This window comes from Proteus sp. G2674, from assembly GCF_009915195.1.
Lineage (GTDB): Bacteria > Pseudomonadota > Gammaproteobacteria > Enterobacterales > Enterobacteriaceae > Proteus > Proteus mirabilis.
Genome location: NZ_JAABLS010000010.1, coordinates 57,672 through 115,342, shown reverse-complemented (window position 1 = coordinate 115,342; position 57,671 = coordinate 57,672). Strand labels below are relative to the sequence as shown.

Annotated in this window: 59 protein-coding genes and 2 tRNA genes (1 of these 61 only partly in view); 33 read left to right on the top strand and 28 right to left on the bottom strand. The window is 40.3% G+C overall.

From position 1 onward, the window contains the following. Positions 1–198 precede the first annotated feature (198 nt). Positions 199–1,137, top strand: coding sequence for a malate dehydrogenase (gene mdh, locus GWI58_RS03000; protein ID WP_094959716.1), 939 nt, complete (start codon positions 199–201; stop codon positions 1,135–1,137). A gap of 100 nt (positions 1,138–1,237) precedes the next feature. Here the strand turns inward: mdh and GWI58_RS02995 are convergent, their stop codons facing one another. Further along, complete coding sequence (locus GWI58_RS02995; RefSeq protein ID WP_004246255.1) at positions 1,238–1,504, bottom strand: helix-turn-helix domain-containing protein; 267 nt, start codon at positions 1,502–1,504, stop codon at positions 1,238–1,240. A 185-nt stretch (positions 1,505–1,689) separates the two neighbouring features. Between GWI58_RS02995 and GWI58_RS02990 the strand changes: the two genes are divergently transcribed. Together GWI58_RS02990 and GWI58_RS02985 are read left to right on the top strand one after the other, a co-directional pair. Continuing rightward, complete coding sequence (locus GWI58_RS02990) at positions 1,690–2,037, top strand: DNA-binding protein (RefSeq protein ID WP_004246254.1); 348 nt, start codon at positions 1,690–1,692, stop codon at positions 2,035–2,037. Positions 2,038–2,115: 78 nt separating this feature from the next. Further along, positions 2,116–2,532 (top strand): DNA-binding protein, encoded by a 417-nt coding sequence (locus GWI58_RS02985; protein ID WP_004246253.1) that lies wholly within the window; start codon positions 2,116–2,118, stop codon positions 2,530–2,532. 46 nt (positions 2,533–2,578) lie between these two features. Here the strand turns inward: GWI58_RS02985 and ispB are convergent, their stop codons facing one another. Then, positions 2,579–3,550, bottom strand: coding sequence for an octaprenyl diphosphate synthase (ispB, locus tag GWI58_RS02980; protein ID WP_004246252.1), 972 nt, complete (start codon positions 3,548–3,550; stop codon positions 2,579–2,581). A 262-nt stretch (positions 3,551–3,812) separates the two neighbouring features. Between ispB and rplU the strand changes: the two genes are divergently transcribed. From rplU to cgtA, 3 genes are all read left to right on the top strand, one after another. After that, positions 3,813–4,121 carry a 50S ribosomal protein L21 gene (gene rplU / locus GWI58_RS02975; protein ID WP_004246251.1) on the top strand — a complete coding sequence of 103 codons (309 nt, stop codon included), beginning with the start codon at positions 3,813–3,815 and terminating at the stop codon, positions 4,119–4,121. Positions 4,122–4,140: 19 nt separating this feature from the next. Beyond that, a complete protein-coding gene (gene rpmA, locus GWI58_RS02970) occupies positions 4,141–4,398 on the top strand; it encodes a 50S ribosomal protein L27 (protein WP_004246250.1) in 258 nt (85 codons plus the stop codon). Positions 4,399–4,529: 131 nt separating this feature from the next. Then, positions 4,530–5,699 carry an Obg family GTPase CgtA gene (gene cgtA, locus GWI58_RS02965; RefSeq protein ID WP_110229696.1) on the top strand — a complete coding sequence of 390 codons (1,170 nt, stop codon included), beginning with the start codon at positions 4,530–4,532 and terminating at the stop codon, positions 5,697–5,699. A gap of 110 nt (positions 5,700–5,809) precedes the next feature. Here cgtA and dacB read toward each other — a convergent pair whose 3' ends face one another. Beyond that, positions 5,810–7,252, bottom strand: coding sequence for a serine-type D-Ala-D-Ala carboxypeptidase (gene dacB / locus GWI58_RS02960; RefSeq protein ID WP_004246248.1), 1,443 nt, complete (start codon positions 7,250–7,252; stop codon positions 5,810–5,812). Positions 7,253–7,665: 413 nt separating this feature from the next. On the opposite strand from dacB, the gene greA reads away from it, so the two are divergent. Beyond that, positions 7,666–8,142 (top strand): transcription elongation factor GreA, encoded by a 477-nt coding sequence (gene greA / locus GWI58_RS02955; protein WP_004249606.1) that lies wholly within the window; start codon positions 7,666–7,668, stop codon positions 8,140–8,142. Between the two features lie 122 nt (positions 8,143–8,264). Here the strand turns inward: greA and yhbY are convergent, their stop codons facing one another. After that, entirely contained in the window at positions 8,265–8,558 is a 294-nt protein-coding gene (gene yhbY, locus GWI58_RS02950) for a ribosome assembly RNA-binding protein YhbY (RefSeq protein WP_012368729.1), read from the bottom strand. A gap of 145 nt (positions 8,559–8,703) precedes the next feature. On the opposite strand from yhbY, the gene rlmE reads away from it, so the two are divergent. The 16 genes from rlmE to GWI58_RS02870 all read left to right on the top strand — a co-directional run bounded on the left by rlmE (position 8,704) and on the right by GWI58_RS02870 (position 26,809). After that, a complete protein-coding gene (rlmE, locus tag GWI58_RS02945; protein ID WP_004246244.1) occupies positions 8,704–9,333 on the top strand; it encodes a 23S rRNA (uridine(2552)-2'-O)-methyltransferase RlmE in 630 nt (209 codons plus the stop codon). Between the two features lie 56 nt (positions 9,334–9,389). Further along, positions 9,390–11,330 carry an ATP-dependent zinc metalloprotease FtsH gene (ftsH, locus tag GWI58_RS02940; protein WP_004246243.1) on the top strand — a complete coding sequence of 647 codons (1,941 nt, stop codon included), beginning with the start codon at positions 9,390–9,392 and terminating at the stop codon, positions 11,328–11,330. 81 nt (positions 11,331–11,411) lie between these two features. Then, the gene (folP, locus tag GWI58_RS02935) at positions 11,412–12,254 is read left to right on the top strand and encodes a dihydropteroate synthase (protein WP_161768884.1); all 843 of its coding nucleotides are present in this window, start codon (positions 11,412–11,414) and stop codon (positions 12,252–12,254) included. Then, positions 12,251–13,588, top strand: a complete 1,338-nt coding sequence (gene glmM / locus GWI58_RS02930) for a phosphoglucosamine mutase (protein ID WP_004246241.1) — start codon at positions 12,251–12,253, stop codon at positions 13,586–13,588. The genes folP and glmM overlap by 4 nt, the downstream gene beginning before the upstream one ends. Positions 13,589–13,754: 166 nt before the next feature. Beyond that, the gene (gene secG, locus GWI58_RS02925) at positions 13,755–14,099 is read left to right on the top strand and encodes a preprotein translocase subunit SecG (RefSeq protein WP_004246240.1); all 345 of its coding nucleotides are present in this window, start codon (positions 13,755–13,757) and stop codon (positions 14,097–14,099) included. A 64-nt stretch (positions 14,100–14,163) separates the two neighbouring features. After that, a tRNA-Leu gene (locus tag GWI58_RS02920) sits at positions 14,164–14,253 on the top strand. A 60-nt stretch (positions 14,254–14,313) separates the two neighbouring features. Then, a tRNA-Met gene (locus GWI58_RS02915) sits at positions 14,314–14,390 on the top strand. Between the two features lie 199 nt (positions 14,391–14,589). Beyond that, positions 14,590–15,042, top strand: a complete 453-nt coding sequence (gene rimP / locus GWI58_RS02910; RefSeq protein ID WP_004253010.1) for a ribosome maturation factor RimP — start codon at positions 14,590–14,592, stop codon at positions 15,040–15,042. Positions 15,043–15,062: 20 nt separating this feature from the next. Then, positions 15,063–16,571 carry a transcription termination factor NusA gene (nusA, locus tag GWI58_RS02905; RefSeq protein ID WP_004246238.1) on the top strand — a complete coding sequence of 503 codons (1,509 nt, stop codon included), beginning with the start codon at positions 15,063–15,065 and terminating at the stop codon, positions 16,569–16,571. Positions 16,572–16,593: 22 nt separating this feature from the next. Beyond that, a complete protein-coding gene (gene infB / locus GWI58_RS02900; RefSeq protein ID WP_046334737.1) occupies positions 16,594–19,344 on the top strand; it encodes a translation initiation factor IF-2 in 2,751 nt (916 codons plus the stop codon). Between the two features lie 307 nt (positions 19,345–19,651). Further along, a complete protein-coding gene (gene rbfA, locus GWI58_RS02895; protein ID WP_004246236.1) occupies positions 19,652–20,053 on the top strand; it encodes a 30S ribosome-binding factor RbfA in 402 nt (133 codons plus the stop codon). Continuing rightward, positions 20,053–21,009, top strand: coding sequence for a tRNA pseudouridine(55) synthase TruB (truB, locus tag GWI58_RS02890; RefSeq protein WP_049218748.1), 957 nt, complete (start codon positions 20,053–20,055; stop codon positions 21,007–21,009). The genes rbfA and truB overlap by 1 nt, the downstream gene beginning before the upstream one ends. Before the next feature lie 122 nt (positions 21,010–21,131). Continuing rightward, positions 21,132–21,401, top strand: coding sequence for a 30S ribosomal protein S15 (gene rpsO, locus GWI58_RS02885; RefSeq protein ID WP_004253005.1), 270 nt, complete (start codon positions 21,132–21,134; stop codon positions 21,399–21,401). Positions 21,402–21,670: 269 nt separating this feature from the next. Then, a complete protein-coding gene (gene pnp, locus GWI58_RS02880) occupies positions 21,671–23,800 on the top strand; it encodes a polyribonucleotide nucleotidyltransferase (protein ID WP_161768883.1) in 2,130 nt (709 codons plus the stop codon). Between the two features lie 114 nt (positions 23,801–23,914). Continuing rightward, positions 23,915–24,802: a lipoprotein NlpI gene (nlpI, locus tag GWI58_RS02875; protein WP_004249600.1), complete on the top strand. Its 888-nt coding sequence runs from the start codon at positions 23,915–23,917 to the stop codon at positions 24,800–24,802. Between the two features lie 171 nt (positions 24,803–24,973). After that, on the top strand, positions 24,974–26,809 hold the full coding sequence (locus GWI58_RS02870; protein ID WP_026090516.1) for a DEAD/DEAH family ATP-dependent RNA helicase: 1,836 nt from the start codon (positions 24,974–24,976) through the stop codon (positions 26,807–26,809). Positions 26,810–26,910: 101 nt separating this feature from the next. On the opposite strand, the gene GWI58_RS02865 is transcribed toward GWI58_RS02870, so the two are convergent. The 5 genes from GWI58_RS02865 to GWI58_RS02845 form a co-directional block, all read right to left on the bottom strand. Next, the gene (locus GWI58_RS02865) at positions 26,911–27,663 is read right to left on the bottom strand and encodes a tetratricopeptide repeat protein (RefSeq protein ID WP_161768882.1); all 753 of its coding nucleotides are present in this window, start codon (positions 27,661–27,663) and stop codon (positions 26,911–26,913) included. 4 nt (positions 27,664–27,667) lie between these two features. Beyond that, on the bottom strand, positions 27,668–28,030 hold the full coding sequence (locus GWI58_RS02860; RefSeq protein WP_161768881.1) for a hypothetical protein: 363 nt from the start codon (positions 28,028–28,030) through the stop codon (positions 27,668–27,670). 338 nt (positions 28,031–28,368) lie between these two features. Further along, a complete protein-coding gene (locus GWI58_RS02855; protein WP_004246224.1) occupies positions 28,369–28,743 on the bottom strand; it encodes a YjaA family stress response protein in 375 nt (124 codons plus the stop codon). A gap of 22 nt (positions 28,744–28,765) precedes the next feature. Continuing rightward, positions 28,766–29,482, bottom strand: coding sequence for a two-component system response regulator BtsR (gene btsR / locus GWI58_RS02850; protein ID WP_161768880.1), 717 nt, complete (start codon positions 29,480–29,482; stop codon positions 28,766–28,768). Positions 29,483–29,484: 2 nt separating this feature from the next. Then, positions 29,485–31,188 carry a sensor histidine kinase gene (locus GWI58_RS02845; RefSeq protein WP_161768879.1) on the bottom strand — a complete coding sequence of 568 codons (1,704 nt, stop codon included), beginning with the start codon at positions 31,186–31,188 and terminating at the stop codon, positions 29,485–29,487. Between the two features lie 236 nt (positions 31,189–31,424). Between GWI58_RS02845 and GWI58_RS02840 the strand changes: the two genes are divergently transcribed. The 3 genes from GWI58_RS02840 to GWI58_RS02830 are packed head-to-tail and all read left to right on the top strand — an operon-like array spanning position 31,425 to position 34,717. After that, on the top strand, positions 31,425–32,396 hold the full coding sequence (locus GWI58_RS02840) for an HlyD family secretion protein (protein ID WP_161768878.1): 972 nt from the start codon (positions 31,425–31,427) through the stop codon (positions 32,394–32,396). Positions 32,397–32,405: 9 nt separating this feature from the next. Then, a complete protein-coding gene (locus GWI58_RS02835) occupies positions 32,406–33,551 on the top strand; it encodes an ABC transporter permease (RefSeq protein ID WP_046334764.1) in 1,146 nt (381 codons plus the stop codon). Next, the gene (locus GWI58_RS02830; protein WP_094959713.1) at positions 33,551–34,717 is read left to right on the top strand and encodes an ABC transporter permease; all 1,167 of its coding nucleotides are present in this window, start codon (positions 33,551–33,553) and stop codon (positions 34,715–34,717) included. Before GWI58_RS02835 ends, GWI58_RS02830 begins: the two co-directional genes overlap by 1 nt. Before the next feature lie 97 nt (positions 34,718–34,814). On the opposite strand, the gene GWI58_RS02825 is transcribed toward GWI58_RS02830, so the two are convergent. Both GWI58_RS02825 and ubiU read right to left on the bottom strand, forming a co-directional pair. After that, positions 34,815–35,693, bottom strand: a complete 879-nt coding sequence (locus GWI58_RS02825; protein ID WP_004249589.1) for a U32 family peptidase — start codon at positions 35,691–35,693, stop codon at positions 34,815–34,817. A gap of 14 nt (positions 35,694–35,707) precedes the next feature. Next, complete coding sequence (gene ubiU / locus GWI58_RS02820) at positions 35,708–36,703, bottom strand: ubiquinone anaerobic biosynthesis protein UbiU (RefSeq protein WP_004246211.1); 996 nt, start codon at positions 36,701–36,703, stop codon at positions 35,708–35,710. 215 nt (positions 36,704–36,918) lie between these two features. Between ubiU and ubiT the strand changes: the two genes are divergently transcribed. Together ubiT and GWI58_RS02810 are read left to right on the top strand one after the other, a co-directional pair. Further along, positions 36,919–37,452 (top strand): ubiquinone anaerobic biosynthesis accessory factor UbiT, encoded by a 534-nt coding sequence (gene ubiT, locus GWI58_RS02815; RefSeq protein ID WP_004249588.1) that lies wholly within the window; start codon positions 36,919–36,921, stop codon positions 37,450–37,452. Further along, a complete protein-coding gene (locus GWI58_RS02810) occupies positions 37,446–37,949 on the top strand; it encodes a GNAT family N-acetyltransferase (RefSeq protein ID WP_020946636.1) in 504 nt (167 codons plus the stop codon). Before ubiT ends, GWI58_RS02810 begins: the two co-directional genes overlap by 7 nt. 16 nt (positions 37,950–37,965) lie before the next feature. Here the strand turns inward: GWI58_RS02810 and GWI58_RS02805 are convergent, their stop codons facing one another. Next, positions 37,966–38,247: a GIY-YIG nuclease family protein gene (locus GWI58_RS02805; RefSeq protein WP_036894069.1), complete on the bottom strand. Its 282-nt coding sequence runs from the start codon at positions 38,245–38,247 to the stop codon at positions 37,966–37,968. Between the two features lie 286 nt (positions 38,248–38,533). Between GWI58_RS02805 and GWI58_RS02800 the strand changes: the two genes are divergently transcribed. Further along, positions 38,534–38,785: a YdgH/BhsA/McbA-like domain containing protein gene (locus GWI58_RS02800; protein WP_004246207.1), complete on the top strand. Its 252-nt coding sequence runs from the start codon at positions 38,534–38,536 to the stop codon at positions 38,783–38,785. A gap of 115 nt (positions 38,786–38,900) precedes the next feature. Beyond that, positions 38,901–39,341 (top strand): YhbP family protein, encoded by a 441-nt coding sequence (locus tag GWI58_RS02795; RefSeq protein ID WP_161768877.1) that lies wholly within the window; start codon positions 38,901–38,903, stop codon positions 39,339–39,341. 8 nt (positions 39,342–39,349) lie between these two features. On the opposite strand, the gene GWI58_RS02790 is transcribed toward GWI58_RS02795, so the two are convergent. The 9 genes from GWI58_RS02790 to argF form a co-directional block, all read right to left on the bottom strand. Beyond that, a complete protein-coding gene (locus GWI58_RS02790; RefSeq protein ID WP_012368742.1) occupies positions 39,350–39,712 on the bottom strand; it encodes a hypothetical protein in 363 nt (120 codons plus the stop codon). Positions 39,713–39,893: 181 nt separating this feature from the next. Beyond that, a complete protein-coding gene (locus tag GWI58_RS02785; RefSeq protein ID WP_004246204.1) occupies positions 39,894–40,103 on the bottom strand; it encodes a hypothetical protein in 210 nt (69 codons plus the stop codon). 26 nt (positions 40,104–40,129) lie between these two features. Beyond that, positions 40,130–40,594, bottom strand: coding sequence for an anaerobic ribonucleoside-triphosphate reductase-activating protein (nrdG, locus tag GWI58_RS02780; RefSeq protein WP_004246203.1), 465 nt, complete (start codon positions 40,592–40,594; stop codon positions 40,130–40,132). Positions 40,595–40,598: 4 nt separating this feature from the next. Then, entirely contained in the window at positions 40,599–42,737 is a 2,139-nt protein-coding gene (nrdD, locus tag GWI58_RS02775) for an anaerobic ribonucleoside-triphosphate reductase (RefSeq protein WP_004246202.1), read from the bottom strand. Between the two features lie 345 nt (positions 42,738–43,082). Continuing rightward, a complete protein-coding gene (locus GWI58_RS02765) occupies positions 43,083–43,469 on the bottom strand; it encodes a RidA family protein (RefSeq protein WP_004246200.1) in 387 nt (128 codons plus the stop codon). Positions 43,470–43,806: 337 nt separating this feature from the next. Next, on the bottom strand, positions 43,807–44,265 hold the full coding sequence (gene pyrI, locus GWI58_RS02760) for an aspartate carbamoyltransferase regulatory subunit (protein ID WP_004246198.1): 459 nt from the start codon (positions 44,263–44,265) through the stop codon (positions 43,807–43,809). A gap of 13 nt (positions 44,266–44,278) precedes the next feature. Next, positions 44,279–45,214, bottom strand: coding sequence for an aspartate carbamoyltransferase (pyrB, locus tag GWI58_RS02755; RefSeq protein ID WP_004246197.1), 936 nt, complete (start codon positions 45,212–45,214; stop codon positions 44,279–44,281). After that, the gene (locus GWI58_RS02750) at positions 45,207–45,386 is read right to left on the bottom strand and encodes a hypothetical protein (RefSeq protein WP_004246196.1); all 180 of its coding nucleotides are present in this window, start codon (positions 45,384–45,386) and stop codon (positions 45,207–45,209) included. The genes pyrB and GWI58_RS02750 overlap by 8 nt, the downstream gene beginning before the upstream one ends. Before the next feature lie 179 nt (positions 45,387–45,565). Next, on the bottom strand, positions 45,566–46,570 hold the full coding sequence (argF, locus tag GWI58_RS02745) for an ornithine carbamoyltransferase (protein WP_004246195.1): 1,005 nt from the start codon (positions 46,568–46,570) through the stop codon (positions 45,566–45,568). A 181-nt stretch (positions 46,571–46,751) separates the two neighbouring features. On the opposite strand from argF, the gene rraB reads away from it, so the two are divergent. Next, positions 46,752–47,183, top strand: coding sequence for a ribonuclease E inhibitor RraB (gene rraB, locus GWI58_RS02740; protein ID WP_004246194.1), 432 nt, complete (start codon positions 46,752–46,754; stop codon positions 47,181–47,183). Positions 47,184–47,277: 94 nt separating this feature from the next. On the opposite strand, the gene GWI58_RS02735 is transcribed toward rraB, so the two are convergent. The 6 genes from GWI58_RS02735 to pepA form a co-directional block, all read right to left on the bottom strand. After that, a complete protein-coding gene (locus GWI58_RS02735; protein ID WP_124726080.1) occupies positions 47,278–48,147 on the bottom strand; it encodes a pirin family protein in 870 nt (289 codons plus the stop codon). A gap of 308 nt (positions 48,148–48,455) precedes the next feature. Continuing rightward, positions 48,456–48,623 carry a YhfL family protein gene (locus GWI58_RS02730; RefSeq protein ID WP_004246189.1) on the bottom strand — a complete coding sequence of 56 codons (168 nt, stop codon included), beginning with the start codon at positions 48,621–48,623 and terminating at the stop codon, positions 48,456–48,458. A gap of 413 nt (positions 48,624–49,036) precedes the next feature. After that, complete coding sequence (locus GWI58_RS02725; RefSeq protein WP_004249583.1) at positions 49,037–49,546, bottom strand: GNAT family N-acetyltransferase; 510 nt, start codon at positions 49,544–49,546, stop codon at positions 49,037–49,039. Positions 49,547–49,945: 399 nt separating this feature from the next. Beyond that, positions 49,946–52,834, bottom strand: a complete 2,889-nt coding sequence (locus GWI58_RS02720) for a valine--tRNA ligase (RefSeq protein WP_004252953.1) — start codon at positions 52,832–52,834, stop codon at positions 49,946–49,948. 13 nt (positions 52,835–52,847) lie between these two features. Beyond that, positions 52,848–53,297 carry a DNA polymerase III subunit chi gene (locus GWI58_RS02715; protein WP_004246185.1) on the bottom strand — a complete coding sequence of 150 codons (450 nt, stop codon included), beginning with the start codon at positions 53,295–53,297 and terminating at the stop codon, positions 52,848–52,850. Positions 53,298–53,377: 80 nt separating this feature from the next. Further along, a complete protein-coding gene (gene pepA / locus GWI58_RS02710) occupies positions 53,378–54,886 on the bottom strand; it encodes a leucyl aminopeptidase (protein ID WP_004246183.1) in 1,509 nt (502 codons plus the stop codon). Between the two features lie 286 nt (positions 54,887–55,172). Here pepA and lptF point away from each other — a divergent pair, with 286 nt between their 5' ends. Both lptF and lptG read left to right on the top strand, forming a co-directional pair. Further along, complete coding sequence (lptF, locus tag GWI58_RS02705; protein WP_004249580.1) at positions 55,173–56,270, top strand: LPS export ABC transporter permease LptF; 1,098 nt, start codon at positions 55,173–55,175, stop codon at positions 56,268–56,270. After that, a complete protein-coding gene (lptG, locus tag GWI58_RS02700) occupies positions 56,270–57,349 on the top strand; it encodes an LPS export ABC transporter permease LptG (protein ID WP_004246180.1) in 1,080 nt (359 codons plus the stop codon). The genes lptF and lptG overlap by 1 nt, the downstream gene beginning before the upstream one ends. Positions 57,350–57,430: 81 nt before the next feature. Here the strand turns inward: lptG and ampH are convergent, their stop codons facing one another. Then, positions 57,431–57,671: the 3' portion of a D-alanyl-D-alanine-carboxypeptidase/endopeptidase AmpH gene (gene ampH / locus GWI58_RS02695; protein WP_017628755.1), read on the bottom strand. It continues 977 nt past the right edge of the window; 241 of the gene's 1,218 nt are visible here — the last part of the coding sequence; the start codon falls outside the window, past its right edge — the gene reads right to left on this strand; its stop codon occupies positions 57,431–57,433.

The following is a 57,671-nucleotide window of genomic DNA, read 5'->3' as shown; positions in this document are numbered from 1 at the left end:
AATTATTTCTCAAAAGAGTGCCCGCTATCTCATTAACAGATAAGCAATTTGTTTAGAATAACCGAAGTATTATTTTTTACTACAAATGCCTTATTATGCAATATAGCTGTTAAATAATTGTTTTCTTTACTAGGTGTGTTGCGTAATAGTGAGTATATCAAAGGCGTTCCACTATCTCGTAAACTAAGGAGTATCAGAATGAAAGTAGCAGTTCTCGGTGCAGCGGGTGGTATTGGTCAGGCACTGGCACTTCTTCTTAAAAATCAGCTTCCAGCTGGTAGTGAACTCTCTTTATATGATATCGCTCCGGTTACACCGGGTGTTGCAGCGGACTTAAGTCATATACCTACTCAAGTAAGGGTAAAAGGTTTTGCTGGCGAAGATCCTTCTCCTGCATTAAAAGATGCAGATGTTGTTTTAATTTCTGCCGGTGTTGCCCGTAAACCGGGTATGGATCGCTCTGATCTTTTCAATGTAAATGCAGGGATCGTGCGTAATCTTATTGAAAAAGTTGCACAAAACTGCCCTAAGGCACTTATTGGTATCATTACTAATCCAGTCAATACTACGGTTGCTATCGCTGCTGAAGTACTGAAAAAAGCCGGTGTTTATGATAAAAAACGCCTATTTGGTGTGACAACACTAGATATTATCCGTGCGAATACTTTTGTTGCTGAATTAAAAGGCAAAAATCCACAAACAACGAATGTTCCGGTCATTGGTGGACACTCAGGTGTGACTATTCTTCCTTTGCTATCTCAAGTAGCCGGTGTGTCATTTACTGATGAAGAAGTTGCTGCATTAACAAAACGTATTCAAAATGCGGGGACTGAGGTTGTTGAAGCTAAAGCGGGTGGCGGATCAGCCACATTATCAATGGGACAAGCAGCTGCGCGCTTTGGTCTTTCATTGATCCGTGCTTTAAATGGCGAAAAAGATGTTATTGAGTGCACCTATACCGAAGGCGATGGTGAACATGCCCGTTTCTTTGCACAACCTGTTCGTTTAGGTAAGAATGGTGTTGAAGAATATCTACCAATCGGTCAATTAAGTGATTTTGAAAAACAATCTCTTAATGGCATGTTGGATGTATTGAAAAAAGATATAATTCTTGGCGAAGAATTTATTAATAAATAAAAAATAACTTTTTTGCTTTAAAATAATGTAAATTTAAATAAAAACCGCTGATAGTGTATCAGCGGTTTTTTTTATTAATTATAATATATGTAATTATTAGTTAATTATTGGTTTTGTCGCGTATCTTCCGTTCAAGTAATTCTCCTGTTTCAGGATGAAAATAACGACTGGGCCAAATTTCCGAAGGCGCTACACCTAGAAAGTCAGCAATGATTTTCTCACCTTTTGGCCAAGGGCGTGACAGTGCATTAGCCAGTGTTGAAGAGCTTAAACCAGCTTGGCGAGAGATGGCTGCCAGTGTTGTGCCTCGTTTTCTGAGTGCGGCAATAATATCGGCAGGATGCCAATCAGATTTCCTTGAAATCATTTTTAATCCTTTTTCTATAAAATTAAATGCTGTGTTAGTGGTATAAATAACAGTTTATTAGAAATGCTTAAAAGCATTAAACTGATTATTTAGAAAATAAAATAACATTATTTTTCTAAAAATATTTCTGATTTTTTTCTTAATAATTTCTTTTTTGAAGTTGATAACAATTTTAGAGAAACGTAATGAAAAAAGAGTGGTATACGGCAATGGAATTGACGGGTATAGGTGGATTACCTAAATCACCACAAGGTGTAAATGCAAAAGCTAAACGTGAATCTTGGTTAAAACAAAAGAGAACTAATAAACAAGGAAATGGCGTTGAATATCATTACTCTTGTTTACCAGAAGAAACTTTAATTGCTCTGGAGCTTTATGAACCATTAGCACATTACAAACTAAATAAAGAGGAGCCACTCGTTATCTGGGTGAAAGCATTCCAACAACTTAATGATGGTGAACAAAAAACAGTAACAGAGCTGATCTTGCGGGATGGTATTAGAAGTTTTTTAGAAAAGATCGTCAAAGATTAAGCGACTTTAAAGAACGCGCTATTGCGTTATCCGCAACCGATATCTGACTAACCTCTTAGTTGAATGTGAGATGAGATCATGAAAAAAGAATGGTATACAGCAAAAGAATTAGTAGGGCTTGCAGGGTTACCTAATTCTCCACAAGGGGTCAATTTAATGGCACGCCGTGAAGGATGGGAAAATCGCCGTAAGCGTGGAGTACAAGGTAAAGCCGTTGAGTACTCGGTTAAAAGCCTCCCTGAAGAGGTGGTGAGTGTGTTAGCGGCGCATGAGCCTCCTGCAGAATATTTATCTAAGCGTCAGGATGCCTTTCTTATCTGGGTGGAAGCTTATTATCAGCTAACAAAATCAGAGCGTGAAAAAATCGTAAAATTTGTTTTACGAGAAGGTCTCGCTAAGTTAATTAGCTATATTGATGCTGACAATCAAGAAGAGATCGAACGAGAAAATGAAGAAGTGGTTCAAAAATTAAAAAGCCCCCCAGAGTCGACATAGTCGCTCTGACGGGCTTCTCATACTTTATGGGGTTTAGGTATGAAAATTACGATTGTCGTTGCACAGCAACGTGCGCAAGGCCAATTAATGCATCTTTGTAAGATGAATCAGGAATAATCGCTAACGCCTCAATGGCTTTATCGGCTTCTTCTTCCGCTTTTTGGCGGGTATATTCCAGTGAGCCACACTGTTTCATCGTTTTTAACACAGTGTCGAGTAAATGACGGCCGTTACCTTTTTCAATGGCTTGACGAATGAGTTGTGATTCTGTTTCGTTACCATGGTGCATGGCATGAAGTAAAGGCAAAGTAGGTTTACCTTCATCCAGATCGTCACCGGTATTTTTACCTAATTGGGTATTATCTGCATCATAATCCAGTAAATCGTCAATCAGCTGGAATGCGGTACCAAGATAACGACCATAATCTTGGAAAGCTTTCTCTTGCTCTGGAGTGGCTCCGCAGAGGATGGCTGACGCATGAGAGGCAGCTTCAAATAAACGGGCGGTTTTACTGTAGATAACTTGCATATAGTCATCTTCAGTAATGTCAGGATCGTTACAATTCATTAATTGTAATACTTCACCTTCAGCGATCACATTGGTTGCGCTAGACATCAGCTTTAGCACGCGCATGGAATCAAGATCCGTCATCATCTGAAAAGATCGTGTATAAATAAAGTCACCTACCAGCACGCTTGCAGCATTACCAAACACAGCATTAGCTGTTTGTTTGCCTCTACGCATATCGGATTCATCAACAACATCGTCGTGCAATAATGTTGCGGTATGAATAAATTCAATTAAAGCGGCGACAGAGATATGTTTGTCCCCTTGATAATCCAAAGCTCGGCCGGTCAGAACAGCGATCATTGGGCGGATCCTTTTACCACCACCGCTAATGATGTAGTAACCAAGCTGGTTTATCAAAGAAACATCTGAATTAAGCTGGTAAAGAATTGCGTCATTTACCGCAGCCATATCAGCGGATGTGAGTTTTATAATAGATTCTAAATTCATGTTTTTCGACTTTGGCTCGCCAATGAGCGCGTTATAATTAATAAAAAATGATCATGCCATAGATTTTACTCTCTTATAATTTAGATTGTACTTTAAAAATGGCTGAAATAAATATTGTGTAAAAAACTCTTTTTTTTGCTGGTTGTTTGCGATCTATACTTGTCATCGCGACTAAATTTGCGTAGAATTCGCGCCCTATGTGAATATTTTAATTGTGCACTCAAATTATACATATTGGGAGTGTGCGGAAAGCGGAGTTTATATGTACGCGGTTTTCCAAAGTGGTGGTAAACAACACCGAGTCAGCGAAGGTCAAACAATTCGCTTAGAAAAGCTTGAAGTAGCAACTGGCGAAACTATTGAGTTTGACACCGTCATGATGGTCGCTGATGGCGACAACATTCAAATTGGCGCTCCAATCCTTGAGGGCGTTAAAGTTAAAGCGGAAGTGGTTGCTCACGGTCGCGGCGAGAAAGTTAAAATTGTTAAGTTCCGTCGTCGTAAACACAGCCGTAAACAGCAGGGCCACCGTCAGTGGTTTACTGATGTTAAAATCACTGGTATCGCTTAAGGTTTAGGAGAGCAGATTAATGGCACACAAAAAGGCTGGCGGCTCGACTCGTAACGGTCGCGATTCCGAAGCAAAACGTCTAGGTGTAAAACGTTTCGGTGGTGAAGCTGTATTAGCAGGTAGCATCATCGTTCGTCAACGTGGTACTAAGTTCCATGCAGGTACTAACGTTGGTTGTGGTCGTGACCACACCCTGTTTGCGTTAGCTGACGGAAAAGTTAAATTCGAAGTTAAAGGTCCAAACAATCGTAAATTTATCAGCATCGAAGCTGAATAATTACCGGTCCTTTAAACACCGAGTTAAAAGCCCTGCACAGTCTGTTGCGGGGCTTTTTATATTTAAAAAAGGCCATCTCTGGGTAATTTCGGCCATCCAGCACGTTAATGGCTATCATACGGAGTAAAATCATGAAATTTGTTGATGAGGCCAAGATCCTAATCGTCGCTGGCGACGGTGGTAACGGCTGTGTAAGCTTTCGTCGAGAAAAATATATCCCGAAAGGGGGACCAGACGGTGGTGATGGCGGTGATGGTGGTGATGTCTACATGGTTGCAGACGAAAACCTCAACACCCTTATCGATTACCGTTTTACTAAATCTTACCGCGCTGAGCGTGGTGAAAATGGCCAAAGCCGTGATTGTACGGGAAAACGAGGTCAAGATATTACTATTAATGTCCCTGTGGGGACGCGTGCCCGTGATCTTGCTACAGGCGAGATCATTGCTGACTTAACGGTACATGGTCAAAAACAAATGGTCGCTAAAGGTGGCTTCCATGGTTTAGGGAATACGCGTTTTAAATCATCAGTCAATCGTGCACCACGTCAACGCACAATGGGTACACCGGGTGAATCACGTGAAGTACTGTTAGAGCTGATGCTACTTGCAGATGTAGGTATGTTAGGTATGCCGAATGCCGGTAAATCTACCTTTATTCGAGCCGTCTCGGCAGCCAAACCCAAAGTGGCAGATTATCCATTTACTACACTAGTACCTAGCTTAGGTGTTGTGCGTATGGACAGCCATCAAAGCTTTGTGGTTGCGGATATACCGGGGCTGATCGAAGGGGCTGCTGATGGCGCGGGTCTTGGGATCCAGTTCCTGAAACATTTGGAACGCTGCCGTGTATTATTGCATTTGATCGACATCGATCCTATTGATGGTTCTGATCCCGTTGAAAATGCCAAAATCATTATTTCTGAATTAGAAAAATACAGCGATAAACTGGCACAAAAACCACGTTGGTTAGTTTTCAATAAAGTGGATCTGCTAGATGCCGATGAAGCAAAACAGAAAGCGCAAGCGATAGTTGAAGCGTTGGGTTGGGAAGGTGATTATTATATGATTGCTGCTATCAACCAAGAAGGGGTGAAAAAACTTTGTTGGGATATTATGGAATTCCTGAAAGTGACCCCACGTGAGCAAGATATTGCTACCGCTTTAGTAGCTGAAGAAAAAGTTGATTTTATGTGGGATGACTACCATAAAGAACAACTTGAAAATCCTGACTTTGAAGACGATGACGAAGATTGGGATGAAGAAGATGATGATGGTGTAGAGTTTATCTACCAACGCTAATCTCTCTTTTTATCGGTATTGTTGTCTCGGTATCGTATAGACATACAGATAGCGAGACATAAAAAACGCCTGAATTTTCAGGCGTTTTTACTTTCTAACAAATAATAGTGCTATTTATTGTTATAGATATCTTTATATAAATTCGTTTCAAAACGAACCAAATAGGCGCGTCCAGCATTGCGATTTTGTGTAGGGGGAGAGTAGGCAGAAATAAATTGTACAAATGCTACTTTCTGTCCATTGGCTGTCGTCATAAAGCCAGCTAGATTATACACTCCCTTGAGTGAACCTGTTTTAGCGGAAACTTTACCGTTGACGCCCGCTTCAGTAAAACCACCACGATATTGCAATGTACCATCATGACCGGCAAGAGGAAGCATACTGATAAAATTTAATTCACTATCATGTTGTCCGACATATTGTAATACTTGCATCATGGTTGCGGGGGCTATCAGGTTATGGCGGGAAAGCCCAGATCCATCCACCATAATTGTATTAGCTAAATCAATGCCCGCTTTTTGTTTTAAAATAGCACGAGTGGCATCCGCCCCTGAACGCCAAGTGCCAGCAACACCATAATATTCACGACCAATAGTTCTAAATACGGCATCTGCAATCATATTGTCAGACTCTTTTAACATCGTCGTCAATAAAGTGTGTAACGGTTTAGATTGTGTTTGTGCTAAAACAGTAACAGGGGCTTTAGGTTGGGAGCGGCGTTTGACATAACCGTCCAGCTCAATATCTGCACGTTGTAACTCTTCTTTTAGCAATATACCTGCCCAGTGCGCACCATCTTGAATGGAAAACATCAGCGGCATGGCTTCTTCACGTTTAGGAATGCAGCCTGTTATCACATAAGTATTTAAATCTCTCACCGTGACGTCTAATTCGCAAAAGCGGGTTCGTGTTGAGCCTTTTTCATAGGTTTCAACTTCGCTTAAAACCGTGACAGGATAAAAAGACGCTTTACGTATGGTGGCGATATCACCTTCTTTTTGACCACTTTGCAGTAAGACGGAAAAACAATTTTTATCCACAATAGCGGCACTTGGCGGGGCACTAAAGCATTGGGTCATATCATTCCAAACCCATCCCGGCGCTTTGTCATGGCTGGAGAAAGCAGAGGTATCAATTAATAAATTTCCCGTTATTTTTGTGACGCCGGATTGTTTTAATACGGCAACCATTGCTCGTAATTGCTGGCGAGTTAGCGTAGGATCACCACTAAAACGGAAAATTAAATCACCCTCTAGTTGATTGTTTTTTATCTTTCCTTCCGTTTCCATTGTGGTGGTAAATTGATAATCTCCCCCTAATTGCAATAGGGCGGCTAAAGCTGTGACCACTTTTTGTGTGCTGGCTGGCAAAGATAATTGATTATCATTATAAGTTAGGTTTGGGGAGGATGCGCCAACTGTTTGGGTGATTAAACCGACTTGAGTACCATCAGGCAAAAGTTCTATATATTTTTCAACAGGAATGGCGAGGGTTGAAAAGCTTAACAGACTCAAGGTATAAAATATTCCGCGGAATATAGGTAATAAGCGCATAATTTCTCTATCCGTAACTATAAGCTTAACGCTATAGTGTTGATTGCCAGAGGCTAATACTAAAGGGCAATGAGGGCAAAAGTAAACGGTAACACGTGTGATTATCTGATTATCAGAAAATATTACTTATCCTGTTTTTAAAACGAGAATAAGACGTGAAGCCATTGGCCTCTTGTGTTAGATTTAGTTTAGCTTTAGATAAGGGAGGTTTTTACTACTTCCCAACCAAAAGGGTAGAAAGTTACAATTATTTTCTATTCATCGAATATATAAAGGGACAGGCCCTCATTAAGGCTGCCTGTGTCTTTTTTTGTCTTGAGAAGAGTAAAGTAGAACCTTTTCTCTGTGTTGTTAGTATAAAAAATCAGGATGATACCTATTTTTTATTAGGAATAGTATTGAGGTATTAACACATGAATCAGATCCCTATGACAGTTCTCGGAGCAGAAAAATTACGCGAAGAACTGGAATATCTAAAAACTGTTCGTCGCCCAGAAATTACCGCGGCCATTGCTGAGGCACGGGAACATGGCGACTTAAAAGAAAACGCGGAATATCACGCAGCTCGTGAACAACAGGGTTTCTGTGAAGGCCGCATTCAAGAAATTGAAGCAAAATTATCAAATGCGCAAGTCATTGATATCACTAAAATGACGAATAATGGACGTATTATTTTTGGTGCCACGGTGACGTTACTCAATGTGGATACTGAAGAAGAGCAAAAATACCGCATTGTTGGTGATGATGAAGCAAACATTAAAGAAAACTTAATTTCAGTCAACTCACCGATTGCCCGTGGATTGATTGGTAAAGAGTTAGATGATGTGGTGGTCATTAACACCCCAGGCGGCCAAGTAGAGTATGAAGTTTTAAACGTAGAATATATTTAATTTGTAATTTTACGTTTCTATAGAAAACTAGAATGCTATCCTGTGGTAATATTAAAAAAGGCCTGAAAAGGCCTTTTTTGCCATAGAGTTAGTTATGGCATTTTTATATAAAGGTATAAGTTTTATTTCGGTAAAATAATTTTACGCGCTTCAGAAGGGCGATAAAGAACAACCATTTTTCCGATAACTTGTACATTCTGTGCACCGCTTTCACGCACAATCGCTGCCACGATCAAGTTTTTAACATCTCGATCTTCGCCTGCGATTTTGACTTTGATAAGCTCATGATGTGCCAGAGCGATTTCAATTTCTGCAAGAACGCCTTCAGTCAACCCGTTGTTACCGATCATAACGACAGGATTGAGATGATGAGCGAGCCCTTTCAGGTGTTGAATTTGTTTTTTGTTAAGAGTCATCATTAATTTTTGCTTAGTTGGGATTGAAAACGGTCCATTCTAACGCCATCTCTCATTTATCACCATAAAATGTCGTCAAGATGCGGTAAAATGAGTGAAGAAGTAAAATTTTTGATTGCTAAGTGTATGATAGTTGGAAAACGCAATGGCCAATAAAAAACGTTCGGCAAGCTCTAGCCGCTGGTTACAAGAACATTTTAGTGATAAATATGTTCAACAAGCAAAGAAAAAAGGGTTTCGCTCTCGAGCTTGGTTTAAATTGGAAGAAATTCAGCAAAGTGATAACATTTTCAAACCAGGTATGACCGTTGTCGATTTAGGTGCTGCTCCGGGTGGGTGGTCTCAATATGTCGTACAGCAGTTAGGAAATAAAGGTAGGATCATCGCATGTGACCTTTTACCTATGGATCCTATCGTTGGTGTCGATTTCCTTCAAGGCGATTTTCGTGATGAACTTGTATTGAAGGCATTGCTTGATAGAGTAGGTGATAATAAAGTCCAGGTTGTCATGTCTGACATGGCTCCAAACATGAGCGGAACACCCGCGGTCGATATTCCTCGATCCATGTATTTAGTAGAGTTAGCGCTTGATATGTGTCGTGATGTGCTGGCTCCCGGGGGAAGTTTTATTGTCAAAGTGTTTCAGGGAGAAGGCTTTGATGAGTACCTGGGGCAAATACGCTCCCTGTTTACGAAAGTGAAAGTTCGTAAACCAGACGCTTCGCGGTCTCGTTCTCGTGAGGTATATATTGTAGCCACAGGGCGTAAACTTTAGTACCCTAAAGCTATTTGTTAACACAGTTGTAATATGAGGTTAATCCCTTGAGTGACATGGCGAAAAACCTGATCCTCTGGTTAGTCATTGCAGTCGTATTGATGTCATTATTCCAGAGCTTCGGACCCAGCGATTCGAATAGTCGTAAGGTGGATTACTCTACCTTTATCAATGAGTTAACTAATAACCAGTTACGCGAGGTCAGCATAAGTGGTTATGATATTAATGTAACTAAAACAGATAACTCAAAGTACAGCACGTATATGCCTATGCGTGATGATAACCTGCTGACCACTTTAATGAACCGTAATGTAAAAGTGACCGGTGAACCCATTGAAGGTCAAAGCCTTCTAACACAAATTTTTGTGTCTTGGTTCCCAATGCTTTTACTGATTGGTCTTTGGATCTTCTTTATGCGCCAAATGCAAGGTGGTGGCGGTAAAGGTGCGATGTCTTTTGGTAAGAGTAAGGCTCGCATGTTGACAGAAGACCAAATCAAAACAACCTTTGCTGATGTTGCAGGTTGTGATGAGGCCAAAGAAGAAGTCAGCGAGCTAGTTGAGTATTTACGTGATCCGGGTCGTTTCCAGAAATTAGGTGGTAAAATTCCGAAAGGTATCCTAATGGTTGGTCCTCCTGGTACGGGTAAAACATTATTAGCAAAAGCGATTGCTGGTGAAGCAAAAGTACCTTTCTTTACTATTTCTGGTTCTGACTTCGTTGAAATGTTTGTCGGGGTCGGTGCTTCTCGTGTTCGTGATATGTTTGAACAGGCTAAAAAAGCAGCACCTTGTATCATCTTTATCGATGAAATCGATGCGGTTGGTCGTCAACGTGGTGCCGGTCTTGGCGGTGGTCATGATGAACGTGAACAAACGCTGAACCAGATGCTGGTCGAAATGGATGGTTTTGAAGGCAACGAAGGTATCATCGTGATTGCCGCAACTAACCGCCCTGACGTATTAGACCCTGCATTATTACGTCCAGGTCGTTTTGACCGTCAAGTCGTCGTAGGTTTACCAGATGTTCGTGGTCGTGAGCAAATTCTGAAAGTGCATATGCGCCGAGTGCCATTATCACCAGACGTTGATCCTGCGATCCTTGCTCGTGGTACTCCGGGTTTCTCCGGTGCTGACTTGGCAAACTTGGTTAATGAAGCTGCACTATTTGCTGCACGCGGTAACAAACGTGTTGTTTCAATGGTCGAGTTCGAAAAAGCAAAAGATAAGATCATGATGGGTGCTGAACGTCGTTCAATGGTTATGACCGAAGAACAAAAAGCATCAACGGCTTATCATGAAGCGGGACACGCCATTATTGGTCGTTTAGTGCCTGAACATGATCCGGTACATAAAGTGACGATTATCCCTCGTGGACGTGCATTAGGTGTGACTTTCTTCTTACCTGAAGGTGACCAAATCAGTGCCAGCCGTCAAAAACTGGAAAGCCAAATTTCAACACTTTATGGTGGCCGTTTAGCGGAAGAGATCATTTATGGGCCTGAACATGTTTCGACAGGGGCTTCTAATGATATCAAAGTAGCAACCAATATTGCGCGTAACATGGTGACACAGTGGGGCTTCTCTGAAAAATTAGGGCCATTACTGTATGCTGATGAAGACGGTGAGGTGTTCTTAGGTCGTTCAGTTGCTAAAGCGCAACATATGTCAGATGAAACGGCACGTACTATCGACGAAGAAATTAAAGCTATCATCGACCGTAACTATACCCGTGCTCGTCAAATCCTGATGGACAACCTAGATATTCTGCACTCAATGAAAGATGCATTAATGACTTATGAAACCATTGATGCACCTCAAATTGATGACTTAATGAATCGTCGTGAAGTTCGTCCACCGGCAGGTTGGGAAGGCAATAATGGCAATAGTGGTGCAAATACCGCTACAGCACAGCCGACACAAACACATGTGACGAATGAGCCAAATAATAAGTCAGGATCAGAGAGTGACACACCTTCTGATAACAATACTCATTAATCCTTATCGGGTTCTATATTGAGTAAGCTATAAATACAAACCCCAGGCTTTCTGGGGTTTTTTTATATAGGTATCAACGAAATGAAATTAATTGCCAGAGGAAGAGAGCTTAATTTATCTTCACCCCAAGTGATGGGCATTTTAAATGTGACGCCAGATTCATTTTCTGATGGCGGAACGCATAACTCTCTTAATGATGCTATTAACCACGCCGCTAAACTTATTGCTGAAGGGGCTTCTATCATCGATATCGGTGGTGAATCAACAAGGCCGGGTGCCAGTGATGTTTCTGTCGATGAAGAGTTACATCGTGTTATTCCTGTGGTCGAAGCTATCCAGCAACGTTTTGATGTGTGGATTTCTGTTGATACATCCAAAGCACAAGTGATCACGGAGTCTGCTCAAGCGGGTGCCTCTATTATCAATGATATACGTTCACTTACCGAACCTGGAGCACTTCAGGCGGCTGCAAAAACGGGGTTACCTGTTTGTATTATGCATATGCAAGGTTTACCTAAAACAATGCAACATGCGCCGCAGTATAAGAATGTGATGATAGAAGTTGATGCTTTTCTAGCAGAGAATATTCAACGTTGTATTGATGCTGGTATCGAGAAAAATCAAATTATTCTTGATCCAGGCTTCGGCTTTGGTAAAAATTTAGCGCATAATTATCAATTATTAGCACATCTAAGTGATTTTCATCACTTTGGTTTACCGATACTCGCCGGAATGTCACGTAAATCAATGGTAGGACAGTTACTCAATGTTCCGCCACAAGAGCGTGTTGCTGGTAGTGTTGCTTGCGCAGTTATTGCTGCAATGCAAGGGGCACAAATTATTCGTGTACACGATGTTAAAGAGACTGTAGATGCGATGAAAGTCGTGCAGGCGACTCTTTCTGCAAAGGAAAATAATGAATGAGCGAACGTAAATACTTTGGAACAGACGGTATCCGTGGAAAAGTAGGTGACAGCCCTATTACACCTGATTTTGTATTAAAGCTAGGCTGGGCTGCAGGTAAAGTACTTGCACGTCACGGCTCACGTAAAATCATTATCGGTAAAGATACTCGTATTTCTGGTTATATGTTGGAATCGGCTCTAGAAGCAGGCCTTGCTGCTGCGGGATTATCCGCTTCATTTACAGGCCCGATGCCAACCCCTGCGGTCGCTTATTTAACCCGTACTTTCAGAGCAGAAGCTGGCATAGTGATTTCTGCTTCTCATAATCCCTATTATGATAATGGCATCAAATTCTTCTCCATTGATGGTACAAAACTACCTGATGAAGTAGAAGAAGCCATTGAAGCGGAAATGGAAAAACCGATCACTTGTGTAGAGTCCGCAGAATTAGGGCGTGCGAATCGCATTGTTGATGCCGCAGGCCGTTATATTGAATTTTGTAAAGGTACGTTCCCTAACGAAAATAATTTAAATGGGTTAAAAGTTGTTGTGGATTGTGCCCATGGTGCAACTTACCATATTGCGCCTAATGTTTTTCGTGAACTCGGGGCTGAGGTTATCACTATTGGTTGTGAGCCTACGGGCATCAATATCAATGACGAATGTGGTGCAACAGATGTACGTATGTTGCAAAAACGCGTGTTAGAAGAGGGTGCCGACGTTGGTTTAGCCTTTGATGGTGATGGTGACCGTATTATTATGGTTGATCATAAAGGCCTAAAAGTAGATGGTGACCAAATTCTCTATATCATTGCGCGAGAAGCGTTACGTCAAGGTCAACTACGTGGTGGTGCCGTCGGTACACTAATGAGTAATATGGGGTTAGAGATTGCCTTAAAACAGCTTGGTATTCCTTTTGTGAGAGCCAAAGTGGGTGACCGCTATGTGCTTGAGAAATTGCAAGAAAAAGGCTGGCGTTTAGGGGCGGAAAACTCGGGTCATATTATTTTACTTGATAAGACAACAACGGGTGATGGTATTGTTGCTGGTCTGCAAGTATTAAGCGCAATGGTTCGTAACCATATGAGCTTGCATGATCTATGCAGTGGCATGAAATTATTACCACAAATTTTGGTGAATGTTCGTTTTACGGGAAATCACGATCCTCTACAATCAACAGAAGTTCAGCAAGTCGCAAAAGAAGTTGAGGCGGAGCTTGGTGGTAAGGGACGCGTTTTATTACGTAAATCAGGAACAGAACCATTAATTCGAGTGATGGTTGAAGGCGAAAATGAAGAGCAAGTCACAGCGATGGCGAATCGTATTGCTGATGCAGTAAAACATGTTGGCTAATTGCTGTTTTTTTCTTCAATTAATCACTTTATAGTAAAATAACCTTGCTTGTCAGTTCAGGTTTGGTTAGTATTCACACCCGCTTAGTAAGGTCGTTGAACTAAAGCGGGTGAAGCAATCGAAGGTTATCGCATAGGCGATAAGTTCCATAGAATAGGTAACGCAAATGTATACAGCACTCATTGTTATTCTTATCATTGCAGCAACAGGGCTGGTTGGTCTGATCCTGTTACAGCAGGGTAAAGGTGCTGATATGGGCGCTTCTTTTGGTGCAGGTGCTTCCGGTACAGTATTTGGTTCAAGCGGTTCAGCAAATTTCATGACCCGTATGACCGCTGTTTTAGCAACAGTGTTTATTGTACTTTGCCTTATTTTAGGTAATTTAAGTGCCAATAAAACTGTTCGTGAAGACAGTAAGTGGATGTCTATCGAGCAGACTGCAGAAGAAGCGAAAAAAGCTGAGCAATTAGCAGCGCCTGTAGCACCAGCAAACACAGATATTCCGCAGTAAACTAAGTAATAGTTAAAAATGAGATTGTTTGGGGTTTTGGTTAAATAAACAGTCTCATTAAAGTGCCGAGGTGGTGAAATTGGTATACACGCTACCTTGAGGTGGTAGTGCCTACAAAACGGGCGTACGGGTTCAAGTCCCGTTCTCGGCACCATTATTCCAGATAGCTTGCGTTTTGCTTGTTATCAGCGTAAAATTTGCCACGTTTTTCGAACGCGGGGTGGAGCAGCTTGGTAGCTCGTCGGGCTCATAACCCGAAGGTCGTTGGTTCAAATCCAGCCCCCGCAACCACTTCTAACAATACAGCACTTTTCTCATTAATCATCTTGTAAACCGATTATGATCCTGAGTGGAATGTGCCGTAGAAGAGGTTATCTCGATTGGCAAGTTACAGGGTCCAGTTGCATAAAGCCCCGAATTTCGGGGTTTTTTGTTATCAGAGAATAGAATACTGGGCTATAAGCCCTTTTTTTATGCCTTGGGGGTGGGTTTGTCCACATTAGAGCAAAAATTAACAGCGATGGTTTCAGCACCAGTAGAAGCATTAGGCTTTGAATTTGTTGGTCTTGAGTTTATTCGTGGTCGAGTATCAACATTGCGTATCTATATTGATAGTGAAGAAGGTATCACTGTTGATGATTGTGCTGATGTTAGCCACCAGGTCAGTGCTGTGCTGGATGTTGAAGATCCAATTCAAACATTTTATAACCTTGAGATCTCATCTCCTGGTTTAGAAAGACCTTTATTCACTACAACGCATTATGAGCAATTTATCGGCGAAGAAGTCGCCGTTGTATTACGAATTGCGATGCAAAACCGCCGTAAATGGCAGGGCATTATTAAGTCTGTCGCTGGCGAAATGATCACGGTTACTGTGGATGGTAAAGACGAAGTGTTCGCACTGAGCAACATCCAGAAAGCTAACCTGGTACCCCACTTTTAAGTTTTGAAGAGGCAACTAGGATGAACAAAGAGATTCTGGCTGTTGTGGAAGCGGTCTCTAACGAAAAATCTCTTCCTCGTGAGAAGATTTTCGAAGCACTGGAAACTGCATTAGCGACAGCGACTAAGAAAAAATATGAGCAAGAGATTGATGTACGAGTTTGCATTGATCGTAAAACGGGGGATTTTGATACTTTCCGTCGTTGGCTTGTGGTTGAAGAAGTTACTCAGCCTACTCGTGAAATCACACTTGAAGCGGCTAAATACGAAGAGCCTGAAATTGAACTAGGCGGCTTCATTGAAGACCAAATTGAGTCTGTTACTTTCGACCGTATTACCACCCAGACCGCAAAACAAGTGATCGTACAAAAAGTACGTGAAGCTGAAAGAGCGATGGTTGTTGATCAATTCCGCGAACAATTAGGCGAAATTATCACGGGCGTTGTGAAAAAAGTAAACCGCGATAACATCACCCTAGATTTAGGAAATAACGCAGAAGCCGTTATCTTACGTGAAGATATGCTACCGCGTGAAAATTTCCGCCCAGGTGACCGTGTACGTGGTGTCTTATACGATGTTCGTACAGAAACTCGTGGTGCACAACTTTTCGTAACACGTTCTCGTCCTGAAATGCTGATCGAATTATTCCGCATTGAAGTACCTGAAATTGGCGAAGAGATCATTGAGATTAAAGCTGCAGCACGTGATCCAGGTTCTCGTGCCAAAATCGCTGTAAAAACCAACGATAAACGCATCGACCCTGTGGGTGCTTGTGTTGGTATGCGTGGTGCACGTGTACAAGCCGTTTCCAGTGAACTGGGCGGTGAACGAATTGATATTGTTCTGTGGGATGATAATCCTGCACAATTCGTGATTAATGCAATGGCTCCGGCAGATGTTGCTTCTATTGTTGTCGATGAAGACAAATGTACAATGGACGTCGCTGTTGAAAGCAGTAATCTTGCCCAAGCGATTGGCCGTAATGGTCAAAATGTTCGCTTAGCAGCACAATTACTGAAAAAACATCGTGGTGATGACAAATGGGAACTGAATGTCATGACTGCAGATGAACTGAATGCTAAGCATCAGGCAGAAGCAAACGCAGCCATTGAAATATTTACTAAGCATCTCGACATTGATGAAGACTTCGCAACTGTTTTAGTTGAAGAAGGTTTCTCTACCCTTGAAGAGTTAGTTTATGTGCCGATTGACGAACTGTTAGCTATCGACGGTCTTGATGAAGAAACAGTTGAAGCATTACGTGAAAGAGCAAAAGCGGCATTAACAACGATTGAACTAGCTCAAAAAGAAAGCCTAGGCGATAACCAGCCAGCTGAGGACTTATTAGCTCTCGAAGGCATGGAACGTTCTTTAGCATTTGATCTAGCTGCCCGTGGTATCTGCACACTGGAAGATCTTGCCGAACAGGGTATCGACGACCTAACTGATATTGACGGTTTAAATAGTGAGCGCGCAGGCGAACTCATTATGGCTGCTCGTAATATCTGCTGGTTTGGGAATGATGCGTAACAACTGAGCAGGAAGGAACAGAATGACAGATGAAACAGTAAAATCACTTGCAGAAGAGATTCAGACACCGGTTGAACGTTTGGTACAGCAGTTTGCTGATGCCGGTATTAAGAAAACCGTCTCTGATTCTGTCTCCCAAAAAGAGAAAGAAACCTTGCTGGCTTGGTTGAACCGTGATAAAGAGTCAACCAGCCAACCAGAAAAATTAACGTTACAGCGCAAAGTGCGTAGTACGTTAAGTGTTCCTGGTACAGGTGGCAAAAATAAATCAGTAGCCATCGAAGTCCGCAAAAAACGCACTTATGTGAACCGTGATGCAGTTGAAAAAGCACAAGCGGCAGAGCAAGCTCAGCGTGAAGCGGAAGAAAAGGCGCGTCGCGAAGCAGAAGAAAAAGCACAGCGCGAAGCACAAGAGAAAGCACAGCGCGAAGCTGAAGAAAAAGCAAAACGTGAAGCTGAAGAAGCCAAGAAAAAGGCTGAAGAAAAGGCAAAACGTGAAGCTGAAGAAGCAAAACGTGAAGCAGCGGAATTAGCTAAGCGCGAAGCAGCGGAAAAAGACAAAGTGAAACAAAACGAGAAACCAAAAGCTGATAAGGCTGATCAGGAAAAAGCACGTCGCATAGCCGAACAGGCTGAACTGAAACGTAAAACAGAAGAAGCTCAGCGTCGTAAAGCTGAAGAAGAAGCTCGCATTGCAGCAGAAAAAGCGCGTCGCTTAGCGGAAGAAAATGCTGAAAAATGGACTTCAGATACGCCATCTGAAACAGAAGGTACTGACTATCATGTGACGACATCTCGCTATGCGCGTGATGCAGAAGATGAAAGTGATGCTGAGGTTGAAGGTGGCCGTGGCCGTGGTCGTGCAGCAAAAGCCCCTCGTCCAAAGAAAAATAACCGTCACTCTGAAAAAGCAGATCGTGAAGAAGCTCGCGCTGCTGGCCGTTCTAACAAGAAAGGCAAAGGACGTAAAAATAGCACATTACAGCAAGGCTTCAATAAGCCAGCCGCTGCCGTAAACCGTGATGTTGTCATTGGTGAGACTATTTCAGTTGCTGATTTAGCAAACAAAATGGCAGTGAAAGGTTCTGAAGTCATTAAAACAATGATGAAAATGGGTGCAATGGCAACCATCAACCAAGTTTTAGACCAAGAAACGGCACAACTGGTTGCGGAAGAAATGGGTCACAAAGTTATCTTACGTCGTGAAAACGAGTTAGAAGAACAAGTGATGAACGACCGTGATACTAGCGATGAAATGGCTGTATCTCGTGCGCCTGTTGTGACTATTATGGGTCACGTTGACCATGGTAAAACCTCTTTACTCGACTACATTCGTTCAACGAAAGTGGCTTCAGGTGAAGCAGGTGGTATTACTCAGCATATCGGTGCTTATCACGTTAAAACCGACAAAGGTGAAATTACCTTCCTAGATACTCCAGGTCACGCCGCATTTACTTCAATGCGTGCCCGTGGTGCTCAGGTAACGGATATCGTTGTTCTGGTTGTTGCTGCTGATGATGGTGTGATGCCACAAACTATCGAAGCTATCCAACATGCCAAAGCAGCAAATGTGCCTGTTGTTGTTGCCGTGAACAAAATTGATAAACCAGAAGCTGATCCTGATCGTGTTAAAACTGAGCTGTCTCAATATGGCATTCTGCCAGAAGATTGGGGTGGTGAGACTCAGTTTATCCATGTGTCAGCAAAACAAGGCTTAGGTATTGACGAGTTGCTGGATGCTATCTTATTACAAGCGGAAGTTCTTGAACTGAAAGCAGTAAAAGAGGGTATGGCAAGCGGTGTTGTTATCGAATCTTACCTCGATAAAGGCCGAGGTCCTGTTGCGACTATCCTTGTTCGTGAAGGTACCTTGAATAAAGGTGATATCGTTCTGTGTGGCTTTGAATACGGTCGTATTCGTGCAATGCGTAACGAATTAGGTAAAGAAGTACAATCTGCCGGCCCATCAATGCCTGTTGAGATTTTAGGTCTGTCTAATGTACCTTCTGCGGGTGATGAAGCAACCGTTGTTCGTGATGAGAAAAAAGCGCGTGAAGTTGCCTTATATCGTCAAGGTAAATTCCGTGAAGTGAAACTGGCTCGTCAACAGAAATCTAAACTGGAAAACATGTTTGCTAACATGGAAGAAGGTAAAGTTTCTGAACTGAACATCGTACTGAAAACGGATGTTCAAGGAACTTGTGAAGCCATCACTGATGCATTAGTTAAACTTTCTACAGATGAAGTTAAACTGAAAATTATCGGTTCTGGCGTGGGTGGTATCACTGAAACAGATGCGACTTTAGCGGCTGCTTCTGATGCTATCATTCTTGGTTTCAACGTTCGTGCTGATGCTTCTGCTCGTCGTATTATCGAACAAGAAAGTGTTGATTTACGTTACTACTCCGTTATCTATAGCTTGATTGATGAAATTAAATCAGCAATGAGCGGTATGTTAGAGCCTGAATACAAACAAGAAATCATGGGTCTTGCTGAGGTTCGTGATGTGTTTAAATCACCTAAATTCGGCGCTATCGCGGGTTGTATGGTGGTTGAAGGTAATATCAAACGTAACAATCCTATTCGCGTATTACGTGATAACGTGGTTATTTACGAAGGTGAGCTTGAATCACTGCGTCGCTTTAAAGATGACGTCAACGAAGTCCGTAATGGTATGGAATGTGGTATCGGTGTGAAAAACTACAACGATGTCCGTGTTGGCGATATGATTGAAGTGTTCCAAGTTATCGAAATTAAACGTTCTATCGATTAATCGAGTACGTCTGATTTAAAAAGGAAGGGAGCTTAATGGCTCCCTTCTTATTCCTCTCTTTATGCTATTCCCCCTTTATTCTTTTCTGTATTTTTCAATATAAGCGAAATAGATTGGCTTTCAGTAATTTATGTCATTAAAAGAACAGGGTAAGATAACGCTAAAGAGCAGATTTATTGCTAAAGAGAAAAAAAGCGTAAAGCGGTTGTGAAACGTGACTTTATGTATACTCTTTAGATATCATCGATTTTAAAATTGGATCAATAATGACAATAGAGTGATAACGACATTGTCAGGGAGAGATAAAATGGCAAGAGATTTTAGCCGTGCTCAGCGTGTTTCTCAGGAAATGCAAAAAGAAATCGCCATCATTTTACAGCGCGAAGTAAAAGATCCTCGTATTGGAATGGCCACCGTATCCGGTGTTGAAATTTCACGTGATCTGGCTTACGCCAAAGTATTTGTCACCTTTTTAAACCTCTCAGCAGGTGAAGAAAGCGATGAAGAAATGGTAGAAAATGGCTTAAAAGCCCTTAACGAAGCAGCAGGCTTTATTCGCTCTTTATTAGGTAAAGCGATGCGCTTACGTGTTGTTCCTGAGCTAACATTTGCTTATGACAATTCATTAGTTGAAGGTATGCGTATGTCTAACCTTGTGTCAAATGTTGTCAAAGATGATGAAAAACGCCGTCATAAAGAGGAAGAGTAATGGGGCGTCGTCGTAAAGGGCGTGAGATTAACGGCGTATTATTGCTTGATAAGCCTCAAGATATTTCATCGAATGACGCTTTGCAAAAAGTACGCCGCATGTTTAATGCAAGTAAAGCGGGGCATACCGGCGCTTTAGATCCTTTAGCGACAGGTATGCTTCCTATCTGTTTAGGTGAAGCGACAAAGTTTTCACAGTTTTTATTGGATTCAGATAAACGCTATCGAGTGATTGCCAAATTAGGTGAAAGAACAGATACCTCTGATGCTCATGGACAAGTGATCCAGCAACGACCGGTACAGTTTAACCAGCAAGCGCTCGATGCTGCGTTAGAGAGTTTTCGTGGTGAAACATTGCAAATTCCTTCAATGTATTCAGCCCTTAAGCATCAAGGTAAACCACTTTATGAATATGCAAGACAAGGTATTGAAGTTGAGCGAGAAGCAAGACCCATTACCGTGTATGAATTGCAATTTATTCGCTGGGAAGACGATGAATTAGAACTAGAAATTCATTGTTCTAAAGGTACTTATATTCGCACTATCATTGATGATCTGGGTGAGAAATTAAACTGTGGTGCCCATGTGATTTTCTTACGTCGTTTAGAAGTCGCAGATTATCCGAAAGAGCGTATGGTGACGCTTGAGCAATTGCGCGCAATTATTGATGATGCTCAGCAACAAGATGAGTCACCATTTCCTGCGTTAGATGCCTTATTATTGCCTATGGATACTGCGGTTGCACATTTCCCTGTGGTGCATTTAACCGCCATTATGGCGGGTTACTTAAAACTGGGGCAACCGGTTCGGGTAAATCACACCTTGGATGAAGGGGAATGGGTCAGAGTCACCGAAGGCGATGAGAAAAAATTTATTGGCCTTGCGATCATCAAAGATGGTCTAGTTGCACCGAAAAGATTAGTCGTGGATTATCAGGCACTCAATAACCCTGAATAGCAATTCTTGCGCTAAGTGTGTTTGAAGCGTAGAATAATGCGGCTATCTGTTTAGGTGGCTGAGTTGGATAGCTGAATTAGAGATTGGCTATCTGAAAATTTTACTTTTATTGGAGTTTTATTATGTCTCTAAGTACTGAAGCGAAAGCAAAGATCGTTGCTGAATTCGGTCGTGATGCTAACGATACTGGCTCAAGCGAAGTTCAGATCGCACTGCTGACTGCAGAAATCAACCACCTGCAAGGTCACTTTTCAGAGCACAAAAAAGATCACCACAGCCGTCGTGGTCTGCTGCGTAAAGTTTCCAGCCGTCGTAATCTGCTGGACTACCTGAAACGTAAAGATGTAGCTCGTTATACTGCACTGATTGAACGTTTAGGTCTGCGTCGCTAATCAAGTGAGTTTCAGTGAAAAGGGGCCAGTAGGCCCCTTTTCTACTAGAAAGTGCTATTTTTAAGAAAGTACTATTTCAAAAATGAGTCGTTATGTTTTAATGTGGTGATGGTTATTTAGTCTCTCTAGTTGCGACAATTCGCGCGGCTAATGAAAGTGTTTAAACGTGGTTAAGTTAAATATTTCCATTAGTCGCGAGGGGACGTAGCGGAGAAAAGATTATTCATCGTCGCTAAATATCATGCGACAATAAGATAAAGGATATTATTTTGCTGAATCCTACAGTTCGTAAATTTCAATACGGTCAACATACCGTTACGTTAGAAACGGGCATGATGGCTCGCCAAGCAACGGCTTCTGTAATGGTTGACATGGACGGCACTGCTGTTTTTGTTACCGTTGTTGCTAAGAAAAAAGTGAAAGAAGGACAAGACTTCTTCCCACTCACCGTTAACTATCAAGAGCGTTCATACGCAGCTGGCCGTATTCCAGGAAGTTTCTTCCGTCGTGAAGGTCGTCCTGGCGAAGGTGAAACTTTAATCGCGCGTCTTATCGACCGCCCTTTACGCCCACTATTCCCAGAAGGGTTCTTAAACGAAATCCAAGTAGTTGCGACTGTGGTTTCTGTTAATCCACAAGTTAACCCAGATATCGTTGCTATGATTGGTGCTTCTGCAGCACTGTCATTATCAGGTGTACCTTTCAATGGTCCTATCGGTGGTGCTCGTGTTGGCTTTATTGATGGTCAATATGTGCTGAACCCAACCGTTGATGAACTGAAAATCAGTAAATTAGACTTAGTGGTTGCAGGTACTGCGGGTGCGGTACTGATGGTTGAATCAGAAGCTGATTTATTATCAGAAGAACAAATGTTAGGTGCAGTGGTATTTGGTCATGAACAACAACAAGTTGTGATTGAAAATATCAATGCATTAGTTGCCGAAGTCGGTAAAGAAAAATGGGATTGGGCACCAGAGCCTATTAACCAATCTTTACATGATCGTATTGCTCAATTAGCACAAACTCGTATTGGTGATGCGTATCGTATTACTGAAAAACAAGAGCGTTATGAGCAAATCGATGCTATTCGTGATGAAGTGATCAGCACATTATTAGCAGAAGATGAGTCTTTAGACGAAGGCGAAATCATTGAAATTTTCTCTGGTTTAGAGAAGAAAATTGTTCGTGCTCGTGTATTAGCGGGTGAACCTCGTATCGATGGTCGTGAAAAAGACATGGTACGTGCTTTAGATATTCGTACAGGTTTATTACCACGTACACATGGCTCTGCGCTATTTACTCGTGGCGAAACTCAAGCATTAGTAACAGCTACTTTAGGTACTGCACGTGATGCACAAACCATTGATGACATCATGGGTGAGCATACCGATACCTTCTTACTGCACTACAACTTCCCTCCATATTCTGTCGGTGAAACAGGTATGATGGGTTCGCCAAAACGTCGTGAGATTGGTCATGGTCGTTTAGCAAAACGTGGTGTATTAGCCGTTATGCCAACGATTGAAGAATTCCCATACACAGTACGTGTAGTGTCTGAAATTACAGAATCCAATGGTTCATCTTCAATGGCATCTGTTTGTGGTGCTTCTTTAGCACTGATGGATGCTGGTGTACCAATTAAAGAATCTGTTGCTGGTATTGCAATGGGTCTGGTAAAAGAAGGTGAAAACTTCGTTGTTCTTTCTGATATTTTAGGTGATGAAGACCATTTAGGTGATATGGACTTTAAAGTTGCGGGTAGCCGTAACGGAGTCAGTGCATTACAAATGGATATCAAAATCGAAGGTATCACTCGTGAAATTATGCAAGTTGCGTTAAATCAAGCGAAAAGTGCACGTCTGCATATTTTAGGGGTAATGGAAAGTGCAATTAGCCAGCCGCGTGCAGAAATTTCTGAGTTTGCACCACGTATTCACACTATCAAAATCAATGCTGATAAGATCAAAGATGTTATCGGTAAGGGTGGTTCGGTTATCCGTGCATTAACGGAAGAAACTGGGACCACTATCGAAATCGAAGATGATGGTACAGTGAAAATTGCAGCTACTAGTGGCGAACAAGCAAAACAAGCTATCGCTCGTATCGAAGAGATCACGGCAGAAGTTGAAGTTGGCCGTATCTATAACGGTAAAGTAACACGTATCGTTGATTTCGGTGCATTTGTTGCTATCGGTGGTGGTAAAGAAGGTCTGGTGCATATTTCTCAAATCGCAGACAAACGCGTTGAGAAAGTAAGTGATTACCTGACTATGGGTCAAGAAGTTCCAGTGAAAGTACTGGAAATTGACCGCCAAGGCCGTATCCGCTTAAGCATGAAAGAGGCTCAAGCAACCCAGCAGGAAGCAACTGAAACTTCTTCTGAAGATCCTGCAAATTAATGATATTCTACTACCGATATCTAGACATAGGTATCGGTAGAGACTTATTATGATTGACAAGTAGGACGTCATAAAACGCTTTTTGTTGAAAGAGTCTGACTTTGGGAGTGAGAAATGAAAACATTTCTGCGCGGTTGTTCTATTGCTGTTTTCATCTTTATTTCCGGGTGCAGCACTAGTCCAGAATGGCGTAAGAATGCTATTTTTGCTACTCCACTACAGCCTTCTTTACAACAAGAAGTGATATTGGCTCGTATAGAACAAATTCTGGCGAGCCGTTCATTAACCGAAGATGAATATGCACAGCTTTTATATGAGCGTGGTGTGCTGTATGATAGTCTCGGTTTAAGAGCATTGGCGCGCAATGATTTTTCAATGGCGCTGTCAATGAGACCAGATATGCTAGAAATTTTTAATTTTCTAGGTATCTATTTTACGCAAGCAGCGAATTATGATGCTGCTTATGAAGCGTTTGATTCTGTTTTAGAGCTTGATCCAACTTACAATAATGCGCGTTTTAATCGTGGTATCGCTTTATACTATGGTGGCCGATTGAAATTGGCGCAGGATGATCTGCAGGCGTTTTATCAGGTCGATCCAAATGATCCCATTCGTTCGCTTTGGTTATATCTTGTTGAAAAAGAGATAGACTCTGATTCTGCTAAAAAACAGCTGAAACAGCGATACCTACAGGCGAATAAAACGGGACAATGGGGATGGAATATAGTTGAGTTTTATTTAGGTGACATTAGTGAAAAAACATTAATGGAAAGGCTAAATGAGACGTCAACCGATAACACTTCGCTCGCTGAGCATCTTAGTGAAACTAACTTCTATTTAGGTAAATATTACCTAAGTCTGGGGGACATGGATAGCGCTGAAGCGTTATTCAAGCTGACGGTTGCCAACAACGCACATAACTTTGTTGAGCACCGCTACGCATTGTTGGAATTAGCACTGTTAGGCCAACAAGAAGACCTAGCGGAATCGGACCAGCAATAGCTGACGAACATTTCTTTGATCAGTTTGAAAGCCATCATCTGCATAGGATGAGGGCTTGTTTGTTCGTTTAATAATATAATTTGAGCCAGTTCACATTTTAGATGATAAAGACCGACAAACCATGCGGTATGTTATGTCAACTGGCCGCCATAATGAATGAGGCACAGTGACATGACTACTGAAACCGATATGACTTTTGCTGATCTAGGTTTATCAGCACCTATTTTGACTGCACTGAATGATTTAGGCTACGAGAAGCCTTCTCCAATTCAGCAACAATGTATTCCTTTCCTTTTAGATGGCAATGATGTTCTAGGTATGGCACAAACCGGTAGTGGTAAAACCGCTGCGTTTAGCTTACCGTTATTACACAATCTAGATGAATCATTAAAAGCACCACAAATTTTAGTGTTAGCACCAACCCGTGAACTTGCGGTTCAGGTTGCCGAAGCCATTGAAGATTTTTCTAAACATTTACCAAAAGTGAATGTCGTTGCTCTGTATGGCGGTCAACGCTATGACGTTCAACTACGTGCATTACGCCAAGGGCCACAAGTTGTTGTGGGTACACCGGGTCGTTTATTAGATCACTTAAACCGTGGCACCTTAGATTTATCTAAACTAAAAGGTTTAGTATTAGATGAAGCTGATGAAATGTTACGTATGGGCTTTATTGAAGATGTTGAGAATATCTTAAGTAAGATCCCAGCAGAGCACCAGACCGCATTATTCTCTGCGACGATGCCAGAAGCTATCCGTCGTATTACACGTCGCTTTATGAATGATCCAAAAGAAGTACGTATTCAAAGCAGTGTAACTACACGCCCAGATATTAGCCAAAGCTATTGGATGACTTATGGTGCACGTAAAAATGAAGCATTAATCCGTTTCTTAGAAGCAGAAGATTTCGATGCAGCTATTATTTTCGTTCGTACAAAAAATGCGACCTTAGAAGTAGCAGAAACCTTAGAGCGTAATGGCTATAACAGTGCGGCATTGAATGGTGACATGAATCAGTCTCTGCGTGAGCAAACATTAGAGCGTCTGAAAAACGGCCGTTTAGATATCCTTATCGCAACGGATGTTGCTGCGCGTGGTCTGGATGTTGACCGTATCAGTTTGGTTGTCAACTATGATATCCCTATGGATTCAGAGTCTTATGTACACCGTATTGGCCGTACTGGCCGTGCAGGTCGTGCGGGTCGTGCAATTCTATTTGTTGATAATCGTGAGCGCCGTTTACTGCGCAATATCGAGCGCACGATGAAGATGTCTATTCCTGAAGTTGAGTTACCAAACGCAGAGCTGATTAGTCAGCGTCGTCAGGAAAAATTTGCTCAGCAAATCGCTCAACAGTTAGAAACAAGTAACCTTGACCAATATCGTGCATTGTTACCAAAATTAGCGCCACAAGGTGAAGAAGCGTTAGATATGGAAACATTGGCGGCAGTATTACTGAAAATGGCTCAAGGTGAGCGTGCACTTATTCTGCCACCTGATCCAGTACGTCGTCCTCGTCGTGAATTTAACGATCGTGACGATCGCCGTAACGATCGCGAACGTTCTCCACGTCGTGAGCGCCGTGATGCGGGTGAAATGGATCTCTATCGTATTGAAGTAGGTCGTGATGATGGGGTTGAGGTTCGTCATATTGTTGGTGCTATTGCCAACGAAGGCGATATCAGTAGCCGTTATATTGGTAATATCAAATTATATGGCTCTCACTCAACCATTGAGTTACCAAAAGGGATGCCAGGCGATTTATTAAGCCACTTCACTCGTACTCGCATTATGAATAAACCATTGAATATGCAGTTAGTGGGTGATGCACAACCTTACCGTGAGCGCCGTAATAGCAGCCGTCGTGATGGTCAGCCACAAGGTGGTCGTCGCTTTAGTAAAGGCGATCAACCACCACGCCGTGGTAATGGTGAGCGTGGTAACTTCCGTGGTCGCGGTAATAACGAAAACGCACCACGTCGTCGTAGTAGCTCTCATAATCAATAAGAGTATAATTCACTCAGTATTCAATTGAGTTAATGATATAAATTGAAAAACCAGTCAACGAAAATTGGCTGGTTTTTTCTATATAGAGTAGAAATAAATAATTACTCTATTGGGTACATTTTATTGGCATATTCCAAGAGTGCATTATTGCTTTTGCGGATACATATAGATGCATTTATCCCACTTTTTTTACATTCTTTTAGTTTTAAACTTAATTCAAGAGAAAATAAAATGTAATCCCAACGTTTTATATATTCTTGATATTTTTGACTCCCATTTTCAGCAATCCATTTTGCATATTCTTTGGCTTTGTTTAAATCTTGAGGAACACCTTTGTTACCATGTAAATAGATAGAAAAAAGATTTTCACAAGCAATAATTACTTTGTTTCCTTTTATTCGACATGCTTTGTCATAGTATTTAATTGCTTTGCTTATATCTTTTTCAACACCATAACCATTTTCAAAAATAACGGCTTGATAGAATAAAGCTGCTCCATGTTTAGGGTTCAATGCTAATGTTTTTTTTAAGAAATTACGTGATAATTCGCACTGGTTTTTATCACTTTCATGAGTAATTTTATATTTTAAATTAGTACAACCAACAAAGAAAATGGAAGCAATAAGATAGCTATCATTAGAATTGTTATTTTTTTTAGCCTTGTCAATAAGAGGATAAACAAGCTCTTTATTTTCAGGATAAGGTGTAATCAAAGGTAATTGAGGATCATACTGTAACTCTAATTTGTTATATCCTGAGCTTAACATTTTATCTGTGATAATAGGGTATTCATCACCGATTGAGGAATTACTAATAATTAATAAACCAAAAAATAATATATTAAATATTTTCATTATATTATCTCAATAGATTTGGTATTAATAAAACTGTACTTTCAATTGAATTTATAAATTGATTTATTGGGATGGACTCACTATTTCCTAAAGAAGAAAAACTAGCCATCTCATTGATAATATTGTTCATTAATTGTTGAGAAATTTTATTATTATCAGTATTAGGTTTCTGATGCAATAAAACATCAGTAATCAATGTTCTATTTCCATTATCCCAGTTTACAAAGGATTCTAATTGATGAAAATTATTATTTAAGTCATAGAAATGGCTTTTAGTTATATTAAGTTCTATATAATTAATACCAGCTTTATCTAGCGAATAAAGTTCATCTTTTTGTGTTATTCTATCTGAATTTTTCTCTTTCATAATGTTCTCCTATCTATAATATTTAAAAATTAATTTTACATTAGACTAAAATTAAACTTTTAATTTGTCTACTTATAATTTTAATTACCATAATTAACTATTAAAAATAATATGTGAAGTTTTTAAATTTTATAGTACTAAATAAAAAGTATTATATAAATAAGTTGGTAATAGCTAAAAATGAAGTCATAATAAAATAATTTACAGTAAAGCCGAACAATGTTTAGGTATTAAACCTGTTTATACTCATTATATTTTCTAGAAAACAATATCAGCAGATTTTTAATAAGTATTTAGACACTTATTTGTAAATGGTTAAATACTGATTTTATATAGATTTATGATTTATTGATTAATTCAATCACCTCTGCATCCATAAGTGGTGTGAGTTTTGCACTAATAACGATTTTTTTGTATTTATTATTCAATCCACCGGCAATGACTTCATTGAATAATCGAATTTCTACTTGGGATAATCCATCTTCGGTACGTTCTAAAGGATGAATTACCACATTTCTTTTTCGACAAAAAAAAGATAATGGGTTAATACCTATTTGAGTAAGTGCTGTTCGTATCGCTTCAATAGCAGGGTAAAAATCGCCAATTAACATTCGGCTATGAGTAAAATGACGTTCTACAGAAAATTCTTTTTTGGTGTGAAGATCACGAACTTCGATGCGATTAATATAAACTTTAATATAAATGGGTTCCATCTAGCTCATTCCTTTTTACTGATTAAATTAAGCCAATCGCTTCTTTTAAGGGTTTAAGGTAACGTCGACTGACTGGAATTTGTTTATTATTATGTAAAATAAGTTCTGCTTGTCCATTATCACCAAATACAATTTCATTGACATAATCCATATTCACTAAATATTGACGATGGCAACGTACCAGCGGGGTGCGTGTTTCTAAAGTACGTAATGTAAGCTCAGTAAAACCTTCTTGCCCTTGATTATTGGTGACATAGACACCGCTTAATCGTGATGTAGCAAACACGGCCTCATCGATTGGCATTAGCCAAATACGGCTATGCCCAGTACAAGGAATGCACTTTAAGCGTTCTTCTGGTGGTAATAATAAATCAATATTTTGTTTATTGCCTTGGCGTAAACGACTTAATGTTTTGGCTAAACGCTCTTGCTCTAATGGTTTGAGCAAATAATCAAAAGCGTGCTCTTCGAATGCTTGAATAGCATATTCTTCAAATGCCGTTAGAAAGACAATATAAGGGCGATGTTCAGGATCAAGCATTGAGACCATTTCTAAGCCAGTAATACGTGGCATTTGAATATCAAGAAAAACCACATCAGGTTTTTTACGATGTATTTCTCCTATCGCCTCAATAGCATTACTGCATTCACCAATAATATGAATATCTTTTTCTTCTTCGAGTAAACAACGTAAATTTTCACGAGCAAGCGGCTCATCATCAACGATTAATATATTCATTGTTATGCTGCGTTATCCATATTTTTTTCTAAGGGTAAACAGATTTTTATTTTGGTATAGTTATCAGGCTGACACTCCACAAGTACACCATATAGATCACCATAGCGTAATTTAATCCGCTTATCGACAAGTCTCATTCCTAAACCGAGCTGATGTGATGCGCCTTGCGAATGATAAAGCCCTGCATTATCACTAATTTCGATCACTATTAAGTGGTCTTCTTGATGCGCTCTAATTGTAATCTTTCCGATGCCTAATAACTGTGATGTTCCATGTTTAATTGCATTCTCAACCATAGGCTGAAGCGAAAATGCAGGAAGGCGCGCAGTGGCTAAATGTTCAGGTATCTGAATATCTATCTGTAAACTTTCTTGAAAGCGCGCTTTTTCAATTTGTAAATAAGCCGTGACGTGTTCAATTTCATCACTGAGTGTCACTATCGCTTCGGGTCTTTTTAAATTCTTACGGAAAAAAGCCGACAGAAATTGCACTAACTGTTTTGCTTGATCACTATCACGACGAATAACGGCTTGTAATGTATTTAATGCATTAAATAAAAAGTGGGGATTGACTTGTGCGTGTAGTAATTTAATTTCTGATTCTAATAGTGATTGTTTATTTCTTTCGTATTGTCCGGCAAGAATTTGTGCTGATAATAGACTGGCGATCCCTTCTCCTAAGGTTCTATTAATGGAGCTAAATAAGCGATTCTTTGCTTCATAGAGTTTTATGGTGCCAATAACGCGATTATTTTCTCCTCGTAAAGGAATAACCAGTGTCGAGCCTAATTTACAATGTGGAGAAAGGGTACATCGATAAGGTGTCTCATTGCCGTCCGCATACACGACTTCGTTATTATTAATGGCTTGTTTGGATTGTTCTGAGGAAATCGGTGTACCTAGCAAATGATGATCAGCGCCAATACCAATAAAAGCGAGTAGTTTATCTCTATCCGTAATGGCGACAGCACTGACTTTTAATTCTTGGTAGATAACTTTTGCAACACGAGTACTATTATCTTGGTTAAAGCCTTTACGTAAAATACCTTCAGTGCAAACCGCAATTTTTAATGCTTGAGCGGAGAAAGCACTGGTATATTTTTCAAAAATGGCACGTCTATCTTGTAATATCCTAATAAACATCGCAGCACCTATTGTATTTGCTACAATCATAGGAGCGGCAATATTTTTTACTAAAGAAAGTGCTTCATCAAAAGGACGAGCGAGTAATAAAATAATACTCATCTGTATTATTTCGGCAAAAAAGGTGACGGTAGCCGCTGTCCAAGGATTAAATATGCGGTGCATTTGTCCATGTTTTACATAATAACGATGAACTAATCCACCAATTAATCCTTCTGCGATAGTGGATACCATACAACTTAACGCTGTCATTCCGCCAAGGGAATAGCGGTGTAAGCCACCCGTGAAGCCAACGAGAAAGCCTACATACGGGCCACCTAATAATCCACCTAATACGGAGCCAATAGCACGGGTATTAGCAATAGAGTCATTAATATGCAATCCAAAATAGGTGCCCATAATGCAGAAAATGGAGAAAATCACATAGCACATTAATTTATGTGGAAGTTTGATAGTCACTTGTAAAAGAGGCGTAAATAGCGGCGTTTTGCTGAGAAACCACGCAATAATGAGATAAACGCACATTTGCTGTAATAACAGCAAAATTAAATCAAATTCGTACATAAGTTGTGTGTACCACTTTCTGTGTTTATTTAATAAATTAAAAAAAACGTAGATAAAATGAGGCTATTCATGGAGTAATAAAATTTGGTATAAGAATAACTTAATCGCACTATCAAAGAAAATCTTCCTCTGAGTCAGTGATCTAGCGCACAAAATTCTTAAAGAAATAGCCAGTTATTGTGTAAGATAACGCTATCAGTGAGTGTTCTACTTCACTATTAAGGTCTAATCGTTATATGAAAAAAAGAGCCATCTATCTTATTTTATTAATGCTAATACTTATTGCATTAGCCGTTCTTTTCCGCGCGCATAATCAATATTTATTACTGCAAGGTGAAGTGGATGCACCTGAAGTTATTGTGGCCTCTAAAGCCAAAGGACGTGTTATAGAGCGTCATATTGAGCGGGGTGATGATGTTAAAGCGGGGCAATTGATGATCACCTTAGATAGCCCGGAACTCAATGCTCAAGTGGCGGCACTGGAAGCGGCAAAAGCCCAAGCTCAAGCTCAATTAGATCTCTCTATTCACGGTACAAGAGAAGAAAGCATTCGCAATTTACAAGCGATCTTATCTCAGGCGCAAGCACAAGCCACCAATGCAACGAAAGATTACCAACGTCTTAGTGCGGTCGCCAATAAAGGTTATGTCTCTGCCAATGAGCTTGATAGTGCTCGTAGTCGTCGAGATGTTGCCGTGCAGCAAGCCAAAGCAGCACAAGCTGAATTAGATGAAGCGAAAAACGGTGATCGTATTGAATTACGTGAGAAATACCGAGCCGCACTACAACAAGCAGAGCAGCAATTAATTGAGCTGAAAGTTCAGCAACAAGATTTACAGGTAAAAGCGCCGGTTGACGGCGAAGTGGGGCCTATTCCTGCGGAAGTGGGTCAGCTTTTTAATGCCAATAGCCCATTAGCTACGTTAATTCGTCTCCCTGAAGCCTATTTTGTATATAACTTGCGTGAAGATATTTTAGCCGATATCCGCAAAGGCGATCGCATCACAATCACTGTTCCTGCGTTAGGCAATAAAGAAGTGGAAGCAGAAGTTCGCTATATTGCTCCTATGGGAGATTACGCAACGAAAAGAGCGACGCGTGCAACAGGAGATTTCGACTTAAAAACCTTTGAAGTTCGACTGTATCCAACGGCACAAATTGAAGGACTACGTCCTGGTATGAGCGCATTATGGCGTTGGGATAAGTAAGGGCGAATAATGAGAGTAAAGGCAGCTTGGCGTGGTTTTAATAGCGCATTCTCACGAGAAACCCATATGGCAGTGCGAAGCCCAGTGTTCCACTGGCTAAGCTGGCTGTTTCCATTAATGTTATTCACATTAATTAGTGCTAACTTTTCAGAAGGTACTTTGCTGAATTTGCCAGTTTCCGTTATCAATAATGATAATAGTCCACTATCAAAAACGTTGATCCGAGATTTAAATGCAGGCTCTCATGCAAAATTAAGTGCACTAGATACAAATCCGCGAACCGCCTTAGAGCAGTTAGGAAGTGCAAAAGATTACGCTATTTTAATGATCCCCCGCCATTTTGAAAAAGATGTATTAGCAGGTAAACAGCCGACAACCCGAATGTATTACAATGGGTTGTATTATGCTGCGGGTAGCTATGCTATACAGGATTTTAGCGGGTTAATTGCTGAGCTTAATGCTCAATATCGCACTGTTTTAGCGCAAGAGATGAATAAGCCGGTGCCGCCTTTAGCCAAAGTAACACTCTCTTATGACAGCCTGTTTAATGCCAGTGGTAGTTATATCTACTATCAACAATTTGCTGCAACCATCCATATGCTGCAACTCTTTGTTGTCACCTGCACTATTTACTCCTTATCACGGGGTAATATGCTATTAAACCTAAAACCTTTCACTTTTGCCCTGATAGGTAAATTAGCACCTTATACGCTGTTTTTCTTAACATTATTAATGATTGAGTTAGCGGCTTTAGTGCATTTTTCAGGGGCAAAAGTCAATGGTAATCCGCTTTATATGATATTGGTGGGGTTCTTTTATATCATCGCGGCACAAAGTATTGGGTTGCTGTTGTTTACATTTACCAATAGTGCGATAACCGCATACAGTATGATAGGTATGCTAGTGAGTATCGCCTTAGCTTTTTCAGGGATGGCAGTGCCTGAACTGTCGATGATATTACCTGCTCGAATCATTTCTAATCTAGAGCCGTTAACGCACGCCTTAAATGCTATGTTTGATATCTTCTTAAGGGAAGTTTCGTTACAAGGTATTCTTTATGTGTGCACGCTTTTGTTGATTTATCCTTTTGCGATTGCGCTTTTAGTTCGCAAACGCATCTTTAAAAGATTGGAATTACAGGTAGGTGTCGTATGATGCAGATGTATTTCCAAACATTTAAGCGTGTTTTATTAGGCATGTTAGAAAAACCGATGTGGATGTTATTATTGGTTTCTCTTTGCATTATGAGTTTAGTCTACGCTAAACCTGTATTGTGGGATCTGCCTGTGGCGGTGATCAATCAAGATCATAGCCCCGCCAGTTATGCCCTTATCCGCTCATTAGATGCCACACCTAAATTAAGCTTAAAGGGATATGATAATTTAGATGAAGCTCGTCATGACATGATCATGCGTGAACTGTTTGCCATTATTATCATTCCAACAGATTTTGAAAAAAAACTGCTTAATGGCAAAAATGTTACCGTTCCTGTGTATGGAGATGCGACCAACCGCCTTGCTAGTGGACAAATTCAGCAAGAATTAATGCAGGCGTATCAGCAATTATTAGATAACTATAACGGCCGTATCTTACAAAATGCGGGTTTTAGTGCGACACAGTCAAAAATATTATTAAAACCGATCCAAAGTGAAACTATCGCCATGTATAACCCTGGGGTCAGTTTTGCCGCCATTATTTTCCCAGGCTTGTTAGTGATGTTATTGCAACACTCATTATTAATTGCTTGTGTACGAGTGAGTATCGCCGTCAGAGGAACGCCAAAAGGGAAGCCTCCGTTAGCGGTATATTTAGGTGCGCTATCTGCACTTATACCTATTTGGCTCTTTTTATCTTCGGTGTTCTTTGCACTATGGCCGTGGGTATTAGGCTATCGTCAAGAAGCACCCCTCTATCAAATTTGGATGTTGACCTTCCCATTCTTATTAGCGGTATTAGGATTAGGTAAGTTGATCACCGAATGCTTGCGCAGTGTTGAGATGATTTACTTAACATTGGCATTTGTGACGACACCGGTATTCTATATTTCGGGAACTATTTGGCCATTACAAGCTATGCCAGATTGGGTATTGGCAATATCCTCTGCATTACCTTCTACATGGGCTGTAAATGCTATGGCCGGAATTAACCAGATGGGATTATCATTCCAAAGCATCCTAGGGGATATCGTGATGATGCTGGTTTTAGGCGTGATATATACCATTTTGGGGGTGTTAGTGGGGATGTTGCGCAATGGTGAGTTAAGGAAAATTACTCATCAATTTAAGCACTGGGTGAGACATTATAATAAGTCAAATAGATAGTCCCAATGTGGGTAACAAATCAATAGTGGGATAACGACGGTGTTTTCCCACTTTAATTTATGCGATTTACGTTACCAAGAATGAACAAAAATATTCTTTATTCAACTAATTCTAAACCAGCCAGTTTACGCCAATAACCATTACAATCATGATGATGGATGGTGTTAATAGGGTGTGCGCCTTGTTCATTTTGGCGAAATTGTTTTAAGGTAGTAAAAACTTCATCAGACTGCGGTGAAAGACGGACGATATCGACTAAACCTGCCATTGAGGTTAAATCATTACCTAAATTGTAACAGTAGCCACTTTGCGTTTGAATACCATTTAAAACAAACACCTGTTGGTTTTCTTGTGATAATACCTGACGGCCTTGTGGGTATTTTTGACAGCAGGTTTCACAATCATCTTTAGCACGATTTTCCGAGCGAGCAGTAAAACAACGCGCTGAATAAGCCAAAGGAAGATGACCATAAGCGAATACTTCTACTTCAAATTTATCTCTAATCGCTAATTCTTCACATTGAATTAAAAGATTATTTAACCACTCACGAGACAGCTCAACCGGCATACACCAACGTATCATGCCTTGTTTCTGTAATAAACGTAGTGCATAAGCGTTATAGCAGTTTAATCCATGGCCTGCTACAAAAGGTAAATGACGCTCATAAAGCATATTGATCACACCAAAATCATGAGCCTCAACTAAAAATTCACCGTTATCCACCAGCTTTGCTATCTCTTTTAGTTCAGAAGGCGCTTGTAGTAGTGCTAAGGTAGAAAGGATCACTTGTTTACCACTTTTAGCCACTTCTTTGGCCAGATTAATCCAATCTTGTGGTTTAGTCTCACGGCGCTTACTACAGACTGTTTCGCCTAAGTAGATAATATCAGCATCGCTCTGTTTTGCTTGCTGATAAAATGTCTCAAGTGTTTCTTTTTGCCAATAATAAAGTACAGAGCCTAATGCGTATTTCATATTATTATCCCTTATTATTGCCATTTCCGGTGGTAAGCACCTAATGTTGTTTGTGTTCCTTCAGATATTTTTCCTAATGCACTCATCCAACGCGGTTGGGTTTTAAAACCTTGAGGATCTTTTTTACATTGGTCAATAGCTGCACGCCATACTCTTGCAACTTCAGTAACATACGCGGGGCTACGTTGGCGACCTTCAATTTTGACAGAGGCAATATTCATAGCCATAAGTTCAGGTAGTAGCGCTAGCGTATTTAAGCTGGTTGGCTCTTCTAAGGCGTGATAGCAGTGTTTATCAACAAAATAACGTCCTTTACATAAAGTAGGATACCCTGCATTTTCATCAGGAGCATAACGGTCTATTAAGACATCATTGAGGCGAGACTCCATACCTTGTGGTGTTTGCTGCCAACGGACAAAACGAGCTGGGGAACAGGCTCCGACAGTATTAGGCGATTCACCAGTTAGATAAGAGGAAAGATAACAGCGTCCTTCAGCCATGATGCACAAACTACCAAAGGCAAAGACTTCTAAAGGAACAGGACTACTTTGAGCCAATTGTTTGACTTGATGAATAGAAAGAACGCGTGGTAGTACAATACGTGCAACATCAAAATTGCGTTGATAAAATGCGATTGCCTGAGTATTAGTGGCCGACGCCTGTACCGATACATGACGCTCTATCTGTGGATAGCGTTCAGCTGCGTACTCTAGCATAGCAATATCGGCCAAAATTAATGCATCGGCACCTAAATGAGCCGCCATATCAATGGCTTTTTGCCAACGTTCAAATCCATCAGGATGAGCAAAAGTATTAATGGCAATATGCAGTTTTCGCTGGTGGCGATGTACGTAATTGACGGCTTCTTGCAATTTCTTTTCTGTGAAGTTTAAGCCAGCAAAATGGCGAGCATTGGTGTCATCTTTTAAGCCGATATAAACGGCATCTGCACCATTATCAACAGCGGCTTTTAATGCGGGTAAGTTACCTGCTGGGCACAACAATTCCATCTTCACTTCCCTTTAGAGATTAAAAATGATCAGAAATTGTAATAAGCAGGATAAAAAAAGGTTTTGATTTAGGGCAGAGAATATTGAGTTTTACTTAAGTAAAATTAAATAACTCAAAATATGAACAACCGATTAACGGAATATTGATGTAGGATCGCAGAATCGCTATCTATATCTGGCACAATAGCCGCAATTAAATGTTAAGGAGTCCGAAAGTGTTTAATAAAATTCGCACCCGCCTAGTTAAAGATGGCCCTCGTTTCTTGCGTTACCCTTTGCAAATCACGCCATTTGCTTTGCAACGTGATATTTTAGAACAGTTTTTAAGTTGGCAATTCCGCGAAGCATTAGCTGAGGGGGATTTACACTTCTTAGAAGATAAATGGCTAAAGGTAGAAATTAAAGATTTACATTTGCAGTGGTTTATCAGTGTTTGTGATGATAAATTAATCGTAAGCCGTTCTGAAAAAGAAGATGTAAGTTTTAGTGGTAATGCTAACGATCTTATTTTAATTGCCGCGCGTAAAGAAGATCCGGACACCTTGTTTTTTCAACGACGCTTACAAATTGAGGGCGATACAGAACTTGGGTTATATGTTAAGAACCTAATGGATGCAATTGAGTTAGACTCTATGCCATCTGTGTTGCGTTTTGGTTTACTACAATTGGCTGATTTTGTGAAAAGTGGCCTTCAAGATGAAGTTGAAGACACCGCACACAGCCATGAACTGAGCTCAACTTCATGCTAATACGTGTTGAAATTCCTGTTGATATTCCTGCTATTGATGATCTTTTACGCCAATCATTTCCAACAGGCGCAGAAGCCGATTTAGTTGGTCACTTACGTGAAGAGGGATTATTAACCTTAGGTATGGTGGCAATCAATGACGAAGGCCGGATTATTGGTTATATCGGTTTTACGCCTGTAGATATTGAGGGAAAAGATTGCCAATGGGTAGGACTTGCGCCATTAGCTGTGGCGCCACAATACCGTGGTCAGGGCATCGGTCGTCAATTGATTAATGAAGGGCTTGATAGCCTTAATGAGTTTGGTTATGGCGCTGTTGTGGTATTAGGTGAGCCAACTTATTATCAAAAATCAGGTTTTATACCGGCAAAATCACAAGGCTTGCATTGCAAATGGCCGAATACAGAAGAAGCATTTCAATTTTATGCTTTAGATAATGGCAATGTTGATGATATTCACGGCTTAGTGAACTTTTCGCCGTTATTTGATGAGGTTTGATAATCGCATCTTTTCATTATGCTAAATACTGTGCAACGTCTGAAGGCTGATCAATGATCAGCTTTTCTTTTTGTATTTTTTTTAACTGTTTTAAACGATATTCAAGTTGAGACGCTTGTTGCCTATCGCCAACTTGGCAATGAAACTCCAATGATAATGGGCCTTTCCCTCTTAGTGCTTTCGCGCCAGTTCCATTTTGATGCTGATTAAATCGTCGCTCAACATCCGTTGTTATTCCGGTATAAAGAGAGCCAAGACGATTTCTGACAATATAGATTGACCATTGAGTATCAGCCATCTTTTTTCCTTTTTGTGCTACTTATGATTTTAATAAACAAAATTTCTTAATTTCTAACGGTAGTTATTAACACACCACTAAGTTTCAAATCTTGTAATTATATCAACACGTTGTGAAAAATTTATGACATAAAAAACGTTTTTCTAAAAAAATATATTCAATTATTTTGAAAAAGAACAGCAATAATTGCTAATTTTAAAGTTAAATTAAAATGCATAATATGATCCACATCACAGAGACACACTCCGCGATAGATAACAAATTTAGAATTTAATTGGAGTTCATCATGAAAAAATCTACATTAATCGCTGCAACATTAGCTTTAAGTGCTATTTCATTCGGTTCAATCGCTGCTGACAGCGTAGCAACTAGCCATACCTCTACTGGTGAGTATATCACAATTACAGGTAACGATACTTTAGATGGCTTAACAACTAAAATTGCACAAATCGCAAAAGATGAAGGCGCAACTGGTTATAAAGTTATCGGTGCTACAGGTGACGATTATCTGACTGTAAATGCGGAAATTTATCGTTAATTTATAATTATTCTCGATAAGTTACCTGCACAAAGAGACACGCGGTAAGACGCTTGTTTTGGTGATATAATTATCACCTAAACAGCGTCTCTTTTAGTTTCTATGCAGGTAAATTATGTCTACGCCAGACTCGATCAAAATAATTAAACAATATATAGCCAGTCACCATGTGTTTACCTTATGTACAACTCGTGCATTAGGGGATATTTGGTGCGCGAATTGTTTCTATTGGTTCGATGAAAGCAACATGCGACTTGTTTTTCTCTCAGAAAAACATACACGACACGCACATATGATGCAGGAAAATTTATTTGTTGCGGGCAGTATTAGTACTCAAGAGGTTTCTGTCGCCAATCTGCAAGGCGTTCAATTCACCGGTACAGTGTCTTTATTAACCGCTAATGACGACATCAGAGCAAGAAAACAGTATTGCTTACGTTTCCCTGTGGCGCTAGCCGCCATCCATGTGCCTTTATGGCAATTACAATTGCAAGAAATTAAAATGGTGAATAATCAGCTAGGCTTTGGTACTAAGCTCTTTTGGCAACGTCACTAAGTTACTGCTTATTGCCAAAAGTAGTAATTTTTTTGCTCCCAACCTTTTAAAGACATACATGAGGTATAGAATGTTTTTCTATCTTCTTGATTAATATCTGCTACATAGCTTTCTGTCATCGGAACACGTTCTGTATAGGTCTTTTTATCCCCACAACGCTCTTTGTCGTCTTTACGGCAAGTTTTTTCTACATCACGATAAACGGTGTGCTGTAGTACCTCTTTACGAATAGGGTAACGTGTATTCGCATCCAAATCACAAATTAACTTTGCTTCTTGTAATGTGTAATCGGGTACCCCTTTAGGCTCCCATTTACTACTACACCCAGTTATTAAAACGATTGAAATTAAAGGTAAAAAAACAAATTTCATATTAAATATTGTCATAAAAAGAAGAATTAAGAATACTAATCATAAAACAAAACTAATCACTTTGACTATTGTTTTTGAAAATGATTCGCATTTGATAACGGAGGTGACTAAATAGGAGCGCTTTATAATAGTGAAGTGATCCCCAGTAGTGAGGTGATTTATCACTGGGGATCATGGGATATTACTCAAATAATGAAAGATTTTTTTCTATCTCTGCATCTATTTCAGTATGTTGGAGATGTTTAACACCAAGTTTCTTTTTCAATTCACTGCCTAGCTTCACGAGTTGATCTCGATTGGCTTTCGATTGCTTCTTACCCCATTTTTTTAAATGGTAGTTCAGTTCATGATCTTCAGAAAAGCTTACATATTTATTATCACTTAAAGGCATATATCCTCCAGTTAATTCAATGTGTATTACTTCAATTTATGGATCACCTGATTACTACTACCGCGCCACAGTAATGCGGGATCATAAAGTTCTTGTACGAACTTGCCGTCAATCAGTACATTAATATAGCTAACGACTTCTTGTTGCTCTGGGGTTAAGTCAGCCAATAAATAGCCTGTCCAAACCCAAATATCTTTCTCAGGGCATTGCGTTTTAACACGTTTTACCAATTTTAATATAGCAGAAAGATTTTGGGGGTGCAGGGGATCACCACCGGAAAGTGATAGTCCTTGTCGTTTAATACGAGTGTCTTGTAAATCAGCAATGATCTGATCTTCCACTTCTTGGGTAAACGGCTTGCCAGATGTTAGTGACCAAGTTGATTTATTATAGCAACCACGACATTGGTGTACGCACCCTGCAACAAACAGGGTGCAACGTGTTCCTGGGCCATTGACAACATCAACAGGGTAATATTGATGGTAATTCACAGTATTAACCTAACTGACCATTAGCCAGATGTTTAACTCGACGTTTAACTTCTTCTTGTTTACCGGCATTAAATGGACGCGAATCAGGACTGCCTAAATAGCCACATACACGGCGTATCACCGAGACTCTTGCAGGGTTGTGATTACCGCATCGAGGGCAGGTAAAACCTTTACTGGTACAAGAAAATTCGCCGGTATAACCACAGTCATAACATTCATCAATAGGGGTGTTTGTGCCGTAGTAAGGGACACGGGTGTAGCTATAATCCCAAACGTCTTCTAATGCTTTTAGGTTATGTTGTAAGTTTGGATATTCGCCATAGCATATGAAACCACCATTGGCTAATGGCGGGTAAGGGGCTTCAAAATCCAACTTATCATATGGATTCACTTTTTTCTCTACATCTAAGTGGAAACTGTTGGTGTAATAACCTTTATCAGTCACCCCCGGTATAATACCAAATTCCGCTGCATCTAAACGGCAAAAACGGTCACATAAGTTTTCACTAGGTGTACTGTAAAGACTAAAACCATAGCCTGTTTCTGCTTTCCATTGATCTGTCGCTTCACGTAAACGCTGAATAATTGCTATTGCTTTAGCTCTCAATGTTTCATCATCAAAGACATGTTTTTGCGTACCAAATAAGGCATTAATCGTTTCATGAACACCGATATAACCTAATGAAATAGAGGCTCGGCCATGTTTAAAAATTTCAGCAACACTGTCATCCGCTTTTAAACGTACGCCACAAGCACCTTCCATATAAAGAATAGGGGCAACACGTGCTTTGACGTTTTCTAAACGAGCAATTCGGGTCATTAAGGCTTTTTTAGCCAATTCAAGACGTTTATCAAGCAGCGACCAGAATGCGGCTTCATCTCCTTTGGCCTCAATAGCAATACGTGGTAAGTTTAAACTGATCACCCCTAGATTATTGCGCCCTTCGTGGAGCATCTCGCCATTTTCTTCATAGACGCCTAAGAAGCTACGACAACCCATTGGGGTTTTAAACGAGCCGGTTACTTTTACCACTTGATCGTAATTTAAAATATCAGGGTACATCCGCTTGCTTGCACATTCTAAAGCAAGTTGTTTGATATCGTAGTTAGGATCACCAAATTTATGGTTTAAGCCATCTTTAATAGCAAAAACCAGTTTGGGGAAAACCGCCGTTTTGCGGTTTTTACCTAAACCCGCCATGCGATTTTCAAGGATTGAGCGTTGAATTAAACGTGCTTCTTTTGATGTGCCTAGGCCAAAGCCAAAGGTCACAAAAGGCGTTTGACCATTAGCCGTATGTAGAGTGTTAACTTCATATTCTAAAGATTGAAAAGCGTCATAACACTCTTTTTCTGTACGTGCGTTGGCGTAAGCTTCTTTATCCGCTATTTGCCATTCTTGCGCCACTTTATAGTGTTTGTCGTAACTGGCTTTGACAAAAGGTGCAAGGACTTCATCAATACGGTTGATTGTCGTGCCACCATAAATATGACTAGCGACTTGAGCAATGATCTGTGCAGTCACCGCAGTGGCTGTTGAAATGGATTTTGGCTGTTCTATTTCTGCATTACCCATCTTGAAACCGTTGGTTAACATACCATTGAGATCAATCAGCATGCAGTTAAACATAGGGAAAAAGGGTGAGTAATCGAGATCATGATAATGAATTTCACCGCGCTCATGAGCGAGTACCACATCTCTTGGCAGGATATGTAATTTTGCGTAATGTTTAGCCACAATTCCCGCAAGTAAATCGCGTTGGGTTGGGATAACTTTACTGTCTTTATTCGCATTCTCGTGCAAGATAGAGACATCACTCTGTTCGATAAGACCGCGGATTTCCTGAGTTAATCGTCCTCGTTGCTCACGAGCAACATCTCGGTCATGACGGTATTCAATATAAGCTCTGGCAATATCTTTGTGCTCGCCAGCCATCAGCTGATTTTCAACGGCGTCTTGGATCTCACGGATATCGACATTCGAACGTCCTGCGAGAGATTGTGAAACAGATTGAGCGACAAACTCACAATAATCATCATCAGTGATCTGACAAGCTTCGGCTGCTCTTTTGATAGCATCGCTGATGCGGGTTTGGTCAAAAGAGACTTTACATCCGTCTCGTTTTATCACTATGGTTTTCACAATCTGGCTCCTTAACTATTTATCCACAGGCTCTAATCCCATAAAAACAGGTGATGGCGTAGCATTGAGACGAATTGTGGATAAGGTGTGTATAATTACTATATGTTGTATCTGTGTATTTATTAAAGCACAATATATAGTAATTGGAAGCGAAATAATCTTGAGTAAAACTGATCTAAATCAAGGTATTTTTGCTACATCAGGCTTGGAGAGGGCTTGGCTGAATTGTAAATCTGAGATAAAAATGGCAGTAATAAATGATTGCTCATTTATTGAGAATATAAAAAAAGCAAAGTGCTCATAAAGAGTACTTTGCTTCTTTGATATGACAGGTAGAAAAATAAATTAGCGGATCGCGATAACTTCGATTTCTACTTTGGCATCTTTCGGTAAACGAGCAACTTCAACACAAGAGCGTGCTGGGAATGCTGCATTATGCTCTTTAAAGAAAGCTTCATAAGCTGCATTAATAGTACCGAAATCATTTAAATCTTTTACGAAAACAGTCGTTTTAATGATATTAGCAACGGTTAGACCTGCTTTTTCAATAATTGCTTTGACGTTTTCTAAAGATTGACGTGCTTGCTCTGCCGCATTGTCAGACACAAACTCACCCGTAGCAGGATCAACAGGTAATTGGCCTGATGTGATCACTAAATTACCTAAATCAACACCTTGTACATAAGGGCCGATTGCTGCAGGGGCTTTTTCGGTATTAATTTCGTAAGACATGTAGAACTCCTGTTTTTATAAGATTCATGCTAACGCTTGATTAGCTCAGCGCTATTATAGCCAGCGCAGAAGACGAGCAATATGATAGATATCAGGCTTTATCATAAAGTCTATAGGTATAAAAAGAAAATAATCCTAACGCTTTCTCGCCTTTTTATACGATATTTAACCCATCTAAATCTCCCATTTATAGCAATTTTTTTTCTAAGATAGTGCTTATTAGCTATTTCTATTTTTTCATAAAAAGGGATCAACGCGATTGAGAGGGGATTATTCTATTTTTAGGGTAGGTGTTTACTATCTGCCCTATCAAGCAGGGCAGATAGCCAATAAGAAATCAACGAATAACGGCGTGGCGCTCAAATTCTTTTTCGCAATATTTGCAGGTTAATACTACGTCAGACGCGAATTTTTTCACGCGAAAGCTACTTTGTACTGGCTCATTATGGCTAATACAGTTGCTATTAGGGCAGGGTACAACATCTTCGAGTAATTCAGGTAAACTTAGTGCCATTTTATTGACGACTTGGTAGTCATCAATAATATTAACCGTCGCTTGAGGGGCATACATTGCTAAGCGATTTGCTTGCTCTGCGGTTAAAAAGACATTTTCAATTTTGATTAAATCTTTTTTACCTAGGTTTTCAGAAGGAAGATTAAAACCTACCGTTATTCTTTCGTCTGTTTCGGTTAAACGAAATAGAGATAGGATCTTAAAGCCCACCTGCGCTGGAATATGATCAATAACAGTCCCACGTTTGATAGCTTCAACTTTTAGTTTGTGATCATGAGTCATGGTGTGCTCCTTATTAAAGAACTAAGTTTTTATTTAGAACTAAGGCAAGTAGTGCCTGACGCGCGTAAATACCATTACCTGCTTGTTGGAAATAGTAAGCATAAGGGGTGTTATCAACATCGGTGGTAATTTCATCGATACGTGGCAGGGGGTGTAATATCTTAAGATTATCTTTTACATTCACCAGATCAGCACTAGTTAAGATAAATTGGGCTTTGACATTGGCATATTCAGAAGGATCAAGGCGCTCTTTTTGTACCCGAGTCATATACAGGATATCCAGCTCTGACATCACTTCATCTACAGTTTCATGCTGACTATATTCAACACCATGCTCTTCGAGTAAATGCAAGATATGCTCTGGCATGGCCAGCACTTTTGGGGCAATAAAATAGAGGTGATTTCCTGTAAATTTGGCTAATGCTTGGGCTAGTGAGTGTACTGTGCGACCATATTTTAAATCACCTACCATCGCGATATTGAGGTTATCTAATCGGCCTTGTGTTTCTTTAATGGTAAACAAGTCTAGTAACGTTTGGCTAGGGTGTTGGTTGGCACCGTCCCCAGCATTAATAACGGGGATATCCCCAGCAAATTCAGAGGCCAAACGTGCCGCACCTTCTTGAGGATGACGAATAACAATGGCATCAGCATAAGTACGTAGTACAGAAATAGTATCAGCTAAGGTTTCCCCTTTTTTACCTAAAGAGGTGTTACTACCATCTGCAAAGCCAACCACAGATGCCCCTAAACGGTGGATTGCTGTTTCAAAAGATAAGCGAGTGCGGGTGGAGGCTTCAAAAAAACAACTGGCAATCACTTTGTCTTTTAACAATTGGCTATTGGGGTGCTGTTTTAATTTGTCAGCAACATGGAGAACAGACTCCAGATCGTCTCGGTTCAGATCATTGATGGAGATAATATGCTTATGATAGAGCGGATTAGTCATTAGAGTTCTCCTTTGATGATACGATAAATGGTGCGATATGTGTTTTTCTACAGACCAAAAAAAACCCCTCAATGAGAGGGGTTTTAAAAAATAGCTTTTTGGAAAAAAGAGAGCGCTTACGACCGGTTAGGGTACGTAATGTGACAACAACTTGGCATTGGCGCTGTTTCATCTTTCCTCCTGACAAATTGTGGCGCATTATACGCATCTTAATCTTACACGCAAGCGTTTGCTTTTAATTTTTTGCAAAAAAAATTTTTTTAATTTAAAAATCAATTAGCTTAAAGAAAAGGCAAAAAAGACCGTTTGTTTAATCATTAAAAAACGGTGCTTTTGCATGAATATGTATTTTTAAAAAGGATTTGCTAAGGTCGCCACCATAACCGCTTTAATCGTGTGTAGACGATTTTCTGCTTCATCAAATACAATACTGTGTTTTGATTCAAAAACCTCGTTAGTGACTTCAAAACCACCATATAAGCCAAATTCTTCCGCTAATGCTTGCCCCATTGTTGTTTCTTCATCATGAAAAGCCGGTAAACAATGCAGGAATTTAACGTCTGGATTACCCGTTAGTTTTATTACATCCATATTAACCTGATAAGGTTTGAGTAACGTAATACGCTCTTTCCAAACTTCTTTTGGCTCTCCCATAGATACCCACACATCCGTGTAGAGAAAATCGGCGTTTTTAACGCCTTCTGCGACATTTTCAGTTAAGGTAATTTTCCCCCCATTTTGCTGAGCGATATTTTGGCATTCAGCGACTAATTCTGCTTGTGGCCAACACGCTTTTGGTGCGACTAGGCGTAAATCCATTCCTGTTAAGGCAGCAGCTTCGAGTAGGGTATTGCCCATATTGTTACGTGCATCACCAAGATAAGCAAAAATGGTTTCTGATAATGGTTTTGTTTGATGTTCAGTAATAGTGAGCAAATCCGCTAATAATTGTGTGGGGTGAAACTCATCGGTTAATCCATTCCAAACCGGTACATCAGCATATTTTGCCAGCATTTCTACTGTTTTTTGGCCATAACCACGATATTGAATACCATCATACATACGTCCTAACACGCGAGCGGTATCTTTTATCGATTCTTTATGACCGATTTGGCTTCCTCCGCCGAGATAGGTCACATTCGCACCTTGATCAAAGGCGGCCACTTCAAAGGCACAACGGGTACGGGTGGAATCTTTTTCAAAAATCAGTGCAATATTTTTTCCTGTGAGATACTGCTGTTCATGGCCTGATTTTTTTGCTTGTTTGAGTTCTAATGATAAAGCCAGTAATTGTTGTATTTCTGCTGATGAGAAGTCGAGTAAACGTAAAAATGATCTTTGGTAGAAAGGGTTCATAGATAAGTATCCTATAATTGAATTTATATTCAATTTAATACAATAAATATTCATCATCAACCCTTAAACGTCACTTTTGAATGAAAAACTCTGCGATATGAGCCTTATTTAACTATGGAGTGTTTATTCCCCCTGTGGGAGAATAACCAAGATATCTTTCAGACTATTGCGGAGCGGAATTATGGCGGACAGCAAAGAGCTAGCAGAACAACGTGAAGAAACACGTCTTATTATTGAAGAATTACTCGAAGATGGCAGTGATCCCGATGCACTGTACGCAATTGAACACCACATTTCATGTGAAAATTTTGAAACGTTAGAAAAAGCGGCTGTTGAAGTTTTTAAATTAGGTTATGAAGTCACCGAGCCTGAAGAAATTGAAATTGAATCAGGTGAGATCTTAGTCTGCTTTGATGCGGTTAGTGAAAGTGGTCTAAATGCTGAACTGATTGATGCGCAAGTAGAACAGTTAATGAATTTAGCGGAAAAAATGGGTGTCTATTACGACGGCTGGGGAACTTATTTTGAAGATCCCGACGCTGAGTACGATGACGAAGATGGCGAAAATGAAGATGACGAAAGCGAGTCTGATAAGTCATCACGCCTGCACTAATTGGCGCTATATGTTGTCCCAATGTACCAGTCTTTAGGTGCAAAAAAGAACACCCGCCACAAATTCTTTTTTGTGTCGGGTATTTTTTAAATGGCTAATCCATCATACCAAACTTACCATTGTCATAGTCATCAAAAGCTTGTAATAACTCTTGTTGTGTATTCATAACAAAAGGCCCTTGTCCTACTACTGGCTCATTAATGGGCTCACCCGTTAATATTAATACGATAGCGTCTCCCATGGAGACTAATGTTAGGGTATCACCGTGGGTATCTAATATTGCGATTTCATGTTGACGTACAATATCACTGTTATTGAGATGTATCGCACCTTTAACGACAAATAGCATCGCATTATGTCCCTCAGGGATAGCATAGTGTGAAGTACCCGCATGATTTAAGCGCACATCCCACAGGTTTAAAGGGGAATAGGTCATAGCAATACCAGATGTATTTGCGTAGTCACCGGCAATGACTCGGACATAGCCCTGTGCATTAGGTAATTGCACATGAGGAATATCTTGCGCTTTTAGTGCTTGATAACGGGGTTGTACCATTTTATACGCGCTTGGCAAATTAACCCACAGTTGTACGACTTCAAGCATACCTCCCTCTTTCGTCATTTTTTCAGAGTGATATTCTTTATGTAAAATACCTGAAGCGGCTGTCATCCACTGCACATCACCTTCAGCAATTGTACCGGCATGACCGGTAGAATCATGGTGAGACACTTCGCCTTGATAAGCTATAGTGACCGTTTCGAATCCACGGTGGGGATGAGTCCCAACACCACGCGCATTAGTAACAGGCTTAAATAATGTAGGCTCAGCATAATCCATTAATAAGAATGGGCTATATTGCTCTGCATTCTCTTTATAAGAGAATACTGTGCTCATAGAAAAGCCATTACCAACCCAATGTGGATTAGGTGCTGAATAAATTTGTTTTACCTGTCTCATTGTCATGATGTTTCTCCTGATTAAGGAAAGAAACCGCAATAACCCAGACACAGAAGGAGGTAATACAAGTTATCGCGATTTCTTAATGAGTATGATCATAAATTGTTCGCTCTATAAACAAAATAGGGGGAATTTGTTGATGGTATTCAAAAAAAATGAATGATCTTTTTAAGGTAAAAAAGTCAGAGATGATAAGTAGAAAAGCCTAACAGGAAAAATGATTTTAAAATTATTATTAATTATTTTCCAAAATAAAAACCACATTCTGCTTTATAAAAATAACTCAGAATGTAGTTTATTCATAAAACTATATATTATTTATTAGTATCGCCGCAACCGCCGATAATTTTAGAGATAGATACTGCTGGGTGTAATAAATAGTCGTAGTTACAATCTTTTTCTTTGTTGTAAACACTACCAGTACAACCAGTCATTACGGTAACAAAAGAAGCAATAAGTGCAATTTTGACAAAGTTTTTCATAAGAAATTCCTTTTTAATTTTAGAATGTTAAAAGCCACAGCATGACTTTCTGTGCATAAAGATATTAAATTATCTATAAATAGCAATATAAAAAATAGGAATTTTAAAATAGAACAGAAACTAAAAAATATTTTATTTAAGATGTGAAATATGATTATCTAGAGTTAAATGAGAAATAAATTAAACTTGTGTTTTTTTATTAAATTTAAGATAAATATTTAATGTGAAATAGATTGCTAATAATTTAAATATAGATTAATCATTAAAAATAGCTGTAAAATATCGCTCTTTTATACCATTAAGATAAATTCATTTTATATTGATAAGTGCTATTGTGAGATAACAAAAAACCCGCATTAAATATGCGGGCGTTTATATCTATACAGCATGTAGATACATGGTTATAAGAAATATCAAAGTGATTTCAGCATACGAATTTCACAGTCGCTGTGGCCTGTATTACCTAATGCTTTATCAATAAACTCAAAGCCTAATTTTTCATATAGACCAATTGCTGCTTTTAAAATATCAGTAGTTTCTAAGTAGCAGCGACTAAAGCCTTGTTGTTTACCAAACTCAAGAGATTGCTGAACAATTTTTTTCGCAATTCCTTTTCCTCGTAACTTAGAAGAGAGATACATTTTCTGTAATTCACAAGTCTCCCCATCGCCACCCGCAAGAGGTGCGACACCACCACCACCAACAATTTCGCCATCCATTTCTACCACCCAGTAAGCGCTGCGAGGTTGATGATAAACTTCGAATAAGGTATCTAAAATCGGATCAGCTACTGCAAATCCTTTATCCGCTGTTAAGCCATGCTCGGCGGAAACTTCTCGAATAACGCGTGCAATGCCGGCGTTATCTCTTTTTTCAATGGCTCTGATAATAATATTTTGTGTTGCATTAGGGTTTGCAGTCATAGTTGCACTCATCGTTTTACTTATTAGTAGAATATTTTTTGATAATGTATTGAGAGAGCACCGGAAAGGAACTTCTTCATTGAAAGTAGCACTGAGGGCCACTGAAAATATCTTAATTGATTAAATAGGATTGTAAACTGTTATGCCTGTTTATTTATATGATTAGGGTATTTGTTGGTAGAGATATATTTCAAATATCTATTTCATTAGAGCGAGAATAATAGAGAAAAGGCACTATAGAACACTATTTCACTGCAAAACGAGTCACAATATAGTGAAAAAATGTTTTATTTTTAGGTTTAGTGATAAACCTATATCTTAAGTAGTAACGATATTAGGTGTTAAAAATAAACTAAAACCCGCAATCAATGCGGGTTTTAGTATTAATGGTGCAATAACTTATAACGCAGCAATAGAGACTTTTTGGGCAATCAGCTTCTCTTTAGCATTTAAACAAGATGCTAAACGCTCACGCTCTTTGGCGACAACAGCCTCAGGTGCGCGATTAACAAAGCCTTCGTTTGATAATTTGCTGTCTAATGTAGTGATATCTTTCTCTACTTTTTCAAGCTCTTTATCTAAACGGGCAAGCTCTGCATCTTTATCAATAAAGCCGGCCATTGGGATCAACAGCTCTGCACCGCTCACCAGTTTAGTTACCGATAATGGTGCTTCTTCACCTTCCGCTAATGGGCGAATATCCGCTAAGCGACCCATTGCTTTTAAGAAACCAATGTTATCACTGACGCGACGTTTAGCCGTTTCATCCGCACCACGTAAAATAACATCCAGTGGTTTACCTGGCGCAATATTCATTTCTGCACGGATATTACGAACTGCGACGATAACCTCTTTGATCCATTCCAGATCGTTAAGTGCTTGCTCGTCGACTAGTGACGCATCAAATTCAGGGAAAGCTTGAAGCATGATGGTTTCGCCTTCAATGCCTTTCACCTCTTTAACGCGTTGCCAGATAGTTTCTGTAATAAATGGAATAATTGGATGAGCAAGACGTAACAGACCCTCTAATACTTCAATCAAGGTATGACGAGCAGCACGTTTTTGAGCATCATTACCTTTATGAACCGCCGGTTTTGATAACTCAAGATACCAGTCACAGAATTGGTTCCAAGTGAATTCGTATAAAATACCGGCAGCAATATCAAAGCGATAATTATCTAACGCTTCACGATAGGCTTTTATGGTGTTATTGAATTCAGCTAAGATCCAGCGATCAGCCAATGAGAATGTCATCTCACCACCTTGATAGCCACAGTCTTGATCTTCTGTATTCATCAGTACAAAACGACTGGCATTCCATAATTTGTTACAGAAATTACGGTAACCTGACAGACGTTTCATATCCCAGTTAATATCACGCCCTGTAGAAGCTAACGCCGCTAAAGTAAAGCGCAGAGCATCAGTACCATGTGCTTCAATACCTTCTGGGAACTCTTTTTTGGTGCGTTTAGCAATACGCTCAGCCATTTGTGGCTGCATCATATTACCAGTGCGTTTTTCTAACAGTTTATCTAATGTGATACCGTCAATCATATCTAAAGGATCAAGTACGTTACCTTTAGATTTTGACATTTTCTGACCTTCTTCATCACGGATAAGGCCTGTCATATAAACGGTTTTAAATGGAACCTGTGGTTTACCTTCATCATCTTTAATAAAGTGCATGGTCATCATGATCATGCGGGCAATCCAGAAGAAGATAATATCGAAACCGCTCACTAACACATTCGTTGGATGGAATGTTTTCAGTGCTTCGGTGTTTTCTGGCCAGCCTAAGGTTGAAAATGTCCACAGTGCAGAAGAGAACCACGTATCGAGTACGTCTTCATCTTGGCGTAATGCTACATCGGCAGCAATGTTATTTTCACGACGCACTTCTTCTTCGTCACGACCGACATAAACATTACCTTCGTTATCATACCAAGCCGGGATACGATGACCCCACCACAGTTGACGAGAAATACACCAATCTTGAATATCATTCATCCAAGAGAAGTACATGTTTTCGTACTGTTTAGGTACAAATTGAATATCGCCATTTTTAACCGCTTCTACCGCAGGTTTCGCTAAAGGTGCTGCACGGACATACCATTGGTCAGTTAATAAAGGTTCAATAACTACACCACCACGATCACCGTAAGGTACCGTTAAATCGTGAGGTTTGATCTCTTCTAATAATCCTAAACGTTCAAATTCAGCGACAATAGCTTTACGTGCTGCAAAACGTTCCATACCTTGGTAGGCTTCTGGGATCTCTGTGCTATATACATCAGATTCAACACCGTTAGTGTCTAATACTTCTGCGCTAACACGAATGTTGCCATCAAAATCCATGATATTAATCATCGGTAGTTGATGGCGACGACCTACTTCATAGTCATTAAAGTCATGGGCAGGGGTGATTTTTACACAACCGGTGCCTTTTTCCATATCCGCGTGTTCATCCGCTAAAATAGGAATACGACGGTTCATTAAAGGTAGAATAACCTCTTTACCAATCAGATCTTTATAACGTGGATCTTCTGGGTTAACCGCAACGCCAGTATCACCTAACAGTGTTTCAGGACGAGTCGTGGCAACAATCAGATAATCTTTACCCTCTGCCGTTTTAACGCCATCAGCTAATGGATAACGCAGATGCCACATTGAGCCTTTTACTTCGCGGTTTTCAACTTCGAGATCGGAAATGGCAGTGTGTAATTTAGGATCCCAGTTAACAAGACGTTTGCCACGATAGATAAGATCTTCTTTGTGTAAACGAACGAAGGCTTCTTTTACTGCTTTAGATAAACCTTCATCCATGGTAAAGCGTTCGCGATCCCAATCTACGGAGTTACCTAAACGGCGCATTTGGTTAGAGATATTACCGCCGGACTCTGCTTTCCACTCCCAAATTTTATCGATGAAAGCATCACGGCCATAATCATGGCGGTTTTTACCTTCTTCAGCAGCAATCTTACGCTCAACAACCATCTGTGTTGCGATACCTGCATGGTCAGTACCCGCTTGCCACAAGGTATTTTTACCCTGCATACGTTGATAGCGGATCATGGTGTCCATGATGGTTTGTTGGAAAGCATGACCCATGTGCAAGCTACCTGTCACATTAGGTGGTGGGATCACAATACAAAAGCTTTCTTTGGATGTATCACCATTGGCTTTAAAGTAGCCATTTTTTTCCCAATGTTGATACAGAGGTTGTTCAATCTCTGTCGGATTATAAGTTGTATCGAGCGATGGCTCTTTCGGTGCGGATTTATTTTCCATATTCTTTACGTATTCAATAGGTTGGCGGCGTAGCCATTGTCAAAGTAAAGCCGACGCTACGATAAATTTTATATCGTTCTCGCGCCAACTGTTTTAATTGTTCATCGATAGGTACGAAGTCTATCACTTCATGGAAAGCTGTGGCAAAGTCTGCAAATTGTGACTGCAAATTAATCAGGAGATCACGCGGGGCATTGCCCCGTTTGCCCGGCCAACATAATTCAACAGGCGCACCATAACGAGGCCCTTCACCTGCTAGGTTATGAGGCACAAATTGATGTGGCTCTCTTGCCCATAGTGCTTCATCCAACAATTCAGCTTGTGGCTGTGAATCACAGACGAGCAAAACCCGTTTGCCTAAACGCCAATGTTCTGCGGCAAGTTGACAAGCAAGCCACTCATGGGCTTGTAAATCTTGATGTATTGATGGATGTTCCATTAAATAAAACGTGGCGTTTTTCATGATATCCCGATAATAGAAGGGTATTGCATTGCAATACCCTTCTATGAGTCTGCTCTATTTACCTTAATAATTATGCGGTATTACTCGTCGCTATTCAAACCTGCGCGGTTTAATAAGAACTGCGACAGTAAAGATACTGGGCGACCCGTAGCACCTTTCGCTTTACCAGAGCGCCATGCCGTACCTGCGATATCTAAATGTGCCCAGTTATATTTGCTTGCAAAGCGCGCTAAGAAACAACCTGCGGTAATGGCTCCCCCTAAACGTCCACCCGTATTGGCAAGATCGGCAAAATTAGATTCAATTTGCTCATAGAACTCTTCTCCTAAAGGTAAACGCCATGCGCGATCGCCCGCTTGCTCTGAAGCATTCATTAATTCATGGGCTAATGGGTTATGGTTAGACATTAATCCACTATAATGATGACCTAATGCCACCATACAAGCCCCTGTTAATGTGGCGATATCAATAACTAACTCAGGCTCAAAGCGCTCAACGTAGGTTAATGTATCACACAGCACTAAGCGACCTTCAGCATCCGTATTTAATACCTCAACAGTCTGGCCTGACATAGTAGTAAGAATATCACCAGGACGATAGGCTTTACCACCCGGCATATTTTCACAGCCAGCCAATACACCGATGACATTAATAGGTAGTTGTAACTCAGCAACGACGCGCATCACACCATATACTGTTGCTGCACCACACATGTCGTATTTCATTTCATCCATGCCATCAGCAGGTTTAATTGAAATACCACCAGAATCAAAGGTGAGTCCTTTACCAACCAGTACAATTGGACGGGATTCAGGATCTTGATTACCTTTATATTCAATAATCGACATTAAAGATTCATTTTGTGAACCTTGACCGACCGCTAAATAGGCATTCATATTTAGCTCTTTCATCTGCTCTTCACCAATGACTCGGGTAGAGACATTCGCGGATGAGTCAGCGAGTTGGCGAGCTTGAGAGGCTAAGTATGCCGCATTACAGATATTAGGTGGCATATTAGCTAAATCTTTACAGGCTTTGATCCCTGATGCAATAGCTAAGCCGTGGGCAATAGCACGCTCACCGCTTGGTAATTCACGTCGAGTAGGGACATTAAAGACCATTTTACGCAATGGACGACGTAATTCGGTTTTATTACTTTTCAGTTGATCAAAGGTATAGAGGCAGTCTTTTGCAGTCTCAACCGCTTGACGTACTTTCCAGTAATTATTACGGCCTTTAACATGTAGCTCAGTCAGAAAACAAACTGCTTCCATTGACCCTGTTTCATTGAGCGTGTTAATTGTTTTCTGAATAATTTGTTTGTACTGACGTTCATCCAATTCACGCTCTTTACCACAACCAATCAGCAAAACGCGCTCAGAGAGAACATTTGGCACATGGTGCAGCAGCAATGACTGGCCGACTTTACCTTCCAGTTCACCACGGCGTAATAAGGCGCTGATGTAACCATCGCTGATTTTATCAAGTTGCTCCGCTATCGGAGATAAACGACGAGGCTCAAACACCCCCACGATAATACAAGCGCTGCGTTGTTTCTCTGGGCTGCCGCTTTTTACATTAAACTCCATGCGTTCTCCTGAATATTAAAGACAAAAACGGAAAGTATCGTTTAGAATAGTGATCCGCATTAATCTACCCCATAGAAAGTTTACTTTTTATGTTAAGCTAAATGCATTAATTGAACACAACTAATTTAGCTAACTTATAAGCTTGTTCTGATTGGGAACCTGTTTATAGCATGTTTTGATATCATTTGGGCTGCAAGAATGTCTAACTGAGATGCACAAATGATAGATATACAACGAAGTTAGCGATTTTCCTGCAAAAAGACAAGTTTTCACAGGCATAACTAGCGTGATTATAATTCGATATTTAGCTCGGGAAACCCTTAAAAGTCAGATAGCCATCTTATTTATCTTGATGCTTATCTTCTTTAGCCAAAAGCTGGTTGAAATTTTAGGGGCTGCTGTAGAAGGTAATATTCCTACAAACCTTGTGGTTTCTCTGCTGTGGCTGGGGATCCCCGAGATGGCACAGCTTATTCTACCATTAAGCCTTTTTCTTGGTCTTCTGATGACTTACAGCAAACTTTATGTTGAAAGTGAGATAACCGTCATGAATGCCTGTGGAATAGGTAAAAAAGCATTAGTGCAAGCAGCACTATTGTTGTCATTACTTACTAGCGTCTTGGCGGCAGGGAATGTGGTGTGGTTGATACCATGGTCGTCTGTACATCAAGAGCAAGTGCTGGAAGATGCAAAAGCCAATCCAAGCCTAGCGGCATTAATGGAAGGGCAATTTAAAATGTCCAGTGACCGTAATATGGTGCTTTATCTCGGTAGCGTAAAGGGCAACCAATTCCAAGATGTTTTCTTGGCTCAATTGCGTCCAACACAAAACCAACGCCCATCTGTTGTGGTGGCGGATAAAGGGTATACCAAAGAGCTACCAAACGGTAACCAAGTCGTGGTACTTAGCGAGGGTACGCGGTATGAAGGTACGGCGGTTCTACGCGATTTTCGTATTACGGATTTTACCGATTACCAAGCGGTGATAGGCCATCGAGAGTCTACTATTAGCCGTAATCGCGTCGAACAAAAAACCATGAATGAGTTGTGGCACTCAACAGAGCCTGAGTCTATCGCTGAATTTCATTGGCGTTTAACCTTAATTTTCTCTGTGGTGATCATGGCGTTAATGGTTGTGCCGTTAAGTGAAGTCAACCCACGTCAAGGGCGAGTGTTAAGTATGTTGCCGGCGATGTTGCTTTATTTGGTGTTTTTCCTATTACAAAGCTCCTTGCGTTCAAGCGGTGAAAAAGGAAAGGTTGACCCACTTATTGCTATGTGGACAGTGAATGGGATTTATTTTGCTTTAGCGCTGTTATTGAATGCGTGGGATACCTTACCAATGCGCAAACTACGTGCTCGCTTTAAGAAAGGAGTTGCCTGATGTTTGGTGTATTAGATAAATATATCGGGCGTACGATTTTGCAATCGATTTTGATGACGCTATTTTTACTGGTATCACTGTCTGGCATTATCAAATTCGTCGATCAGCTGCGCAAAGTAGGGCAAGGTGATTTTACGACCTTAGATGCGGGGATTTATGCGGTTTTAAATATCCTCAAAGATGTGCAAATCTTCTTTCCGATGGCGGCCTTATTAGGGGCTTTATTAGGATTAGGGGCATTAGCGACACGTAGTGAGCTGGTGGTGATGCAGGCATCGGGTTTTACTCGTTTGCAAATTGCCGGCTCCGTGATGAAAACCGCGATCCCATTAGTACTGTTAACGGTATTAATTGGCGAGTGGGGGGCACCGCAAGGTGAACAATATGCACGTAATTACCGTGCAGAAAAGATCATGGGTAACTCTTTAGTGTCCACTAACCGTGGAATGTGGGCTAAAGATGGTAATCAATTTATCTATATTAACCGTATTAAAAGCCAAAATGAGATGCAAGGCATTACGCTGTATAATTTCGATAATAATCGAAAACTTGAAACTGTGCGTTATGCATCCAGTGCCACTTATGATCCAGATAAAAAAGTGTGGTTACTAAAACAAGTTGAGCAATCTGATCTTACTTCGCCACAAAAAATTACGGGTAAAAAACAGGTATCTTTAGAGTGGCAGACTCGCTTAACACCTGAAAAACTGAGTGTTGTGGCATTAGATCCAGATGCCTTATCCATAAGTGGCTTATATCAATATGTAAAATACCTCAAACAGAGTGGGCAAGAATCAGCCAACTATGAGCTGAACTTCTGGAAAAAAATCTTTGCGCCTATTTCTGTTGCAGTGATGATGCTAATGGCGCTGTCATTTATTTTTGGCCCATTACGTACTGTACCTATGGGGCTGCGTGTGGTAACAGGAATAGCCTTTGGTTTTCTGTTCTATATTGTGAATGAAGTTTCAGGCCGATTAAGTTTGGTATATGGCATTCCTGCCGTAGTGGCCGCCTTAGTTCCTGGTATGCTCTTTTTAGTATTAAGTTTATGGTTATTAATGAGGCGTAATCGCTAAGTAGTATTAACGATTAACAATGCTTAAAGAAAAAGCGCCTTCAACAATCAAGGCGCTTTTTTTATAAGTTGATTATTTCGGTTAAAAACTTTGTGCTAAAGCACGCACAAGGGCATTTGTACCTCGAGTCACTTCACTAAACTTGGTGCCATTAGCTTTACGGGTGATGACAACAAAAACACCGATATTTAATTCAGGAATGGTTGCCATATAGGTATTAAAACCACCGCCACCACCGGTTTTTTGGTAAATAGCAGGCACACCATTGGCAGGCGCCATATAAACCCATCCTAAGCCAATGCCATCCGCTCGCCCTGCAACA

What these genes read in the sequence shown, in the direction of transcription:
- mdh (WP_094959716.1), top strand. Translation starts at nt 199, where the DNA reads ATGAAAGTAGCAGTTCTCGGTGCAGCGGGTGGTATTGGTCAGGCACTG.
- GWI58_RS02995 (WP_004246255.1), bottom strand. Translation starts at nt 1,504, where the DNA reads ATGATTTCAAGGAAATCTGATTGGCATCCTGCCGATATTATTGCCGCA.
- GWI58_RS02990 (WP_004246254.1), top strand. Translation starts at nt 1,690, where the DNA reads ATGAAAAAAGAGTGGTATACGGCAATGGAATTGACGGGTATAGGTGGA.
- GWI58_RS02985 (WP_004246253.1), top strand. Translation starts at nt 2,116, where the DNA reads ATGAAAAAAGAATGGTATACAGCAAAAGAATTAGTAGGGCTTGCAGGG.
- ispB (WP_004246252.1), bottom strand. Translation starts at nt 3,550, where the DNA reads ATGAATTTAGAATCTATTATAAAACTCACATCCGCTGATATGGCTGCG.
- rplU (WP_004246251.1), top strand. Translation starts at nt 3,813, where the DNA reads ATGTACGCGGTTTTCCAAAGTGGTGGTAAACAACACCGAGTCAGCGAA.
- rpmA (WP_004246250.1), top strand. Translation starts at nt 4,141, where the DNA reads ATGGCACACAAAAAGGCTGGCGGCTCGACTCGTAACGGTCGCGATTCC.
- cgtA (WP_110229696.1), top strand. Translation starts at nt 4,530, where the DNA reads ATGAAATTTGTTGATGAGGCCAAGATCCTAATCGTCGCTGGCGACGGT.
- dacB (WP_004246248.1), bottom strand. Translation starts at nt 7,252, where the DNA reads ATGCGCTTATTACCTATATTCCGCGGAATATTTTATACCTTGAGTCTG.
- greA (WP_004249606.1), top strand. Translation starts at nt 7,666, where the DNA reads ATGAATCAGATCCCTATGACAGTTCTCGGAGCAGAAAAATTACGCGAA.
- yhbY (WP_012368729.1), bottom strand. Translation starts at nt 8,558, where the DNA reads ATGACTCTTAACAAAAAACAAATTCAACACCTGAAAGGGCTCGCTCAT.
- rlmE (WP_004246244.1), top strand. Translation starts at nt 8,704, where the DNA reads ATGGCCAATAAAAAACGTTCGGCAAGCTCTAGCCGCTGGTTACAAGAA.
- ftsH (WP_004246243.1), top strand. Translation starts at nt 9,390, where the DNA reads ATGGCGAAAAACCTGATCCTCTGGTTAGTCATTGCAGTCGTATTGATG.
- folP (WP_161768884.1), top strand. Translation starts at nt 11,412, where the DNA reads ATGAAATTAATTGCCAGAGGAAGAGAGCTTAATTTATCTTCACCCCAA.
- glmM (WP_004246241.1), top strand. Translation starts at nt 12,251, where the DNA reads ATGAGCGAACGTAAATACTTTGGAACAGACGGTATCCGTGGAAAAGTA.
- secG (WP_004246240.1), top strand. Translation starts at nt 13,755, where the DNA reads ATGTATACAGCACTCATTGTTATTCTTATCATTGCAGCAACAGGGCTG.
- nusA (WP_004246238.1), top strand. Translation starts at nt 15,063, where the DNA reads ATGAACAAAGAGATTCTGGCTGTTGTGGAAGCGGTCTCTAACGAAAAA.
- infB (WP_046334737.1), top strand. Translation starts at nt 16,594, where the DNA reads ATGACAGATGAAACAGTAAAATCACTTGCAGAAGAGATTCAGACACCG.
- rbfA (WP_004246236.1), top strand. Translation starts at nt 19,652, where the DNA reads ATGGCAAGAGATTTTAGCCGTGCTCAGCGTGTTTCTCAGGAAATGCAA.
- truB (WP_049218748.1), top strand. Translation starts at nt 20,053, where the DNA reads ATGGGGCGTCGTCGTAAAGGGCGTGAGATTAACGGCGTATTATTGCTT.
- rpsO (WP_004253005.1), top strand. Translation starts at nt 21,132, where the DNA reads ATGTCTCTAAGTACTGAAGCGAAAGCAAAGATCGTTGCTGAATTCGGT.
- nlpI (WP_004249600.1), top strand. Translation starts at nt 23,915, where the DNA reads ATGAAAACATTTCTGCGCGGTTGTTCTATTGCTGTTTTCATCTTTATT.
- GWI58_RS02870 (WP_026090516.1), top strand. Translation starts at nt 24,974, where the DNA reads ATGACTACTGAAACCGATATGACTTTTGCTGATCTAGGTTTATCAGCA.
- GWI58_RS02865 (WP_161768882.1), bottom strand. Translation starts at nt 27,663, where the DNA reads ATGAAAATATTTAATATATTATTTTTTGGTTTATTAATTATTAGTAAT.
- GWI58_RS02860 (WP_161768881.1), bottom strand. Translation starts at nt 28,030, where the DNA reads ATGAAAGAGAAAAATTCAGATAGAATAACACAAAAAGATGAACTTTAT.
- GWI58_RS02855 (WP_004246224.1), bottom strand. Translation starts at nt 28,743, where the DNA reads ATGGAACCCATTTATATTAAAGTTTATATTAATCGCATCGAAGTTCGT.
- btsR (WP_161768880.1), bottom strand. Translation starts at nt 29,482, where the DNA reads ATGAATATATTAATCGTTGATGATGAGCCGCTTGCTCGTGAAAATTTA.
- GWI58_RS02845 (WP_161768879.1), bottom strand. Translation starts at nt 31,188, where the DNA reads ATGTACGAATTTGATTTAATTTTGCTGTTATTACAGCAAATGTGCGTT.
- GWI58_RS02840 (WP_161768878.1), top strand. Translation starts at nt 31,425, where the DNA reads ATGAAAAAAAGAGCCATCTATCTTATTTTATTAATGCTAATACTTATT.
- GWI58_RS02835 (WP_046334764.1), top strand. Translation starts at nt 32,406, where the DNA reads ATGAGAGTAAAGGCAGCTTGGCGTGGTTTTAATAGCGCATTCTCACGA.
- GWI58_RS02830 (WP_094959713.1), top strand. Translation starts at nt 33,551, where the DNA reads ATGCAGATGTATTTCCAAACATTTAAGCGTGTTTTATTAGGCATGTTA.
- GWI58_RS02825 (WP_004249589.1), bottom strand. Translation starts at nt 35,693, where the DNA reads ATGAAATACGCATTAGGCTCTGTACTTTATTATTGGCAAAAAGAAACA.
- ubiU (WP_004246211.1), bottom strand. Translation starts at nt 36,703, where the DNA reads ATGGAATTGTTGTGCCCAGCAGGTAACTTACCCGCATTAAAAGCCGCT.
- GWI58_RS02810 (WP_020946636.1), top strand. Translation starts at nt 37,446, where the DNA reads ATGCTAATACGTGTTGAAATTCCTGTTGATATTCCTGCTATTGATGAT.
- GWI58_RS02805 (WP_036894069.1), bottom strand. Translation starts at nt 38,247, where the DNA reads ATGGCTGATACTCAATGGTCAATCTATATTGTCAGAAATCGTCTTGGC.
- GWI58_RS02800 (WP_004246207.1), top strand. Translation starts at nt 38,534, where the DNA reads ATGAAAAAATCTACATTAATCGCTGCAACATTAGCTTTAAGTGCTATT.
- GWI58_RS02795 (WP_161768877.1), top strand. Translation starts at nt 38,901, where the DNA reads ATGTCTACGCCAGACTCGATCAAAATAATTAAACAATATATAGCCAGT.
- GWI58_RS02790 (WP_012368742.1), bottom strand. Translation starts at nt 39,712, where the DNA reads ATGAAATTTGTTTTTTTACCTTTAATTTCAATCGTTTTAATAACTGGG.
- GWI58_RS02785 (WP_004246204.1), bottom strand. Translation starts at nt 40,103, where the DNA reads ATGCCTTTAAGTGATAATAAATATGTAAGCTTTTCTGAAGATCATGAA.
- GWI58_RS02765 (WP_004246200.1), bottom strand. Translation starts at nt 43,469, where the DNA reads ATGTCTTACGAAATTAATACCGAAAAAGCCCCTGCAGCAATCGGCCCT.
- pyrI (WP_004246198.1), bottom strand. Translation starts at nt 44,265, where the DNA reads ATGACTCATGATCACAAACTAAAAGTTGAAGCTATCAAACGTGGGACT.
- pyrB (WP_004246197.1), bottom strand. Translation starts at nt 45,214, where the DNA reads ATGACTAATCCGCTCTATCATAAGCATATTATCTCCATCAATGATCTG.
- GWI58_RS02750 (WP_004246196.1), bottom strand. Translation starts at nt 45,386, where the DNA reads ATGAAACAGCGCCAATGCCAAGTTGTTGTCACATTACGTACCCTAACC.
- argF (WP_004246195.1), bottom strand. Translation starts at nt 46,570, where the DNA reads ATGAACCCTTTCTACCAAAGATCATTTTTACGTTTACTCGACTTCTCA.
- rraB (WP_004246194.1), top strand. Translation starts at nt 46,752, where the DNA reads ATGGCGGACAGCAAAGAGCTAGCAGAACAACGTGAAGAAACACGTCTT.
- GWI58_RS02735 (WP_124726080.1), bottom strand. Translation starts at nt 48,147, where the DNA reads ATGACAATGAGACAGGTAAAACAAATTTATTCAGCACCTAATCCACAT.
- GWI58_RS02730 (WP_004246189.1), bottom strand. Translation starts at nt 48,623, where the DNA reads ATGAAAAACTTTGTCAAAATTGCACTTATTGCTTCTTTTGTTACCGTA.
- GWI58_RS02725 (WP_004249583.1), bottom strand. Translation starts at nt 49,546, where the DNA reads ATGACTGCAAACCCTAATGCAACACAAAATATTATTATCAGAGCCATT.
- GWI58_RS02720 (WP_004252953.1), bottom strand. Translation starts at nt 52,834, where the DNA reads ATGGAAAATAAATCCGCACCGAAAGAGCCATCGCTCGATACAACTTAT.
- GWI58_RS02715 (WP_004246185.1), bottom strand. Translation starts at nt 53,297, where the DNA reads ATGAAAAACGCCACGTTTTATTTAATGGAACATCCATCAATACATCAA.
- pepA (WP_004246183.1), bottom strand. Translation starts at nt 54,886, where the DNA reads ATGGAGTTTAATGTAAAAAGCGGCAGCCCAGAGAAACAACGCAGCGCT.
- lptG (WP_004246180.1), top strand. Translation starts at nt 56,270, where the DNA reads ATGTTTGGTGTATTAGATAAATATATCGGGCGTACGATTTTGCAATCG.